Here is a 40,537-nt window from a genome sequence, read left to right as displayed (position 1 = left end):
GCACCGGCCCGGCCCCCGCCGCCTCCTGACGCTTCCGCGGGCCGGCTCCGCGGAAGCGTCAGGAGGCGGCGGGGGCCGGGCCGGTGCTCTCGCGGACGATGAGGCGGGTGGGCACCAGCGAGACGCCGGTGCGCTCGCCCGACTCGAGCTCGCGCAGGAGGATGTCGACCGAGCGGCGGCCCGTGTCTCCGAAGAACTGGCGCACCGTCGTCAGCGGCGGCCAGAAGCTCGCCGACTCCTGCATGTCGTCGAAGCCCGCGACGCTCACCTCGCCGGGCACGGCGCGTCCGGCCTCGTGCAGGGCGCGCAGCACGCCGAGCGCCATCTGGTCGTTGGCGGCGAAGATCGCGGTCACCTCCGGATCGGCGGCGAGCCGCTTGCCGAGGCGGTAGCCGGAGTCGGTGGACCAGTCGCCGACCAGCACCTCCGGCACCGGGGCGCCGCGCTCGATCAGGGTCGACTCCCATGCCTCGTGGCGGCGCTCGGCGGAGTAGGAGCGGTCGGGGCCGGCGATGTGGTGCACGGTGCGGTGGCCGAGCCCGAGCAGGTGCTCGACGGCCTGGCGGGCGCCCGACATCTGGTCGGTGTCGACCACCGGGTACTTCTCGCCGCCGGCGGAGTCGACGACCACCACGGGCAGGTCCGGCGGGAGGACGATGTCCGCCTCGTCGAGCAGGTGCGCCTCGACGATGATGATGACGCCGTCGACCGCCTCCTCGCTCAGCCGGTGGAACGCGACCGACACCTCGCCCTGGGTGGGGTGGGAGACGGGGATGAGGGTGATCGAGTAGCCCGCGTCGGCGGCCGCGATCGCGATGGCGTCGAGGGTGCGCATGTTGCCGAACGAGGACAGCGTGAACATGATCACGCCGATGCTGTGGAAGCGGCCCGTCCGCAGGGCCCGCGCCGCGCTGTTGGGCCGGTAGCCGAGGGCCCGCATCGCCTCGAGGACCCGCTCGCGCGTCTCGCCGTCGACGTTCTGCTTGCCGTTCGACACCCGCGAGACCGTCTGGCCCGAGACGTTCGCGCGCCGGGCCACGTCGGCCATCGAGACGCCGCGTCGCGGCCGGGTGGACGGGGACGGGCGGTCGGTCTCGAGTGACATGGGCTTCCCTTTATAGCGCGCCGCCCGTCAGCCGTGGTGCATCGTGCGCCGAACCGTGACGCAGGAACAGTCGCGGGTGGCGACGTGGACATGCTACGGTGACGCTCTGCCATGTTGACGTGAACATGGCGGGCCCGCACTACTCCCCGAACGGAATCCCATGACGACGACGTCTCCCCCCGTCCCGCTGAGCGAGGTCGCCCCTCCGGCGTCCCCCCTCGCGGCCCCGAAGTCGCGGGCGAAGAGCGAGTGGAAGGGCCTGGCGTTCGTCGCCCCCTTCCTCGTCGTCTTCCTCCTGGTCTTCATCGCCCCGGTCGTCTACTCGATCTACCTCAGCCTCTTCCGCGAGCAGCTGGTGGGCGGCAACTCCTTCGTCGGCTTCGCGAACTACGCCGCGATCTTCACCGACCCGAACTTCTGGGAGGGCTTCGGCCGCGTCCTGCTGTTCCTCGTCGTGCAGGTCCCCGTGATGCTCGTGCTGGCCCTCGTCGCGGCCCTCGCGATCGACAGCGGGCGCCTCCACGGCACCGGCTTCTTCCGCATCGTGGTCTTCCTCCCCTACGCCGTCCCCGCGGTCGTCGCGGTGCTGATGTGGGGCTTCATCTACGGCGACAACTTCGGCCTGGCCGCGAACGTCAACGACCTGCTCGGCTCCGACGTCGTCCAGCCCTTCTCGCGCGACTGGATCCTCGCCTCGATCGGCAACATCGTCACGTGGGAGTTCGTGGGCTACAACATGCTCATCTTCTACTCCGCGCTGAAGACGATCCCCGGCGAGCTCTACGAGGCGGCCGAGATCGACGGCGCCGGCCCGATGCGCGTCATCCGCTCGATCAAGCTTCCCGCCCTGCGCGGCGCGATCGTCATCGCCACGATCTTCTCGATCATCGGCAGCTTCCAGCTGTTCAACGAGCCGAACATCCTCCGGACGCTGGCGCCGAACATCATCACCACCTACTTCACCCCGAACATGTACGCCTACAACCTGTCCTTCGCCGGTCAGCAGTACAACGCGTCGGCCACGGTCGCCATCGTCATGGGCGTGATCACCGCGGTGATCGCCTACGTCGTGCAGCTCCGCGGCGCGCGGAAGGAGAACTGATGGCCCTCGCGACCGCTCCCCGGACGCCCGCCCGCGCCCCGAAGCGCCCGGCCGCCCGCCGCGGCTCCTCGGTGCAGCCCAAGAAGTCGATCGCCTTCACCCTGCTGATGTCGGTCTTCATCCTCTACAGCCTCGTGCCGCTGGCCTGGCTGGTCATCAACGCGACGAAGACGCAGGCCGGCCTGCTCTCGAGCTTCGGCCTCTGGTTCGACGGCGACTTCGTCTTCTTCCAGAACATCGCCGACACCCTCAGCTACCGCGACGGGATCTTCCTCCGCTGGCTCGGCAACACCCTGCTCTACGTCGTCGTCGGCGCCGGAGGAGCGACGCTCCTGGCCACGCTCGCCGGCTACGGCCTCGCGAAGTTCCGCTTCACGGGCCGCAAGGCGGTCTTCGCCGTGGTGCTCGGAGCGATCGCGGTGCCCGGCACGGCCCTCGCCGTCCCGACGTTCCTCATGTTCAGCCAGCTCGGCCTGACCAACACCCCGTGGGCGATCATCATCCCCTCGTTGATCAGCCCGTTCGGCCTGTACCTGGTGTGGGTCTACGCGGTGGAGTCGGTGCCCACCGAGCTGCTCGAAGCGGCGCGGATGGACGGGGCGGGCGAGTTCCGCACCTTCTTCACCATCTCCATCCGCCTCCTCGCCCCCGGCATCGTGACCGTGCTGCTGTTCTCGGTCGTCGCGACCTGGAACAACTACTTCCTCCCGCTGATCATGCTGAGCGACCCCACCTGGTACCCGCTCACCGTCGGCCTCAACCAGTGGAACGCGCAGGCCACCGGCGTCAGCGCGCAGCCGATCTACAACCTCGTGATCACGGGCTCGCTCCTCACGATCATCCCCATCGTCGTCGCCTTCCTCGGACTCCAGCGCTTCTGGCAGTCCGGTCTGAGCGCCGGCAGCGTCAAGGGCTGAGCCCTCCCCCTACCCATCCCCCGGCCGGAGCGTCCTGCCCCGTCCACAGCACCCGCAGCACGAAGAAGTGAAGGGAAACACCACCATGAAGATCGCCCGTTCCGCCCTCAGGCGGACCCTGACGGTCGCGGCCGTCGCGGCCCTGGCCGCCGGCTCCCTCGCGGCCTGCTCGTCCACCTCCGGTGGCGGCACGACCACGAGCGCCGGCTCCGCCGCCGACCTCGACTCCGCCCTCGAGGCCGGTGGCAAGACCACGTACTGGAGCTGGACCCCCAGCGCCGAGGCGCAGGTCGCCGCGTTCGAGAAGGCCTACCCGAAGGTCGATGTCGAGCTCGTCAACGCCGGCACCAACAAGGACGAGTACACCAAGCTCGAGAACGCGATCAAGGCCGGCTCGGGCGCCCCCGACGTCGTCCAGATCGAGTACTACGCCATGCCGCAGTTCGCGCTGTCGGACTCGCTCCTCGACCTGTCGCAGTACGGCATGGGCGACCTCGAGGACAAGTACTCCGCCTCCACCTGGGGCAGCGTCAACATCGACGGCAAGCTCGTCGGCCTCCCGCAGGACTCGGGCCCCATGGCGCTGTTCTACAACAAGACCGTCTTCGACCAGTACGGCATCGCCGTCCCCGCCACCTGGGACGAGTACGTGGCCGCGGCCGAGAAGCTGCACACCGCCGACCCGTCGAAGTACATCACCGCCGACACCGGCGACGCCGGCTTCGCGACCAGCATGATCTGGCAGGCGGGCGGCGAGCCGTTCACCACCGACGGCACGGACGTGAAGATCGACCTCGCCGACGAGGGCACCGCCAAGTGGACCGGCGTCTGGAACCAGCTGGTCGAGAAGAAGCTGCTCTCGGACACCCCCGCCTGGGGCGACGAGTGGTACAAGGGCCTCGCCGACGGCTCCATCGCCTCCCTGGTGACCGGCGCCTGGATGCCCGGCGTGCTGGAGTCCAGCGTCCCCGACGCCTCCGGCGACTGGGCCGTCGCGCCGATCCCGACCTACGACGGCACCGCCGTCAGCGCCGAGAACGGCGGTGGCGGCCAGTCCGTCACCAAGCAGAGCGAGAACCCGGCGCTGGCCGCCGCGTTCCTGCGCTGGCTGAACAGCGACCAGGCCTCGGTCGACGTCTTCCTGCAGAGCGGCGGATTCCCGTCGACCACGGCCGACCTCGACAGCTCGGACTTCACCGGTCAGGAGTCGGAGTACTTCGGCGGCCAGAAGATCAACGAGGTGCTGACCCAGGCCTCGAAGGACGTCCGCTCCGGCTGGTCGTACCTGCCCTACCAGGTCTACGCGAACAGCGTCTTCGGCGACACCGTCGGCCAGGCGTACGCCAACGGCACCAGCCTCGACCAGGGCCTCGCCGACTGGCAGAGCAAGCTCGTCCAGTACGGCAACGCGCAGGGCTTCACCGTCTCGGAGTAGCACCACTGCTCGACGCGGGGCCGGCCGGATCGCTCCGGTCGGCCCCGCGTCGTTCTCACGCTCGGACACACCGGGCACCGATCCTGAGGGGGATCCAGATGACCACCGCTCCCGAGAGCCGCTTCGCCATCGGCGCCGCCGACTTCGAGCTCGACGGCCGCCCGCACCGCATCCTGTCGGGGGCACTGCACTACTTCCGCATCCACCCGGACCTCTGGGCCGACCGGATCCGCAAGGCCCGCCTGATGGGCCTGAACACCATCGAGACCTACGTCGCCTGGAACGCGCACGAGCCGCGCCGCGGCGAGTGGCGCGAGGACGCCGGGCTCGACCTGGGCCGCTTCCTCGACCTGATCGCCGCCGAGGGCATGCACGCGATCGTGCGTCCCGGCCCCTACATCTGCGCGGAGTGGGACAACGGCGCCCTTCCGGCCTGGCTCTTCCGCGACCCCGAGGTGGGCGTGCGCCGCTCGGAGCCGAACTACCTCGCCGCGGTCAGCGACTACCTGCGCCGCGTGTACTCGATCGTGGCCCCGCGCCAGATCGATGCCGGCGGGCCCGTGGTCCTCGTGCAGATCGAGAACGAGTACGGCGCGTACGGCTCCGACAAGGAGTACCTGGCCGAGCTCGTGCGGGTGACCCGCGACTCCGGCATCACAGTGCCGCTGACCACCATCGACCAGCCCACTCCGCAGATGCTCGCCGACGGCAGCCTGCCGGGCCTGCACCTCACCGGCTCGTTCGGCTCGCGGACCACGGAGCGCCTCGCGACGCTGCGCGAGTTCCAGCCCACCGGGCCGCTGATGTGCATGGAGTTCTGGTGCGGCTGGTTCGACGACTGGGGCACCCAGCACCACACGACGGACGCCGACGCCTCCGCGCAGGAGCTCGACACCCTGCTCGCGGCCGGCGGCTCGGTCAACATCTACATGTTCCACGGCGGCACCAACTTCGGCCTGACCAGCGGGGCGAACGACAAGGGCCGCTACGCCGCGATCACGACGAGCTACGACTACGACGCCCCGCTCGACGAGGGCGGCGACCCGACCGCGAAGTTCTGGGCGTTCCGCGAGGTCATCGCGCGCTACGCGCCGGTGCCGGAGGAGGTGCCCGCGGTGCGCCCGCCGGCCCCCGCCCTGACCGCTCCGCTCGTCCCCGGCCCGGCGCTGCTCGGCCTCGGCCAGGCGTTCGGACCGGCCGCGCACCTCGATGCGATGGCCAGCTTCGACGACCTCGGCCACGACGACGGCTTCGTGCTCTTCACGACGACGCTCGACGGCTCCTCCGCTCCGGTCCGCCTCGTGGTGGGCGAGGAGGTGCGCGACCGCGCCTGGGTGCTGCTGGACGGCGTGCCGGTGGGCGTGCTGGCGCGCGACCACCACGAGCGGGCGCTGACTCTGCCGAGCGGACGCGGCGAGCTCGCGATCCTGGTCGAGAACCAGGGCCGGGTGAATTACGGCACACGCATCGGCGAGCACAAGGGCCTGATCGGAGGCGTGACGCTCGACGGCGCCCCGCTGACCGGCTGGGCGGCGCGTGCCCTCGCGCTGGAGTGCCTTCCCGACCTGGCCGTCGCGGCACCGGCGTTCTCGGCCGGGCCGCAGCTCGCCTCCGGCTCGTTCGACCTCGACGAGCAGGCCGACCTGTACGTGGACACGCTGCACTGGGGCAAGGGCCTGGTCTGGGTGAACGGCTTCCTCCTCGGACGCTACTGGCGCCGCGGACCGCAGCGGACGCTGATCGTCCCCTCTCCGGTCACCCGCGCCGGCCGCAACCGGGTCGTGGTGCTGGAGCTGGAAGGCATCGCCGAGCCGGAGATCCGCCTGCTCGCGGGAGCCGAGCTCGGGCACACCGAGATCTGAGCTGCGGAGCGGAGGCGGCGGGAACGGCCGTCGAAGGCGCGGGTTCGGGGTTCCGGGCTCCGTTGTGCGGGAGGGGCCGGGCCGACCCCGATCCGCACGCGCTGCCGGACCGCCTCCGGTCTGCGGATGCCACCGGGCCGCGTCCGTCCTGCGGGCGGCGCCGGGCCGCCTCCGGGACGCGAGGCTCTGCTAGCCTCAGGCGCCCCGGTGCGGCGCCGGCGGGCGAAGGGGGAGACATGATGTCCAAGACACTGCTGCGCACGACTCTGACGGGAGGCGCGCTGCTGCTCGCCCTCTCGGGCTGCGCGGGGACCGCGACGAGCGGATCGACCCTCCGCCCGTTCACCCCGACGCTCCCCTCGTCGTCGGCCGCCCCGTCCGCCACCGCGACGGCCGCCGCCCCGACCGCCGACACCGCTCAGAAGACCGGCGAGCAGGTGGCCGCCGTGCTGACCGGCGTGCAGTTCGTGCCCGGCGAGTACGCGAGCATCCAGGAGATGCTCGACTCGATCTACCCCGGCCTCACCGCGACCGACGCGAGCTGCCTCTCGCCGTTCGGCCTGGGCTGGGACACCGCGCAGCCCGCCGCCGGACTCTCGTACGGCACCAGCGCCGACCGCTCCATGACCGCCGTCGTGTCGAGCACCGGCACCGCCGACGCGGCCGCCTCGCTCCTCGCGAGCGCCACCGACGCGACATCGCGCTGCGCCTCCGGCTCGACGCTCTTCGCGATGCAGGGCGTGCCGGTCGAGACGACCGTCGAGCGCACCGAGCAGACGCTGACCGGCGCCGACGAGACGCTCGGCTGGAAGGTGTCCGGAGCCGTGGGCGGCAAGCCGTTCTCGCTCGTGGGCATCACCGCGCGCGTCGGCGGCGACGCGGTCGCGCTCGTGGGCTGGGACCCGACGACGAACACCTCGTACGTCCCGCGCGCGACGCAGCTCGTCGTCGACGGGCTGTAGGGCGCTGGGCGCTCTGAGCTCTGGCCCTGACTCTGGCTCTGACTCTGGCTCTGGCTCTGGCTCTGGGCTCTGAGTCCTGCGCTCGGCCGTCCGCTCCTCCGCGAGAGTCCAGGAGTCGTCGCACTCGACGCCGACTGCGACGACTTCTGAACAGCGGGCGCAAGTCGAGCGCCGGGACTCCGAGCTCTGAGCTCTGAGCGCTGCACTTCGACGCCCTCTCCTTAGCGACTGTCCGGGAGTTGTCGCGCTCGACGCCGAGTCCGACAACTCTTGAACAGTGGGCGGAGGATCGGGCCGAGCGCCTGAGCTCAGAGCGCTGGTCGCTGCGCGTTGCGCGTTGGGCTTCGTGCTTCGGGCTTCGGGCTTCGGGCTTCGGGCTTCGGGCTTCGGGCTTCGGGCTTCGACGCTCGCTCCTCCGCGAGAGTCCAGGAGTCGTCGCACTCGACGCCGAGTGCGACCACTCCTGAACAGCGGGCGGAGGAGCGGGGCGGAGCGGGCACCGGTCACCGGGCGCCGGGCACCTCCCGGGCTTCGGGCACCCCGCACCCGGCGCTGGAGCGCGGCTCAGGCCAGCCAGGAGAGGGTGCCGCCGTGGGCGGCCGCGCTCGCGAGCGGGACGCCGTCGGCGGCGAGCAGGAACGGGGTCGGCTCGGGAGCCGTGCGGTCCCCGCGCGCGGCGACGAGGTGCGGGAGCAGCGCCTCCGCCTCGAGCGTCACCAGGCTCGCGCCGCGATCGGCGACCGTCGCCAGGACGCTCTCGCGCGCGGCCCACGGAAGGTAGACCAGGGTCCCGAGCGAGACGACGACCGTCCGCAGACCCGGCGGCACCGCGTCGAGCAGGGCGGGCAGCTCGGCGGCCGCATCGCCCGCGACGATCGTCGGCGGGTCGTCCTGCAGAGTCTCCACGGCCGAGCGGAGCCGCGCGGTCCGCTCCGGGCGGTCGGGCGGGAGCAGCGCCTCCAGCCAGGCGACGTCCTCGGGCGAGCGGACGTCGAGCGGCGCCAGGTCGAGCCCCCGGCGCCACGCGACGACCGGCAGCCGCGCCGGCGCCGCGCCTCCGCTCACCGCGCACCGCAGCAGAGGCGCGCCCGACCCGAGCCGCGTCTCGCCGTCGCTCGCCGTGAAGGCGTAGGAGTACCGCTCCGGCGCCAGACAGAGCCCCGCGGAGGCGCCGATCTCGACGAGCGCCACCGGCTCGCCGGGCTCCGTGATCCGCTCCAGCGCTGCGACCAGGGGCGCGCACCGCAGCGCCTCGTTGGTCTGCGTCCTCCGCTCGGCGGCGACCGGCGCCACCCGCGCCCACTCGCTCCGGAACCACGCGGCGAACTCGGCGCCGTCGACGTCGGGCACGCCGAGCAGCCGCGCGACCGAGAAGAGCAGGGACGGCTGCCGGTGCTGCGCGGGCAGCTCGTCGATCAGGGCGACGAGGCGCGCATCCTCCGCGACGGCGAGCGCCCACTCGACCTGCCGCTCGGAGGTCGGCGCGAGCTCGACGGCGGCGCGGCGGAAGCGGTCGGCGGAGGAGGAGGAGGACATGCCTCCATCCTGAGGGAGCGGCGCCACGGTTCCTGCAGGCGGGCGGAGGACCTGCGCGGCGGGCGACGGCCCCGCCCCCGCGGATGTCGGTGGTCGCCGGTAGAACGGACTCATGTCCGACACCGCTCCGAGCCCCGCGTCCGCGCCGGTCCGCGAGCGGCGCCTGCTCGACATCCGGCGGATCTACGCCGAGCCGGCCGCGCTCGAGCTGCCCCGCGGGCAGGATGTCGTGGCGCGCTGGCCGGGCGCCGAGATCGTGCCCGTCGAGTCGCACTGGCTGATCCCGGAGGTGCACGGCGACGAGGCGAACGTCGCGCGCTGGGTGCGCATCAAGACGGAGGCGCTCGTGCTCGGGGTGAAGAAGTCGCTCGTCACGCGCCCGAACGGCCGCTCGGCCGACTTCATCGCCCCCTCCACCGCCAACGGCTGCGCCATGGCGTGCGTCTACTGCTACGTGCCGCGGAGGAAGGGCTACAGCAACCCGATCACGCTCTTCACGAACATCGAGCAGATCCAGCGCCACCTCGCCCGGCACATCGGCAAGCAGGGCCCCAAGGCCGAGGCGAACCAGTGCGACCCGGAGGCCTGGGTCTACGACATCGGCGAGAACAGCGACTGCTCCGTCGACGCGCTGCTGAGCGAGAACGTCCGCGACCTCTGCGAGCTGTTCCGGATGTCGCCCACCGCCAAGGCGTCCTTCGCGACCAAGTACGTCAACCGCGAGCTCCTCGAGTGGGACCCGCTCGGGCGCACGCGCATCCGGTTCTCGCTGATGCCCGCCGAGACGGCGAAGGTCACCGACATCCGCACCTCGCCGATGGCCGAGCGGATCGCGGCGATCAACGACTTCGTCGACGCCGGCTACGAGGTGCACGTCAACTTCTCGCCCGTGATCCTCACCGAGACCTGGCAGCAGGACTGGACCGAGCTCTTCGACCAGCTCGACGCCGCCCTCCACCCGCGGGCGAAGGCGCAGCTCGCGGCCGAGGTGATCCTCCTCACGCACAACGAGGGCCTGCACGAGGTGAACCTCGGCTGGCACCCGAAGGCGGAGTCGCTGCTCTGGCAGCCGGGACGCCAGGAGCAGAAGGTCTCCGAGAACGGCGCCGTCAACATCCGCTACCGACGCGACCTCAAGCGCGCGGCCCTCGACCGCTTCCGCGCCCTCCTCGCCGAGCGCCTCCCCTACTGCCGCGTCCGCTACGCCTTCTGAGCGTCGGCACCCCCGCCGGAGCGGCGGCGCGACGACTCGCGGAGGAGCGCACCCTCCCGCGCACGCCGAGACACCGCCGCGGAGACGGCGTCTCGACGGAGCCGTACGCGCTGTCCAGTGAGCGCAGCGTCACGCCTCCTCCCGCTCCACCCGCCACGCCGAGACACCGTCGGCCCGCCCGACACACCACCGCCGAGGCGGCGTCTCGCGCACGAGCGCGCCGTCTCGACGCAGCCGCACCGCCCACCCGAGGCACCCGCAACTGAGCCCCGGAGTCGCCCGGCTGGGAGTCCGCCCGGCGGCCGGGGCCACTGCTTCGCATTCCGGATAGCGGCACGTGCCCTCCGAACGAGGGGCGTACTTTCGGAGAACAGCCGGAGGGACGGCCCGACCGCCCGACTCCACGGGCCTGCAGAGCAGGCGTCAGCGGGGATCGGCGGCTCGGCGCGACGGCATCCGGGCTCGACATCCCGGAGCCCGGCACCCCCGGATCGACACTCCGGACACTCGACTCGGCGGCACAGCACACCCCGGGTCCTGCTCCCCACGAACACCCCCCACCATCTCGCACTCCCCCTCCCGGCGGCACTCGCCGGGGCACCTCACCGTCGCGGTCGGCACCCGCGACACAGCACAGAACGGCGGCACGCACCATGGGCGCTCTCCTCTACGGCACTCCCCCCACCTCGCACGAGATCGACGACCGCGCACTCGCGCACCTGCAGATCGTCATGATCAACAAGTTCCGCCGCGACGAGGCGTTCGCCTTCCAGCTCGACGCCTCGAGCGCGCACGGCACCGGACGCCAGACGCTCTGGCTGCACCCGACCATCCCCCTCCAGTTCTCGTTCCACGGAAGCCGCATGCCGGCGATCAACGCCACCTGGGTGCGCGCACTGATGGAGGAGGCCAACAGCGGCCGGGGCCTGCGGATCGTCACCGAGCCGGCGCAGCAGCCCGAGTCCTCCGGGCTCACGCACGCTGCCTGAGCGCGCTGTGTCCAGGCGCGACGACGACGAGCCGATGGAGGTCACCGACTTCGTCGAGCTCGCCGGTGCGGTGCACGACGACGCGGGCTTCGAGTGCTCCTCCACTGTCGACGGCGTGACGGGCGCGCTCTGCGTGCTGCCCGACTCCCTGGTGCTGCGGAGCGCCGGCACCGGAGACTCGACCCGCGTCGGCACCCGCGACATCCGCTCCTGGCGGGCCACTCCGGCCGGCGCCACCTTCTCGCTCGCCGTGGAAGCCGGAGCGCGGCACACCGTGGTGCTGCTCACGCAGTTCCAGGCGGCGACCGTCCAGGCCATGACCCGCGCCGCCGGACCCGCGACTGGTTTATCCGCTTAACGAATTCCCCGTTCGGGGCACGCGGTGAGGAGCGCTCCTCGTGCGACCCTGATCGGGATGAACGAGAAGGACGAGGTCATGCGCTCCGACATCGGCGGGCGTGACATCGAGCAGGCGCGGGCCCTCTTCGAGCAGTCGTACAACGGGCACCGCTTCGTCGTCGAGCCCGGCGAGGACTTCTCGTACCGCTACACCTCCGTCGGCGACGGCGATGTGACGCTCCGCGGCAGCCAGTTCGCCGGCTCCGTGCAGGGCTCGATCCAGACCGAGGGCGAGTACGTCGTCTCGTGGCTGACCGCCGGCGCGGGCGTCACCGATCTCGACGGCGACGCGGTGACCCTCGGATTCGGGCAGCCGGCGGTCTTCGTCAACGACCGCCCCAGCCGGTTCGAGTTCCACGACTACCGCCAGAACCTCATCCACTTCGACGGCGCGTACCTCGAGGGCATCGCGGAGGAGGTCGAGGGCACCCGCGGCCCCCTCCTCTTCGACACCACCGCACGACCCGAGGGCGCGGCGCTGCGGCGCTGGTCGGCGACCGTCGCGACGGTCGCCCGGGTGATCTACGACGCCGACAGCTCGCCGCTGCTGCGCCGCGAGGCCGACCGCGCGGTCGCCGTCGCCCTGCTCGAGACCTTCCCGCACGCGACGCTGGACACCCCCGGCGACCTCGGAGTGCCCCGCTCGGGGCGCCTCCGCCAGGCGATCGAGTACATGTACGAGCACGCCCACGAGCCGCTCCGGACCGAGCAGATCGCCGACGCGGCGGGCATGGGCCTGCGGACGCTGCAGACCGAGTTCCGGCGCGAGTTCGGCTTCACCGCGGTCGACTACCTGCGGAGGATCCGGCTGGACGGCGTGCAGAAGGAGCTGCGGGCGGGCGAGTCCGGAGTCGTCAGCGTCAGCGAGGTCGCACGGCGCTGGGGCTTCGCGCACCTCGGCCGGTTCTCGGCCTCGTACGCCCACCGCTTCGGCGAGCGCCCCAGCACCACGCTCGACACCTGAGGCGTCAGAGGTAGTCGGTCCCGCCGTCGTCCTCGCTGTCGTCGCCCTCGCCGCGCGGCTGCACGGTCGGCCGCGCGGGCTGGAGCCGTCGGGTCTTCTCGCGCATCGACTCCACCGCCTCCGGGTCGTCGAGGTCGACGCCGCGGTCGAGCGCCGGGCTGGTGAAGAGCTGGCTGGCCGGCCCGACCAGGAGACGGGTCTCGCCGCGCAGCCCCTCGTCCGAGAGCGACGGCACCACGACCAGGTCCGACTTCCCCACGTTCGCCAGCGCCTGCGCGTACTCGACGACCGCCGAGCACACCTCGTCGCCCAGCAGCACGTATCCGCTCGCGTAGTACAGCTTCTGCATCTCGCCCTCCCCTGGATCCCGGACCGCCCCTCCGGTCGGCCCGTCCCCCGACGCTAGGACGGCGCCGACCGGCCGCCCCACCCCTTGACGGGGGTGGCGCGGAGGGGTCAGAGTCCGCGCGGAGGGGTCAGAGTCCGCGCGGAACGGGCAGTCGCAGCGCGGTCGCGAGCGCCTCGACGACGCGGGTCGCGCGCACGTCGCCGACCCCCTCCATCCGGTTGGTGAGGAACGCGAAGCCGACTCCCGCGTCCGGGTCGGCGAAGGCGACCTGTCCGCCCGCGCCGTCGTGCCCGAAGCCGCTCGGCGTGAGGTACCGGCGCGCGTCCGTGCCGAGCTGGAAGCCACAGCCCCAGGCCGGCCACGGGCCCGGCACCGGCCACACCGGCGGGCCGCTGCTGAGCGGAGCGGTGGCCCGCTCGATCGTCGCGTCCTCGAGCAGCCGCACGCCGTCCGTCTCGGTGAACGCCGCCGACCAGATCGCGGCGAGCGCCCGGGCCGAGCCGATGCCGCCCGCCCCGGGGATCTCGGCGGCCTGCAGCATGGGATCGTTGAAGCCCGTGCCCGGTCCGACGAGCTCGACGGGCAGCGCACCGCCGAGAGTCATCGCCCGCTCGCCCCAGTCGACGACTCCGGGGGTGCGCGCCGCGGCCTGCGCCGCCGTGAGCTCGGCGAGGGTGGGGCCGACGAGCATCGTCGCGACGCGGCCCTGCTCGGAGGCGGGCAGCCCGATCCACGCCTCCGCGCCGACCGGTCCGGCGATCCGCTCCTGGAACGCGGCGCCGACGCTCCGCCCGGTCACCCGGCGGATCACCTCGCCGATCAGCCAGCCATGCGTGATCGGGTGGTAGGCGTAGCCCGTTCCCGGCTCCCACAGGGGCTCCTGCTCGGCGAGGCGCCCGGCGACGAGGTCCCAGTCGGCGAGGTCGGCGGTCGTGAGCGGGAGGCGGGGGGCCGAGAGCCCGGCGCGGTGGGCGAGCAGGTCCTGCACGCGCACGTCGGCCTTGCCCGCCGCGGCGAACTCGGGCCAGTACTCGGCGACCCGCGCGTCGTAGTCGAGCAGCCCCTCCTGCACGAGACGTGCGGCGAGGAGGGAGACGAGGCCCTTCGTGCAGGAGAAGACGACGCTGAGGGTGTCCTCCCGCCACGGCTCCTCCGCCCCCGCCTCTCCCGCCCAGAGGTCGACGACCGGCCGGCCGTGCAGCCGCACTGCGACCGCCGCTCCCGAGCCGGGCCGGACGGCCTCGGCGAAGGCGTCGCGGACCCCCTCGAACCCGGGCTCCACGCCTCCGTGCACCGCGGTCACCCCTTCACCGCGCCCTGCAGCAGAGCGGTGATGAACTGCCTCTGGAAGATCACGAAGACCAGGATCGTCGGCACGATGATCAGCAGCGCGCCCGCGTTGAGCAGCGGGATGCTGTTGCTGTACTGCCCCTGGAAGAAGGTGAGCGCTCCGGCGACGGTGCGGTCCAGCGGATCGGAGACGAGCACCACCGGCAGGAGGAACTGGTTCCAGGTCCAGAGGAACAGCAGGATCGCGAGCGCCGACAGGGCCGGGCGTGCGAGCGGCAGCTGGATCCGGCGGAACTCCTGCCAGGTCGTCGCGCCGTCCACGCGCGCCGCCTCCGAGAGCTCGGACGGGATCCGGACGAAGTGCGCGCGCATCCACACGACGCTGAAGGGCATGTAGAGCCCGATCAGCGGCAGGATGATCGCCCACTGTGTGTTCAGCAGGCCCAGCGACTGGATCTCGTAGTACAGCGGGATGATCAGCGACTCGAACGGGATCGTGAGCCCGAGGATGAGGAACACGAAGACGAACCCGCCGCCGCGGATGCGCAGGTTGCCGAGTGCGTAGCCGGCGAGGGTCGCGAAGAGCAGGCTGATCGGGACGACGCCGAGCACGATCAGGGCGCTCGATCCCATCAGCTGCAGGACGTGCCCGGTCTCGAAGGCCTGGGCGAAGTTGCCCCACTGCGGGTCCGTCGGCCAGGTGAGGCCGGTCGGATTCACGTCCGCCGGCTGCAGCGCCGCCGAGAGCATGTTGACCAGCGGGATGACGGTCAGCACGAGCACGACGATCAGGACGACGCGGCCGATGACGACCTCGGACTTGGTGACGATCATCGGTCGCTCACTCTCGAGAGGCGCTGGAGGGGGAGGACGCAGGCGAGCACGAGCACCATCAGCACGATCCCGAAGGCGGAGGCGAGACCCACGTCGCTCTGCGTGAAGCCGATCCGGTAGATCGAGATGCCGGGCACCAGGGTCGAGCGGCCGGGGCCGCCGAGCGTGGTCGTGTAGATGATGTCGAAGCTGCTCAGCGCCGCGATCACGGTGATCGTGGTGAGCACCGAGATCTCCTGGCGCAGGCCCGGGACCGTGATGGTGAAGAACTCCCGCAGCCACGTGCCCCCGTCGAGACGGATGGCCTCGTAGAGCGAGACGTCGATCTTGCCGATTCCGGTGAGGAAGAGGACCGTGCAGAGCCCGGTGAGCACCCACGAGCCGATCAGGCCGACGGCGGGGAGGGCGGTCTGGAAGTCGCCCAGCCACGGCCGCGCGAGCGAGCCGAGCCCGACGGCCTGCAGGATCTGGTTGACCGCTCCGGTCTGCGAGTACATCCACGACCAGGCGATGCCGGCCGCGGCGAGCGGGATGATCTGCGGGAGGAACAGGATCGTCTGCGACACGCTCGAGAAGACGCCGGGGCGCATCGAGCGGAGCAGGCTCGCGAGGACCAGGCCCGCCGAGACCGGGATCACCGTGAAGTAGAGGATCAGCACGAAGGCGTTGCCGATCGAGCCGAGCAGGTCGGGATCGGTGAACACGCGGAGGTAGTTCGCGAAGCCCACCCACTCGGAGGGGCCGACGCCGTTCCACTTGTAGAACGAGTACTGCACCCCGGTGATCAGCGGGTAGATGACGAACGCGATGTAGACGAGCAGGGCCGGCACGACGAAGAGCCAGCCGACGAGGGTCGCCCGCCGCGCCGCAGTGCTCCTGCGGCGCGGCGTCCCGCTCCGGCCCCCGCGGTCGACGGCGCTCGAGACGAGAGGGCCGGCCGCGGTCATCCGGCGAGTTCCTTCGCGTAGAACTCCTGCACGGCCGTGACGAAGTCCTGGCCGGAGATCTGGCTGGTCACCAGCAGCTGCGACTCCGGAATGATCGCGCCCGCGTAGATGCCCGCGGTCGCGTTCGACATGAAGTCGACCTGGCCGTCCTCCGCGCCGATCTGCGCCGACATGGCGAGCGCCTGCTCGAGCAGCGAGCCCGACTCGACCTCGGGGAGCGCCTGGGCCGGGTCGCCGCCGGGAGCAGCACCGGTCACGTCGACGACGATCTGGCGCGCGGCCTCGTTCGTGTGGATCCAGTTGAGGAAGAAGACGATCTCGTTGAGGTGCGACGACTTCGCGGCGACCGAGAACGAGTTGGCGGCGCCCATGGCCACGTGGTTCCCGCCCTCCTCGGCCGGGGGCACCAGGAAGAAGTCGACGCCGTCGCCCATCTTGGTCTGCGTGTCGGCGGCCGCCCAGTTGCCGTTGAAGGCGAACAGGCCCTCGCCGCCCTGGAAGCGGCTGACGAAGGAGGAGTAGTCGATCGCGTTGACGTCCGAGGGGAAGTAGCCCGCGTCGGCCCAGGTGCGGACGAGCTCCGCGCCCTTCACGTTGCCGTCGGTCTCGTAGGTGGCGCCGGGGACCGTGAAGATCCAGTCGGCCATCTCCTGCTTGTCGGCGTACTGGTTCATCGCCGCCTGCACGACGAAGTTGACCACTCCGTCCTTGTCGCCGGCCATGATCGGCAGGACGCCGCCGGCCTTCGCCTTCGCGAGGTCCTCCTCGAACTCGGCGAGCGTGGTCGGCGGGGCGTCGATCCCGAGCTGCTTCGCGAGCTCGAGGTTCATGTAGATGCCGGTGACGCTGTAGCCCAGGCCCAGCTGGTAGAGCGAGCCCTTCCCGCGGACGCCGTCGGAGTCGACGCGGAGCGGGGCGAGCTGCGAGGCCGACCAGGCGTCCCAGCCGTAGGCGTCGAACCACGGGTCGAGGTCGGCGAGGAGGCCGTCCTTGACGGTGTCGCCGATGGTGGGCAGGCGGATGAGGTCCGGCGGGGTGTCGCTCGCGAGCAGCTTCGGCGAGTTGGCGGTGAGGTTCGCGAAGGTGTCGCGGTTGATGGTGAAGGTGACGTTCGGGAACTGCTTCGTGAACTCCTCCGTCAGCTTGTCGGTGACGGGGAAGCCGGTCTCGTCTGCGATGACGAGCTCGACGGTGTCGCTGGTGAGCTCGGTGCTCACGTCGACCGAGGAGCTCGCGGCCGGGGCGCTCGAGCCTCCGGGCGCGCAGGCGGCGAGGGTGAACAGGGCCGCGACCGAGCCGGCGCCGACCAGGACGGTCCTGCGGCCGATCGGCGTGCCGGGGGTGGGGAAAGACATGCGGTGACTCCTTCGTCGTGGGTGCAGGTGCTGCTGGTGCCCGGCCGCCCGGAGGGGCTCGAGCCGCGGCTCCGGACGGCCGCCTGAAACCTTTGAGCGGGGGACTAAAAGGTTTCAGGTGTGGATATAGTCTGTGCACACGGAAGACTTGTCAAGGGCGACGGCGGGAGGCGGCGGGCATGGCGAAGAAGCGCGTGACGCTCGCCGACGTGGCCCGCGAGGCCGGGCTGTCGATCTCGGCCGCGTCGATGATCCTGAACGGGAAGCCCGAGACCGGACTGTCGAAGGACGCCCACGAGCGGGTGTTCGCCGCCGCCGAGGCGCTGCACTACCGGCCCAACGTCGCCGCCCGCGGGCTCCGCACCGACAAGACCCGCACGATCGGCTTCATCTCGGACCAGATCGCGACCACGCGCTTCGCCGGCGGCCTGATCAAGGGTGCGCTCACGGCGGCCGAGGCGGCACGGCACGTCGTCCTGCTCCTCGAGACCGGCGGCGATCCGGCGCGCGAGGCCGAGGCCGTCGACGCGGTGCTCGACCGCCAGGTCGACGGCATCATCTTCGCTTCGATGCGCTCCCGCGAGTTCTACGTGCCGGAGCTGCCCGCCTCCACCTCCGTGGTGATGCTCAACGCGACGAACTCGCAGCACCCCGCGTCGATCCTGCCCGACGAGTACGCGGGCGGGCGCGCCGCGGTGGAGCTGCTGCACGCGCACGGCTACCGCGACGGGATCGCGCTGATCGGGCAGAACGACGAGGTCGAGCGCGACCGCTTCCGCTCGGCGACGGTGGCCGAGCGCGTCGCCGGCATCCGCGACGCCATGGCCGAGAAGGGGCTCGCGTTCGTCGCCGAGGAGTCGATCCCCGACTGGGAGCCCGAGCACGGCCACCGCGCGGTCGCCGACCTGCTGGCGCGGCGCGACGACATCCGCCTCCTGCTCTGCCTCAACGACCGGATGGCGTTCGGCGCCTACCAGGCGGTCGCGGAGGCGGGGCTCTCGATCCCCGGCGACGTCGCCGTGGTGTCGTTCGACGACGACGAGCTGGCCGCCTACCTCCGCCCCGGGCTGACGACCGTGGCGCTGCCGCACGAGGAGATGGGCCGCCGGGCGGTCGAGCTGCTGCTGAGCGGCGCTCCGGGAGAGCGGGTGCTGGTGCCGATGCCGCTGGTGGAGCGGGCGTCGACGCGGCGGGTCTGACGGGGCGGGGCCTGGGGGCTGATCAGGGACGGCGGGCGAGCCCGGTGGAGTCGGGCCAGCCGCCTCAGCCGGCCGAGCGGATCCCTCCGGTCGGACCCCAGGCGACTCCGGTGCCGCCCGCGTCGCCCTGGTAGTCGTCGGGCGAGAGGGTCATGCCGCTCGCGACGAAGTCCGCGGTCGCCGCGCAGTCCGTGACGACGACGTCGCCGTCGGAGCGCGCGAGCCCGTAGAGGCAGACGGACTCGTCGGCGAGCTCCGCGGCCGAGAAGGAGTCGAGGCTGAGGGTGGCGAAGTAGTCGACTCCGGCGATGCTGCCCAGGTAGCGCGTCGGCCCCCAGTGGAAGACGCGGAGGCTCGCGAGGGTCGACAGCGGGCGCATGGCGACGTCGTCGGGGACGGCCCAGGGCTCGGTGAAGACCTCCAGAGACGGGCGAGGGGCCAGCGCGACGGAGGCGGCCGTGCCGAGGGCGGCGAGCCCGAGCACGGCGACGAGGGCGGCGATCACCCCGAGGCGGCGGCGCGGGCGGGGCGGGGCGGAGGTGCGGGAGTCGGCGTCGTCGCCTCCGGTGGTCTCACTGCGCTCGCCCCAGCCGGGCGCCGCGTCCCGGCCGGTCTCGTCACGGCCGACCTCGTCCCGGCCGGTCTCGTCCCCACCGGTCCGGTCGCGGCGCGTCCCGCCCCGGCCGCTCGCCGTCGCGCGGCCGATCCGGCCCTGGGCCGCTGCGGGTCCGACGGACGCGGCCAGTTCCGCGACCGCGGCGTCGAGCGCCTCCTCCCGCTCGCGGCGCTGCGCCCGCAGCAGTGCCAGCTCCTCGAGCGCCGCGGGGTCCGCCTCCGCGCTGAACGCCCGGCGCTCGAGCGCGGCCCGCTGCCTCCGCTCCTCCGGCGACGCGCCGTCGCGGCGCCGCTGCAGGGCGGCCCGGCCCCGACCGCGACCGCCCAGGGCCGCGTCGAGCGCCGCCTCCGTCGCGGGATCGAGGTCGTCGAGCAGCCGCGCCGCGCGTGCCGGCGTGACCGCGGTGCCGACGGACGCCGGCACGTCAGGCCCGGTCGCGGACGGCGCGCGCCAGCGACTCGAGGCGCTCCCGGTACTCCGGCCACCACTCCTCCGGCACCGGCGGGAGGTTGTCGCCGGGCGTCCGGAGTCCGACCCGCCCGTCGATCAGCTCGCGGACGATGTCGGCGTGGCCCGCGTGCCGGTGCGTCTCCGCGGTGATGTGGACGAGGATCCGGTGCAGCGTCACGTCGCGGTTCGTCCACCAGGGGACCTGCCCGGGAGCGTCGAGCGGGAGGGCCGCGACCGTCGCGTCGGAGTGGGCCCACACACGGCGGTACCGCGCGACGACGTCGGCCGTCGACTCGTCGGCCGTCGCCCACATGTCCGAGTTCGGCTCCGACTCGTCCTCCATCCACGGCATCGGCTCCGGGAACGGCCGCCCGAACACGGCGCCGAGGTAGCCCGCCTCGGTGCCCGCCACGTGCTTCACCAGGCCGAGCAGGTTCGTGCCCGTCGCGACCAGCGGCCGCCGCACGCCGTACTCGTCGAGCCCGTCGAGCTTCTGCAGCAGGGCGTCGCGCCCCTCCTGCAGGTAGCGGAGGAGGGTCTGCTTCGCGTCGTCGCTCATCCCCCCAGCCTGCCGCGCCCGTCCGAGCCGCGCCAGAGCGGTGCCGGAGCCGCGCCGTGCTCAGACCGCAGGAAGGATCGCCCCACGGGCACCGGGATCCTCGGATCCACGGGCCGCGCGAGCGATCCCTCCTGCGGTGTGGACGGGGTCAGGCCGGGACGCCCGCTCCCGCCCGCTGGACCCGGGTGCCGACGAGGCGCTGCGAGGAGGCGTCGATCGCGGCGGCCGGGCCGACCAGCTCGAGCGCCGCCTCCGTCTCGCGCGTCGCGCAGTCCGGGCCCACCCACAGCTCGACGCGGCCGGGCTCGACGATCCGCACGCCCTCGCGTCCGGTGAAGGCCAGGCGCGCGGCCGGGACCTCGAAGCGGACCTCCGCCTCCTCGCCGGGCTCGAGCGCGACCCGCGCGTAGCCGAGCAGCTGCGCCACCGGCCGGGTCACGCTCGCGAACACGTCGCGGGCGTACAGCTGCACCAGGTCGGTGCCCGCCCGCTCGCCCGTGTTGCGCACGCGCACGGTCGCCGTGAAGGAGCCGTCCGTCGGGGCGGACTCGTCGACCGCCAGCTCCGTCCGGGCGAAGGCCGTGTACGAGAGGCCGTGACCGAACGGCCGCACCGGCGTGCTGTCGGCGGAGGTCACGTCCGACGGCCCGCCGAGGATCGGGTGCAGGTACGAGAACGGCTGCGCTCCGGCGGAGCGCGGCAGCGAGACCGGCAGGTGGCCGGAGGGGTCGACCCGTCCCGAGACGACGCCCGCGATCGCGCCGGCGCCCTCCTCCCCCGGGAAGAACGCCTGCAGCACGGCGGCGGGTGCCGACGGCCCGTCGAGCGCCCAGCCCACGGCGTAGGGGCGGCCGGTCAGCAGCACGAGCACGACCGGGGTCCCCGTCGCCACGACGGCCTCGACCAGCTCGCGCTGGCGGCCCGGGAGCTCGAGGCTCTCGACGTCGTTGCCCTCGCCGACCGTGCCGCGGCCGAACAGGCCCGCCCGGTCACCGACGACCACGATCGCCACGTCGGAGTCGGCGGCCGCCCGGACCGCCTCGGCGATCCCGGAGGCGTCGTCCCCCTCGACCGAGCAGCCCTCGGCGAGCAGCAGCTCGGCCGAGCCGAACTCGCCGGCCAGCGCGTCCGCGACCGTCGGGATCTCGAAGCCCAGCGGCACGCCCGGGTGGTGCGCCAGCACGTGGTTGGCGAAGGAGTAGCAGCCCATGAGCGCGGGCGCGCTGTCGGCGTTGGGGCCGATCAGCGCGAGGCGGCGCGGCGCAGCGAGCGGCAGGACGCCGTCGTTGGCGAGCAGCACCACCGACTCCTCGGCCAGGCGGCGGGCGATGTCACGGTGGGCCGGCGAGTCGAGGTCGATCGACTCAGGGGCGTCGTCGAAGCGCGCGTCGAGCAGGCCGAGCCGCTCCTTCTGCGCGAGCACCCGCAGCACGGCCCGGTCGACGAGCGCCTCGTCGGCCTCCCCGGCCCGGATGCGCGCGGCCAGCGGCGCGAGGAACGCGTCGCCCGTGGGCAGCTCCACGTCGATCCCCGCGGCGAGCGCCAGCTCGGCCGCCTCGCCCAGGTCGGCGGCGACCGCGTGCATGAGGTGGAGGAACGCGACCGAGAAGTAGTCGGCGACGACCACGCCGTCGAAGCCCCAGCGCTCGCGCAGCACGCCCGTGAGGTAGGCGGGCGTCGCTCCGACCGGGTCCCCGTCGATCTCGGCGTAGGAGTTCATCACCGAGCGGGCGCCCCCGTCGCGGATCGCCATCTCGAACGGCGGCAGCAGCACGTCCGCGATCTCGCGCGGCCCGGCGTGCACCGGCGCGTGGTTGCGGCCGCCGCGGGAGGCGGAGTAGCCGATGAAGTGCTTCAGCGTCGCGTCGACGCCGGTGGACTGCAGCCCCTGCACGTACGCGGTGCCGATCGTGCCGACCACGTACGGGTCCTCGGCGATGCACTCGTCGACCCTGCCCCAGCGGGGGTCGCGGATCACGTCGAGCACGGGCGCCAGGCCCTGGTGGATCCCGAGCTCGCGCATCGAACCGCCGATCACGGCGCCGAGCTCGGCCACGAGCTCCGGGTCGAAGGAGGCGCCCCAGGCGAGTGGAGTCGGGAACGTCGCGGCCTGCCAGGCGGCGAGCCCGGTCAGGCACTCCTCGTGGACGATCGCCGGGATGCCCAGCCGCGTCTCCTCGACGAGCCGGCGCTGCTCCGCCCACAGCCAGCGGGCGCGCTCGAGCGGATCGACGGGGCGCGTGCCGTAGACGCGGGTCAGCTGGCCGATCCCCTCGCGGGTCGCCTCGGCGTACCCGGTCGAGGTGGCCATCTCGCCGGCGAGCGGGGCGACGACCTCGCCGCCCTGGTCGACCCAGTAGCCGACCAGCTGGGAGAGCTTCTCCTCCAGCGTCATCCGGCCCAGCAGCTCGGTGGTGCGGGCGGACGGGGCCTGGGGGTCCTCTGGTGCGTGCGGTGCGGTCACGGTGCGACCCTCTCTGCGGGTGGGGCGACGGGTGCGGACGGGACGGGGGACGCGGCGGACGGGCGGAGCGATCCGCTCATCCCTTCACCGCCCCCGTCAGCCCGCCGACGATGCGGCGCTCGAAGACGCTGAAGAAGATCAGCGCCGGGATCATCGACAGCGACACGAAGGCCAGCACCTTCGCCGTGTCGACCGAGTACTGCGACGAGAACGCCTGCACTCCGAGCGGGAGCGTGAAGGTGGACTCGTTGTTGAGGATGAACAGGGGCAGCAGGTAGCTGTTCCAGCTCGCGATGAACGCGAGGATCCCCGTGGTGATCACGCCGGGCATCGCCAGGCGCACGACCATCCGGAAGAAGAAGCCGATCCGGCTGCAGCCGTCGATGAAGGCCGCCTCCTGGATCTCGTCCGGGATCGCGCGGAGGAACGGCACCAGGATGATGATCGTGGTCGGCAGGCCGAACGCGATCTGCGGCAGCACCACTCCGGCGAGCGAGTTCATCAGGCCGAGGCTCTTGATCACCAGGTAGAGAGGAGTGATCGCCACGGTCATCGGGAACATCAGGCCGGCGGCGAAGAGCGCGTAGAACACGCCGCGTCCGGTGAAGTCGTAGCGGGCCAGGACGTAGCTCGCCATCAGGCCGAGCACGACCACGCCGAGGGTCGTCGCGAGGCCGGCGATGGTGGAGTTGCCGACCTCCTGCCAGAAGACGCCGCCGGTGATCACGTCGAGGTAGTTCTGCACGTTCCACGGCGAGGGCAGACCCGCCGGGTCGGTGGTGATCTGCGCGTTCGTGCGGAAGCCGCCGAGGATGATGTACGCCACCGGGGCGAGCATCAGCGCGATCACGACGATCGCCACGACGTAGGCGATCGTGGTGCCGCGGCCCAGGGGCTGCCGGCGCCGCTTCACCGCGAGAGGCCGAGGGGTCTCCGGAGTGATCGGCGGGGCCGTCATCGTCGTGCCGGTCATCGCTTGTCTCCCGTCAGTGCGCCCGCCGTGTCGCGCCGGAGCACGAAGCGCTGGTAGAGCAGCGCCACCACGAGCGAGATCAGGAACAGGACCACCGCGACGGCGTTCCCGTACCCGTAGTTGCCGGCGTTGCGGCCGTTGGTGACCAGGTAGATCGCCATGGTCGAGGTGCCCGCGGTCGAGGACACGTACTGGCCCCAGATGATGTAGACGAGGTCGAACAGCTGCAGTGCGCCGATGATCGACAGGAACGCCCAGATCCGCAGGGTCGGCGCGAGCAGGGGCAGGGTGATCCGCCGCTGCACCTGCCAGTAGGAGGCGCCGTCGATGGCCGCGGCCTCGGACAGCTCCTCGGGAATGCCCTGCAGACCCGCGAGGAAGAGGATCACGGCGAAGCCGATGTACTTCCACGTGATGATCAGCATCAGCGTCCAGATCGCGATCGCCGGATCCGAGAGCCAGTCCTGCTGCAGCGCGCCGAGGCCGACCTTCTCGAGCAGGCCGTTGACCGCGCCGCTGGTCTGGAGCATCAGGCTCCAGCCGGTGCCGACGACGACCTCCGAGATCACGTACGGCACGAAGATCAGGACGCGGATGATCGACTGCCCGCGCAGCTTGCGGTTCAGCAGCAGCGCCAGGAGGATCGCGACCGGCCCCTGGAGCACGAGCGAGAGCACCACGATGATGCCGTTGTGCGCGAGGGCGTCGTGGAAGGTGGGGTCCTGCAGGATCGTCAGGTAGTTGCGGAAGCCGACGAAGTCCGTCGGCACTCCGTAGCCCTGCCAGCTGAAGAAGCCGTAGTAGGCCGCCATCACGACCGGGAAGATCACGAAGGCGAGGAAGACGATCAGCGCCGGGCCGACCAGGAGCGCGATCTCGAAGCGCCCCGCCCAGCCCACGCTGCGGCGGCGCCGGCGCACCGGAGGCGTCGAGGTGACGCCTCCGGTGCGCGCGGTCCCGCGGGGCTCATCCACTCCGAGGAGCGGGCTCTCGCGGAGTGCCATGGTGGCTAGGCCTTCGCCGCGGCGGCGTTGACGGCCTCGACCAGCTGCTCGGGGTCGCTCTTGCCGGCCAGCAGGTCGACGACTCCGACGTTCAGCGCGTTGCCGACGTTGAGGCCGTAGACGGTGTCGAGCCACTGCGAGACGTACGGGGCCGAGTTGTAGGCCTCGAGGATCTGCTGCAGGTACGGCTCGGTGACCGCCTCCTGCGCCACGGTGTTCACCGGGGGCGCGTTGAAGGCCGCGTAGTACTCCTTCTGCACGTCGGAGGTGGCCAGGTAGTTGAGGAAGTCCACGCACTCGTCGGGAGCGCCCGCGGAGCAGGAGTAGCCGTCGACACCGCCCATGATCGCGCCGGCCTCGCCGTCGCCGCCGTCGATCTCGGGGAACGGGAACCAGCCCAGGTCGGGCAGCGGCTTCTCGTCGGGGGTGAGGGAGGCGATCACGCCGGGGTTCCACGCGCCCATGAGCTCCATCGACGCCTGGTGGTTGGCGAGGAGTCCGGCCGAGCTGCCCGCGCCCTGCTGGGCGGCGGTGGTGAGGAAGCCCTCGTTGAACGGCTCGGTGGCCGAGAAGTCCTGCAGGTCCTCGCCCGCGCGGACCCAGCAGTCGTCCGAGAAGTCCTTGGTGTCGGCCGCCTCGGCCATGGTGTCGGCGCTGCACTCGCGGAGCGCGAAGAAGTAGTACCAGTGCGCGGCGGGCCAGGCGTCCTTCGCGCCGAGCGCGACGGCCTGGGCTCCGCTGCCCTTGATCTTCGTGATCGCCGAGTCGAGCTCGTCGATGGTCTTCGGGGTCTCGGTGACGCCCGCCGCCGTGAAGAGGTCCTGGCTGTAGAACAGGCCGCCCGGGAGGACGGCGACCGGCATCGCCCAGACCTTGTCGTCGAGCGTGTTCGCCGAGAACGAGCCCTCGGGGATCTCGCTGCGCGCCTGGTCCGAGATGCCGTCGGTGAGGTCCTTCAGCTGTCCGCCCGCGACCATGGCGGCGAGCTTGCCGCCTCCGCGCTGGAGGAAGACGTCGGGGGCGTCGCCCGAGTTGAGCGCCGTCTGGAGCTTGCCGTCGAGATCCTCGTTCTGGATGGCCTGCGACTCGATGGTCACTCCGGGGTTCGCGGCCTCGAAGTCCGCGATCGTCTTGTCCCAGAACTCCTGGCCGGGGCCCGTGGTCGAGTTCTGCCAGAGGGTCATCGCGACGGTGCCGTCGCTCGATCCCGAGTCCTGGGCCGAGCAGCCGGTGAGGGCCGCGACCGTGCCGAGCAGGGCTGCTGTCGCCACTGCGATCTTCCTGAACTTCATCGTCCAACCGTTCTCTTCATCGAGGGCGCCGCCTGGTGCGCCGGCGCCGTGGGGGTTCCCGCCTTCGCGGGTGGAGTCAGTGTCCGCAGTGCTTGCGAAAGTGGTCAAACGTTTTCGAAATGGTTTTCGAAGCACGGGTTACAGTCGGCCACATGACCACCCGACCGACCATCCACGACGTCGCCGCTGCCGCCGGCGTCTCGGTGGCGACGGTGTCCAAGGCCGTGAACGGCCGCTACGGCATCGCCCCCTCCACCGCCACCCGCGTGCTCGAGGTCGTGCGCGAGCTCGGCTACGAGTCGAGCCTCGTCGCGAGCAGCATGCGCTCCCGGCGCACGGGCGTGATCGGCGTGCTCGTCGCGGGGTTCGAGCCGTTCAGCGCCGAGATCCTGAAGGGCGTGGGGTCGGTGCTGGCGGAGTCGCGGTTCGACCTGCTCGCCTACTCCGGCTCCCACGAGGGCGAGCAGGAGGGCTGGGAGCGGCGCTCGCTCAGCCGGCTCAGCGGCACCCTCATCGACGGGGCGATCATGGTCACGCCGAGCGTGGTGAGCGCGCCCTCCGACATCCCGCTCGTCGCCGTGGACCCGCACACCGGCCGCGCCGACCTGCCGACCGTCGAGTCCGACAACTTCGGCGGCGCCCTGCTCGCCACCCGCCACCTCGTCACCCTCGGGCACCGCCGCATCGGCTTCGTCGCGGGTCGCGGCGACCTGCGCTCGGCGCGGCTGCGCGAGGCCGGCTACCGGGCGGCGCTGGCGGAGGCCGGCATCGCCTTCGACGAGCGCCTGCTGCGGGTGGGCAACTACCACCGCGACACCGCCCGGCGGCCCGCCTCCTCGCTCCTGTCGCTGCCCGACCGGCCGACCGCGGTCTTCGCCGCCAACGACGTCTCGGCGCTGGCGATCATCGAGACCGCCGCGCACCTGGGCCTCGCCGTGCCGCATGACCTGTCGGTGATCGGCTTCGACGACGTGCCCGAGGCCGCCCGGTTCGATCCGCCGTTGACCACCGTCCGCCAGCCGATGCAGACGCTCGGAGCGACCGCCGCCGAGATGCTGATCGCCCTGATGGCCGGGCGCGAGCCGCGCTCGCTGCACGTGCAACTCCCGACGCAGCTCGTCCGCCGCGCGACGACGGGACCGCCGGCATGAGCGGCGACGGGACGGCCGGCAGGGGCGACGAGCTGGAGGACGACGGCCCGACCGCGGTGCACGCCGCCCTCTTCGACGCGCTGGAGCTGGTGGACCTGCCCGCGCTCGAGGCGCTGCTCGACGAGCGCTTCGTGATCGAGCACCCGACCGGCCTGGTGCAGTCGCGGGAGGAGTGGCTCGCCGACATCGACGAGGCGCGCAAGGAGTACCACGAGATCGACCACGTCGAGAGCGCCCTCTCGGGCGGCGCCGCGCACCCGGTGCTCACTTCCCGCACCCTCACCGAGGCGACCATCGGCCGCCTGCACGCGACCTGGCGGCTCCAGCTGACGAGCCGCCTCGTCCGCCGCGACGAGGGGTGGGTGATCACGCGGACCGTGGTGACGAGCTGGTGAGGCGGGCGGACCGGCGCGTCCGCGGCCGGCTGCAGGCGCGGCGGGCAGGATCGACACCGTGCTCCTCCAGGTCGTGACCCGCTCCGCCCGCCCGGCCGCCGAGATGTTCGACCGGGCGCGCGACATCGACCTGCACACCGCCTCGCAGGCCGGCGCTCGCGAGCGCGCGGTGTCCGGGACGACTACCGGGCTGATCGGCCTGGGCGAGCACGTGACCTGGAGCGCCCGGCACTTCGGCGTCCCGCTCCGGCTGACCAGCACCGTCACCGCGCTCGACGCCCCGCACTCCTTCGTCGACGAGCAGACCCGCGGGCCCTTCGCGACCTTCCGGCACGAGCACCGCTTCGAGCCCCACGGCTCCGGCTCCGGCTCCGGCTCCGGCTCCGGCTCCGTGATGATCGACCGGCTCGAGTACTCCGCCCCGCTCGGCGTCCTCGGGCGGATCGCGGAGCAGCTGGTGCTCGACCGGCACCTGCGGCGGCTGCTGGAGGAGCGCGGCGCGTTCCTCGCCGGACGCGACCGGTGAGGCTCCTGATCCGGACCCTGCTGACGCTCGTCGCCGTCGCCGGCGTCCTCTCGCTCGCGACGACGCCGGTCCTGTTCGCCCTGTCCTCCCTCGACACCGGCCGGGACGCCGGCGAGCTGCTCCTCCCGCTGGCCCGAGCGCTTCTGGCGACCGCCGTGACGGCGGCCGTCGGCGGGCTCCCCTACTCCGCGGGACGGGGTCGCGCGCCCTGGCCGGTCCTCTGGTCGGCCTCCACGGTCTGCATGCTCGCGATCGCCTGGATCGTGGTCTCGATCGCGGCGTGGACCGACGCGGGCGACGGGACGGACGCCGTCGTCGCGCTGCTGACCGTGGCGCCCGCCGCCTGCTGCTCGATCGCCGCGGTGCCGTTGACCGAGCTCGTCCTCCGGGTGGGAACGCGCAGGATCGGCGCCCGCTAGCGGATCCGTTCCCGCCGCTTGACGTTGACGCCGCGTCAACCCGTACCGTCGCTTCCATCACCGCCGGAGTCACCGGCGACGCGGAGACGGAGGGCGCTGTGGAGCAGGAGTGGACCGTGCACGAGGTGGCGCGGCTGGCCGGCACGACCAGCCGGACGCTGCGGCACTACGGGGCCGAGGGGCTGCTGCCGCCGAGCCGGGTGGGCGCGAACGGCTACCGCTACTACGACGCCGCCGCGCTCGTGACGCTGCAGCGGATCCTGCTGCTGCGCGACCTCGGTCTCGGGCTGCCCGAGATCGGGCGGATCCTACGGCGCGACGCGGAGCCGGTGGCCGCTCTCGAGCGGCACCTCGACGTGCTCCAGGAGGAGCGCCGACGGCTCGACCGCCGCATCCGGGCGGTCAGCGGGACGATCACCACGATGAGAGAAGGGAACGGGCCGATGGCCGAGGAGATGTTCGACGGGTTCGACCACGCGGAGCACCGCGAGGAGGTGGAGCGCCGCTGGGGTGCCCCGGCGTACGCCGACGGCGACCGCTGGTGGCGCTCGATGAGCGCGGAGGACCGCGAGCAGTGGCAGCGGCGGCAGGCGGACCTCGCCGACGCCTGGACCGCCGCGGCGGCGAGCGGGGCGGATCCGACCGGGCAGGAGGCGCTCGCGCTGGCCGAGCGGCACCGCGCCTGGCTCGACGAGGTGCCGGGTACGCCCCGCGACGCGACCGGCGGCCCGAGCGACGAGTACCTGCTCGGGCTCGGCGAGATGTACGTCGACGACGAGCGGTTCTCGGCGCACTATGGCGGAGTCGCCGGCGCCCGGTTCGTCCGCGATGCGCTGCGGGCGCTGGTCGAGCGGCGGGAGTGACGGGACGCCGGGGCGGGGCTGCGGACCTCGCAGCGCCGTCGGCGCTGGAGAACCGCGCGCGCACAGGGCGCCCGGGTGCCAGGATCGGTCCATGGGGATGAGCGGAGCACGGATCACGGTCGCGGTCACGGCGCTGGCGGGCGCGCTGCTGCTCTCCGGCTGCACCGGCGGTGAGCCGACCACCGGGCCGTCGGCACCCGCGGACGCCGCGCCGGCCACGTCGTCGGCGGCGCCCTCCTCCGAGGAGTCGTCGCTCAGCGCTTTCGAGCAGCAGCTCCCCCTCTCGGGGGACTTCGTCAGCCAGCAGACCGGGACGACCGGCTCGGTGCGGATCGAGCGCCGAACGGACGGATCGACGTGGGCGGTCCTCACCGGCTTCTCGACCGGCGACGCCTCCGACCTCCGGCTGTCCCTGAAGGAGGGTGCGCTCGAGCAGGACGAATCCGGCGACTGGGTCGACACCGCCGGCTACTCCTTCGAGATCGCCGCGCTGGACCCGGACCGTCCCGACCAGGAGATTCCGATCCCGGGCGCTGCGACGATGCCGGAGATCCGCACGCTCACCGTGATGGACTACCAGGGTCCCGACTACCCGTCGCTCGGCTCCGTCGCCCTCGCGCCGTAGACCGCAGCGGAACGGCAGGATCTCCTCATGGGACGCATCCGATTCAGCAGTCCGGGCTGGGACGAGGACACCGACCGGGGACCTGCGCCCGACCCCGACCGTGCCCGGTACTCCCGGGACGACGGGGCGAGGTTCACCGCGATCACGCTCACCTGCCTGTCGGTCCTCCCCGCGATCGTCCTCACGGCCGCGTTCTTCCTCGTGCGGCTCCCTCCGCTCGACCGCGACGACCAGCCCGACTGGACGGCGCCGCGCGCGGAGGTCCTGGCTCCGTGGCTGCTGCTGTTCCTGCTCCCACCGCTGGTCACGGGGCTGCTCGCCCGTCTGGTCGGCGGGCGGGACTCCTTCCACGGGTTCCTGCCGTCCGCCGCGGTCTGCCTCGTGGTGATGGCGCCGTTCCTCGGGCTCTCAGCCCTGTCGCTCCTCGGCTAGGCGCTGCCGCCCGGGAGCATCAGCATCGCGAATCCGGCGGTCGCAGCGGCCAGGACGACGCTGATCGGAACGGACCAGCGGGGCCGGTAGGCGCCGATGACGAGGGCGGCGAAGGCGAGGACCGCGCCGACCCCGACGACGGCGCACCACTGGAGGAAGGGCCACGCCGGCCCGGCGAGGCAGTCGATCGGCGGATCCTGGACCTCGAGGAATGTGCTGCGGTAGGTGCTCGCGCAGCCGGCGAGGAGCAGTCCGCTGACGGCGGCGCCGAGCCCGGCGAGCACACCGGCGACCACCCCTCCGATCGTTCCGACGAGGGCGAGCAGCGTCGCGACCGCGTCCGCGGCGGCCGCGCGATCGGGGCCGCCGGACCGTACGCCTCTCACGCCTGCAGGACCACCGCGCCGTAGTGGGTGCCGGCGCCCGTGCCCACCAGCAGCACCGACTCCCCCGGCTGCACGTCCGAGCGGTGCAGGGCCAGCGGGATCGCGCTGCCGATGGTGTTGCCGACCTCGCCGAGCGTGATCGTCATCCGGTCGCGACCCCAGAGGCGGGCCATGCCCTCGAGCCCGGCGGCGCTGGTCTGGTGCGGGACCACCCGGTCGATGCCGGGGAGCCCGCTCGAGAGGCCCGGCCGCACCTCCTCGAGGAACGCCGGGAAGTGCCGCAGCGCGTCGACGAGCAGCGCCTTGCCCTGCATATCGAAGCGGAAGTCGGCGAGCCGGTCGGGCGCCTCCTCGATGCGGATGCGCGAGCCGAAGCCGCGCAACTGCGCGTGGCGCACACCGCTCGGGCGGGTGCGGAAGTGCGTGGTGACCAGGCCCTGGCCCGGCGTCAGGGCGCGGCCGAGCACGACGGCGGCGGCCGCGTCGCCGAAGAGCAGGGCGCTCTCGGGCTGGCCCGGGTCGATGCCGCGGCTGCCGCAGTCGGTCGAGACGATGAGCACGGTATCGGCGCGACCCGTGGCGAGGAGGAACCCCGCCTCCTGCAGCGCGAAGAGGAACGACAGGCAGGTGGCGCCGACGCTGTACGCCGAGACGTCGTCCAGGCCGAGGCCCGCGGCGAGCAGTGCGCCTCCGTCCGGGATCGCCTGCAGCTGAGTGCCCGAGGCGTTGAGCACCACGTCGACCGTGTCGAGCCCGGCCGCCGCAAGCGCCCGGCGGGCGGCGAGCAGGCCGAGCTCCAGCGGGTCCTCGTCGTCGGTGACCCAGTGGCGGGTGCGCACGCCGGAGCGGCGCTCGGCCTCGTCGGCGGGCAGGCCGCAGAGCGCGGCGACCTCGGCGGTCGTGACGATCCGCTCGGGCAGCGCTTCGCCCGTGCCGAGGATGCGGAGCGGGAGGAGGTCGGGCACGCGGGCCCCTTCCTGCCCCGGGACGTGCGGAGCGAATCCCTGTATAGCGCGCCTCTGCACTTCTGCGTGCCGTGTCGGCGCGGTTTGACGGCACGGGCCCCCGCCGACACCATGGTCCCGGAGCGGGGGGACGGATGGATGCGCGCGGATTCTGGGTGGTCGTGCCCTTCCTCGACGAGGAGAAGCTGCTCGGTGGCGCCCTCGACGCGCTCGCCCGCCAGACCGATCCGGACTTCACCCTCCTGCTCGTCGACAACGGCAGCACCGACGGCTCGCGCGCCGTGATCGACGAGTTCCGCCGCCGGCGCCCGGAGCGGCAGGTCGCCGTGATCGACGAGGCGCAGAAGGGCACGGGAGCCGCCTCCGACACCGGCTTCCGCCACGCGATCGCCGAGGGCGCGACGGCCGTCGCCCGCACGGACGCCGACTGCCTGCCGAGCGCCGACTGGGTGGCGCGCCTCAAGGCCGACCTCCGCGGCGGCGCCCGCTTCGTCGGCGGCCGCCTGTCCCCGCGGCGGGACGAAGCCGTCTACCGCTGGTACGACGGCGTGCTCGGCACCGCGCTGATCCGCCTGATGGAGCACGCGCCGGGCGTCTTCTACCGCCGCCCCGGCCAGCGGTACCGGATGTTCATGGCCGCCGGCTGCAACCTCGCGATCGACGCCGCGCTGTACCTCCAGGTCGACGGCTTCCCGCGCTCGAGCATCGACGACACCGACGAGGACCTGGAGCTGCACCTCAAGGTCTGCCAGGTGATCGGGCGGAGCGAGGCGCTGCTCGACAAGCACGCGGTCGTGCTGATGTCGATCCGGAAGGGCAAGGCGCTCGGGTACCTGGGGATCCTGCTCTGGTACTGGGGCCGCAAGCGCGGGCTGGAGGTCGTCGATGTCCGATGAGCGCCGGCGCCGCGTGCTGATCACCGGGGCGACGGGCTTCCTCGGCGGCTACGCGGTGCGCGAGTTCCTGGCCGCGGGCGACGACGTGCTCGCCACCGGTCGCGCCCCCGAGGCGCTGGCGCGGTTGGAGGAGGAGGGCGCCACGATCCTCCGCGCCGACCTCGCCGAGCTGGGCGCGACGGACGTCGAGGCCGACGTGCTCGTGCACGCCGCGGCGCTCTCGAGCCCGTGGGGCACGTGGAGCGAGTTCGAGCGCGCGAACGTCGCGGGGACCGAGGCGATGATCGCGCTGGCCGAGCGCTGCGGGATCCGCCGCTTCGTCTTCGTCTCGTCGCCGAGCATCTACTCCGCCCGGCGCCACCAGTACCTGGTGCGGGAGGAGGAGGTCGACACCGGCAGCCGGATGAGCCTCTACATCCGCAGCAAGATCGAGGCCGAGAGGCTGCTGCAGGACGCGCACCGCGCCGGCCGGATCCCCGAGCTCGTGATCCTGCGCCCTCGCGGCCTGATCGGCGTCGGCGACCCCAGCCTCCTCCCCCGCTTCGTCGCCGCCAGTCGCCGCCGCGGCATCCCCCTCTTCGACGGCGGCCGGAACCCCGTCGACATCACCTGCGTCGAGAACGCCGCGCACGCGCTGGTGCTCGCCGCCGACGCTCCCGTCGCCGACGGCGGCGTCTACAACATCACCAACGGCGAGCCCGCTCCGCTCGGCGACCTCCTCGAGCGCTTCTTCGCCGCGATGGGCGAGGAGCCGCGCTTCATCCGCGTGGACCTGCGCGTGCTGACCGCGCTCGCCGAGATCCTGGAGCGGGTCTACCGGCTGCTGCCCGGCCGCGAGCCGCCGTTCACCCGCTACACCGTGGCGACCCTCGCCTACGCGCAGACCCTCGACATCTCGCGGGCGCGGACCGAGCTCGGCTACGAGCCGACCGTGCCGCTGGCCGAGGGCATCCGCCGGGTCGGCGAGCACCTGAGGGGGACGCGTGGCTGAGTCGTCGCTGCAGGTGATGGCGTGCGGGAGCACCGTCTTCCCGCTGTCCCGGGTGTTCCGCGGGAAGGGGCTCCCCCGCCGCGTCTTCCCCTCGAACGTCTTCCTCTACACGCACGCGAGCGGCCGGCGGGTGCTCGTGGACACGGGCTACCCGCCGACGTTCCGCGGGACGGGCCTCGTCGGACGGCTGTACGAGCAAATCCTGCCCGCGACGGTGCCGGGCGACGAGACCGTCGACCAGCGGCTGCTCGCCCTCGGCCTGACCCCGGCCGACGTGGAGTTCGTGGTGCTCACGCACCTGCACCCGGACCACGTGGGCGGTGTGCGCTGGTTCCCGGACGCGACGTTCGTGCTGTCGTCGGGCCAGGTCGCCTCCGTGCGGCGGAACCGCGTGCGCGAGGGGATCTTCCGCGCGCTGCTGCCGCCGTGGTTCGCGGCCGGGATCGTGGCGGACGAGCAGCCCGCGACGACGATCGCGGGGCTGACCGGATTCGACCTGTTCGGCGACGGGTCGCTGCTCGTGGTGCCGCTCCCGGGGCACGCACGCGGTCACCTGGGGGTGCTCGTCGAGGGTCGCGTGCTCGTGGCCGGAGACGCGGCGTGGGGGCGGGAGTTCCTCGGCTGGTCCGGGCGCCTGCGCCGGCTGCCGCGGTTCATCAGCGACGACGCGCGGGCGCACGAGCGGACGTCCGAGGTGCTCGAGCGTGTGGAGGCGGCGGGGGTGCGGCTGCGCTTCTCGCACGATGCGTATCCGGAGGGGGACGTGCGGCTGGGTGGGGCGGCACCCGTCGGCAGGAAGTCGCCGACCTGACGGCGGGACGGCTCGCGTCGTACCCTCTCGTCCATGACGGACTACGCCCGACCGGCAGTCGCGGACCGCGTCTTCATCGGCGAGGACGGCCGACCCATCCCCTACGGCACTCGCTGGCAGGGTGAGTCGCCTCCGGACGAGAGCTACTCCGTCACGAGAGATCTCGAGCGTTTCCAGCCGCTGCATACCGTCGCGGACGCCCTGCTCGAGCACCTCGAGCGCACCTACGACGTGACGGTCGAGGACGACCCGGCCCTGGCCTCACGAGGCGAAGCGGAGATCTCCTGGGCCGCCCGCGCCGTCCGCGTGACGCCGCGGTCGGTCGACGCCGCACCTCTGACGATCGTCTGGACCGTCTTCCCCGGCGTCCTCCTCCACGCCGGAGCACTGCACCGCTTCAACTACCCCGTCTGCGGCTGCGACGCCTGCGACGACGAGTGGACCGCCCTCGCGGACGACCTCGAGCGCACCGTCTTCGACGTCGTCGCGGGCCGCTACGAGGAGAGCATCGCCGCCGGGAAGGACGGCATCATCGTCGGCTACCGCATCGGGAGCGGCAGTGAGCTCGGCTGGTCGAGCGGCTACAGCAACGACGTCGGGGTGCATCACAGGATCGGCCACGACGGGCAGCAGCTGACCGCGCCCTTCAGTCGAGTGTGGGAGGCCTGGCCGAAACGCTGACGCCGCGGCCGGCAGACTCTCGCGAGGTCATCGACCCTGTCCGAGGAGTGGCGCGCCTGCCGCCTCGGGCCGCGAGATCTCGAGTTCCGACACTCGACCAGCCGCCGGTTGTCAGCGGGGCAGGTGCTCGTAGGGGACGCGGCGGCTCAGCCAGGCGAGCAGCCCGGCGGCGAGCGCCGCGATCGCGGCAGGGATGAGCAGCAGCCAGAGGGCCGAGGTCACGGCGACGAGGACGAGCGCCGCCGCGGCGACGCCGGCGCCGATCGCGAAGTTCCAGCGCACATCCGTCGCCACTCCGCCCTCAGGACGCGCCCACAGCACGACGAGGGCCGTCGCGATCGGCCCGAGCAGCAGCCCCAGCACGAACCAGCGCCAGCGCGAGCGGCCCTTCTGCTCGGCCAGACCGGCGGTGATGATCGCGAGTCCGAACCAGATCCAACCGGAGTCCTGGGTGAGTGTCATGCGTGGAGCCTAGGGCGCGGGCAGGATCGCCCCGGAGAGGTCGCCGGTCGGGAGCGTGGGCCCGCCGCCCGCGTCTCCCGCCCAGCGGTCCACGGCACGGCCGCTGACCTGGACCGCTACCCGGGCACCACCACGAAGGCGACCCCGACGACGACGCCCAGCACGAGAGCCACCGAGCCGAACCCGATCAGGAGGGCGAACGTCAGCGGACGGGTCTCCCGGAAGCTCATCGTGCCGGGGATCAGCTCGTTGATCTCGGCGGGGCTGAGCGTCTTCTCCGGGGCGGGCGGCGCCTCGATCTCCCGTTGGCGAGCGGCTCCGGTCAGGCGCGCCCACACGCTCCGGCCACCGGTGTGCACGCCACGCGCCGCCGGCGAGAGCGGTGTCGTCACGGCGGCGACGACGGCTCGCAGATCCTCGATCTCCCAGTCCGACCCGCGGAGCCGCAGCGACCGGCTCTCGTCCGACAGGAACAGGATGAGCGACGGGGGCAGGTCGATCCCCTCACTGTTGGGGCCGGCGGGCACCCATGCGAGCAGCGCCTTCACCGACGGGTCGGCGCGGTCGAAGGTCACGACCCTGCCTCGAGCGTCCGTGCACTCGATCGCCCGGTCCGAGATCCGGAGGGACGCGGTGGCGAGGAAGCGCCGGTTGCGGAGCGCCAGCACTCCGACGATCACCAGAGCCACCACGGTGGCGAAGCCGAACAGCCCGAGGTAGACGGCCAGCGCGGCACCGCGGTCGTCGGCGACGATGACCCCCCAGACGCTCCCCGCCAGCAGGACCAGCGCGGGGAGGACGGCGACGGGCCTCAGCCGTCGCGACTCGTTCTTCTGCCGGGCCCTCGAGGGCCGGAACCCGCGAACCGGCTCCGAGCGGTTCGTCCGTCGCCGCTTCATCAGGCGGACGCGACGGACGAAGAGCCGGTGCGGACGCGGTTCCAAAGAGGGTCGTCGAGACTGCGGCGCATGGCGTCAGGGTAGCGGTGGCGGTTGGTCGGGCCGCGCTCGCGACCGAGCCTCCGCGTGGTTCCAGCATCACGCGATCCTCTCGTGCCTACCTCTTCTTCGATGCCCCTCGCCCAGTCACCGGAGGGTGAGCGGACGCGGCGCGCCTGTCGGTCCGCGCGGGATGTCACCGCACGACAGGTCGACCTCTCCCGAGGTGCTGCCGCCGAGCACGATCATCCGAGCGAGGGCGCGTCCGGGTCGACAGACTGGGCTGGTGTCCTCACCGACGACGATCCGAGCAGTGCCGACCTCGGCCCGCCGTGAAGAGACGCGCCTCAGGTTCCGTCGCGCGGAGATCAGGGGAGCGCGAGGCCTCGCGGCCTTCCCCGGCGATCGGCCTCCTCAGGACGTCGCGTACAGGACCGCGCACTCGACGCACGCGCGACGCCGGGCGCGGCGGCAGCCCGCCGGGGGCCGAGCACCCTGACGCGATTCCCGCGCCGCCGGCCATACGACGCCCCCACTCGACGCCCACGTACCCACTCCAGACAGGACCCGCCATGACCTCCTCCCTCTCCCACCCGGCGAGCCGCTGGGCTCTCGACCACATGCCCCTCACCGCGCAGGCGGTCCGGGAGCTCGCTCCGGCGCTCTCCGGGAAGAAGCTGGCGATCTGCCTCCACGTCGAGCCCAAGACCGCCGCCCTCGTCTCGCTACTCGTCGAGGCCGGGATGGACATCGCTCTGACGGGCTCGCCCGGAACCACGAAGGACGACGTCGCCGACGACCTCCGCGCCCTCGGCGTGCACGTGCACACGAAGCAGAGCGACGGCGAGGCGGAGCACCTCCGCAACATCGAGAAGGTGCTCGAGCACGATCCCGATCTCACCCTCGACAACGGCGCCGACCTGACTCTCCGGCTCATCAACTCGGGCGTCCCGGACCACTACCTCGGCGGCACCGAGGAGACCACCACCGGCGGCATCCGCCTGCGGGAGAACAGCGCGACCCTCCCGCGACCGGTCGTCGTCATCAACGACTCCCCCCTCAAGCTGATCGTCGAGAACGAGTACGGGGTCGGCCAGAGCGTCGTCCAGGGCTTCATGAACGCCACGAACCTCATGATCCCGGGCACCCGCGCCGCGGTCATCGGCTACGGCCCGTGCGGGCGCGGGGTCGCCGACACCCTCTCGCAGCTCGGAGCGCGGGTCTCCGTCGCCGACGTCGACCCGATCCGCTCGCTGCAGGCGATCCTCCGCGGCCACCGCGTCGGACCCGTCGCCGACGTCCTCTCGGACGCGCAGTTCGTCTTCACCGCTACCGGAGCACCCGGCGTCATCGGCGCGGCGGAGATCGACGCGTTCGCCGACGGCGCCGTGATCGCCGGCGTCGGCCACTTCCCGTGGGAGATCGACGAGGACGCCCTCGCGGCCGCCACGGAGTCGACCACCGAGTTCGCCGACGGACAGCGCCGGCAGGGCATCCGACTGAAGAACGGCAAGCAGATCGTCCGCCTCGAGAACGGCCGGATGATCAACCTCACCGCCGCCGGCGGCAACCCGATCCAGGCGATGGACCTCGGCCTGACCCTGCAGGCCCGGAGCCTCGCCGCCGTCGTCACCGCGGACCTCGACGCCGCCGTGCAGCCCGTCCCGGCCGACGTCGAGCACCGCATCGCGACCGACCTCGTCGCCCTCCTCAGCCGCTGAGGGGCGAGCGACGGGCCTCGGCGGCGATCCGCGGGGCGGCGGCGGCGCACCTCAGAAGACGGCGATCGGATTGACCGGAACGCCGGTGAGCCCGAGCAGGCGCGGTGGGGCCACGCTGAGCAGGAACGACCAGCGGGACAGCTCGGCGCAGACCACGGCGAGCTGCTCCACGTCCGCACTGTCGATGAGGGGCATGCCCAGCCGTGCGAGCGCGATCATGTGCATCGGCATCGGCATCTCGGGATCGTGAGGGGGGAAGCTGTCGCCGACGTCCCCCGCGTAGAGCGCTACGCCCCGCTCGTGCATCCAGGTCACGGCGTCGACGGTCATGCCGGGGGCCTGCTCCTCCGAGTCCCAGGAGAAGCCCCACCCGCTGCGGACGACGAGCGCGTCGCCGGACTGCAGGGGGACGCCTCCCCGGCGCTCGGCCGCGTCGAGGTCGGCGGCGACGATCGCGTGCGCCGCCGGCAGCCTCCCCTGCGGCGCGAGGTCGAGGAGGACTCCGCGCGTGACGATGCCCTCGGCGAACGAGGAGGTGGATCCGTGCATCACTCCGCCGGCGGTGACGGCTTCGGCGAGAGGCCGGCCCGGGTAGACGACTCCGTCGTCGACGGGCAGGTGCGCGAACGCGTCCAGGTGGGTCATCGCCGGGTGGTGCGGAGTCACGATCAGCACCTCGGACATGCCCATCGGAGGGGTACCGGTGTAGAGGAGCGCCTGCTGCACCGGGGGCGACGGCGGAGCGGCGGGCGCGAAGGGGCCGCCCAGCATCGACGCGGGAGCCACGGGGAGGGCGAGCGAGACCCAGCGGCCGGTCCTCACCTCCTCCGCGGCACGTCGCCGTGCGGCGTCGTCGATGAGGGTGAGCGTGCCGAGCTCGTCCTCCGCGCCCCATCGGCCTCGGTCGTCGGGGAGCTGCGTGCCGGTCATGGGATGTCCTGTCGGATCGATGTGGTCCGGGGTGTGGTGCACACTCCAGGGAGGGGACTGCAGAAGCAGGTCCCTGCAGGCTAGCTCGTGAAGCAGGTTCCTGTTTCTTTGAATCACCCGGGAGGGATGTCGGCGTGGACGACGACGAGGGACTCGAGGCCGTCCTCGGCTGGAACGCGGTCAAGGTCGCGCGGATCATCGGCGCGCGCATCACCGCCGGGCTCGCGGAGCACGACGTGAGCCTGGTGCAGTTCGGCGTCCTCTCCTGCCTCACCGGCGGAGCGCAGCTGACCTCGGCCGAGATCGCCCGCGCGGTCTTCGTCCGCCCGCAGACGATGTCCGAGGTCCTCGACGGCATGGAGCGGCGAGGGCTGATCGAGCGTGTCGGAGTCCGCGGGAAGGGCCGACGCACACCCATCCGTACGACCGCCGACGGGGAGCGCGTCCTCACCGCGGCGCGCGCGGTCGCGCTCGCGACCAACGACCTCAGCGACGTCGGCCTGAGCGCCCCCGCCGCCCAGCAGCTGAACGACCTCCTGCTCACCGTCATCCGGAACGCCGAGGAGCCGACGGGAGCCGGGTTCGGGTCCTGACGAGGTCGAAGCCGGGCTTCGGAGCATCGCCGACGCAGGACCTCGTCCAGACGGTGTTCACAACGAAGGATGGATCTGCTCCAGGACCCCGCGATCCGCGCGGAACGGGCACCGGAGCCTCATCCTTCCTCCGTCGTGAACAGGATCAGCCGAGCGGGGCCGACGAAGGACGTCCGCCCGGGCGCCCTCTTCCGGACGTGGCCGGAAGAGGGCGTTGCCCACGGCGCTCGCAGCTGTCACGGTCGCAGGGCGGCCGACGACGGCCGACCCGACCGGAAGAACCCATGCGCCTCCGAAGCACTGTCCGCCCGCTCGCGCTCCTCACCGGCGCCCTCCTCCTCGGGACCGGCCTCGCCGCCCTCGACGGGCCGCTCACCGGCACCGCGGCCGCGGCTCACGCGGCCGACGCTCCTGTCGCGGGCGGGCGCGTCGTGGGCTGGGGATACGACGAGGACGGTCGGGCGAGCGCCCCCGAGGATCTGACCGACGCCGTCTCCATCGCGGCCGGCCAGTACTACGGCGTCGCGGCGAGGAGCGACGGCACAGTGGCCGTCTGGGGTGACAATCTCGAGGGCGGCCCCATCCCGGCGGACGACCTCCGCGGCGTCGCGGCCGTCTCCCCCGATCTGGCGCTTCTCGAGGACGGCACCGTCGCGCCGCTCTTCCCCCCGGAGGACCGGTACACCGAGCCACCGGCGGGGCTGAGCGGCGTCACCGCGATCGACTCGAGCGGCACCCACAGCGTCGCGCTCCGCGACGACGGGACAGTGGCGATCTGGGGATACGACCAGGGGCGAGTGCTGGAGGCGCCTCCCGGTCTGGACGACGTCGTGGCGATCTCCGCCGCGTCCTTCCACACCCTCGCCGTCACGAGAGACGGCAGCGTCGTGAGCTGGGGCTACGACGGCCCCGACGACATCTTCGCGGGCTACTCCG

General features: G+C 72.6%; 42 protein-coding genes (1 of these 42 running past the window's edge). 24 read left to right on the top strand and 18 right to left on the bottom strand.

Going from position 1 to position 40,537, the window contains the following annotated elements:
• Positions 1–58 precede the first annotated feature (58 nt).
• Entirely contained in the window at positions 59–1,105 is a 1,047-nt protein-coding gene (locus C5C39_RS10320) for a LacI family DNA-binding transcriptional regulator (protein ID WP_146076621.1), read from the bottom strand.
• A gap of 160 nt (positions 1,106–1,265) precedes the next feature.
• Between C5C39_RS10320 and C5C39_RS10315 the strand changes: the two genes are divergently transcribed.
• The 5 genes from C5C39_RS10315 to C5C39_RS10295 all read left to right on the top strand — a co-directional run bounded on the left by C5C39_RS10315 (position 1,266) and on the right by C5C39_RS10295 (position 7,383).
• Entirely contained in the window at positions 1,266–2,207 is a 942-nt protein-coding gene (locus C5C39_RS10315; RefSeq protein ID WP_104223405.1) for a carbohydrate ABC transporter permease, read from the top strand.
• Between the two features lie 107 nt (positions 2,208–2,314).
• Entirely contained in the window at positions 2,315–3,124 is an 810-nt protein-coding gene (locus tag C5C39_RS10310) for a carbohydrate ABC transporter permease (protein WP_258062773.1), read from the top strand.
• An 85-nt stretch (positions 3,125–3,209) separates the two neighbouring features.
• The gene (locus tag C5C39_RS10305; protein WP_104353328.1) at positions 3,210–4,559 is read left to right on the top strand and encodes a sugar ABC transporter substrate-binding protein; all 1,350 of its coding nucleotides are present in this window, start codon (positions 3,210–3,212) and stop codon (positions 4,557–4,559) included.
• Positions 4,560–4,657: 98 nt separating this feature from the next.
• On the top strand, positions 4,658–6,421 hold the full coding sequence (locus C5C39_RS10300; RefSeq protein WP_104353327.1) for a beta-galactosidase family protein: 1,764 nt from the start codon (positions 4,658–4,660) through the stop codon (positions 6,419–6,421).
• A gap of 236 nt (positions 6,422–6,657) precedes the next feature.
• Positions 6,658–7,383, top strand: coding sequence for a hypothetical protein (locus C5C39_RS10295; protein ID WP_146083918.1), 726 nt, complete (start codon positions 6,658–6,660; stop codon positions 7,381–7,383).
• A gap of 564 nt (positions 7,384–7,947) precedes the next feature.
• Here C5C39_RS10295 and C5C39_RS10290 read toward each other — a convergent pair.
• Positions 7,948–8,919 (bottom strand): DUF2332 family protein, encoded by a 972-nt coding sequence (locus C5C39_RS10290; RefSeq protein ID WP_181136368.1) that lies wholly within the window; start codon positions 8,917–8,919, stop codon positions 7,948–7,950.
• Between the two features lie 112 nt (positions 8,920–9,031).
• Between C5C39_RS10290 and C5C39_RS10285 the strand changes: the two genes are divergently transcribed.
• From C5C39_RS10285 to C5C39_RS10270, 4 genes are all read left to right on the top strand, one after another.
• Positions 9,032–10,132 carry a spore photoproduct lyase family protein gene (locus C5C39_RS10285; RefSeq protein ID WP_104353324.1) on the top strand — a complete coding sequence of 367 codons (1,101 nt, stop codon included), beginning with the start codon at positions 9,032–9,034 and terminating at the stop codon, positions 10,130–10,132.
• A gap of 653 nt (positions 10,133–10,785) precedes the next feature.
• Positions 10,786–11,121, top strand: coding sequence for an ATP-dependent DNA ligase (locus C5C39_RS10280; protein WP_104223411.1), 336 nt, complete (start codon positions 10,786–10,788; stop codon positions 11,119–11,121).
• Positions 11,122–11,128: 7 nt separating this feature from the next.
• The gene (locus C5C39_RS10275) at positions 11,129–11,479 is read left to right on the top strand and encodes a hypothetical protein (RefSeq protein ID WP_104223412.1); all 351 of its coding nucleotides are present in this window, start codon (positions 11,129–11,131) and stop codon (positions 11,477–11,479) included.
• A gap of 57 nt (positions 11,480–11,536) precedes the next feature.
• A complete protein-coding gene (locus C5C39_RS10270) occupies positions 11,537–12,484 on the top strand; it encodes an AraC family transcriptional regulator (protein WP_104353323.1) in 948 nt (315 codons plus the stop codon).
• Between the two features lie 4 nt (positions 12,485–12,488).
• Here C5C39_RS10270 and C5C39_RS10265 read toward each other — a convergent pair whose 3' ends face one another.
• From C5C39_RS10265 to C5C39_RS10245, 5 genes are all read right to left on the bottom strand, one after another.
• Complete coding sequence (locus C5C39_RS10265; protein WP_104353322.1) at positions 12,489–12,833, bottom strand: hypothetical protein; 345 nt, start codon at positions 12,831–12,833, stop codon at positions 12,489–12,491.
• Positions 12,834–12,960: 127 nt separating this feature from the next.
• The gene (locus C5C39_RS10260; RefSeq protein WP_104353321.1) at positions 12,961–14,136 is read right to left on the bottom strand and encodes a serine hydrolase domain-containing protein; all 1,176 of its coding nucleotides are present in this window, start codon (positions 14,134–14,136) and stop codon (positions 12,961–12,963) included.
• On the bottom strand, positions 14,133–14,957 hold the full coding sequence (locus C5C39_RS10255) for a carbohydrate ABC transporter permease (protein WP_104239126.1): 825 nt from the start codon (positions 14,955–14,957) through the stop codon (positions 14,133–14,135). The genes C5C39_RS10260 and C5C39_RS10255 overlap by 4 nt, the downstream gene beginning before the upstream one ends.
• Positions 14,954–15,904 (bottom strand): carbohydrate ABC transporter permease, encoded by a 951-nt coding sequence (locus C5C39_RS10250; protein WP_104239127.1) that lies wholly within the window; start codon positions 15,902–15,904, stop codon positions 14,954–14,956. The genes C5C39_RS10255 and C5C39_RS10250 overlap by 4 nt, the downstream gene beginning before the upstream one ends.
• Positions 15,901–17,259, bottom strand: a complete 1,359-nt coding sequence (locus C5C39_RS10245; protein WP_104353320.1) for an ABC transporter substrate-binding protein — start codon at positions 17,257–17,259, stop codon at positions 15,901–15,903. The genes C5C39_RS10250 and C5C39_RS10245 overlap by 4 nt, the downstream gene beginning before the upstream one ends.
• A 179-nt stretch (positions 17,260–17,438) precedes the next feature.
• On the opposite strand from C5C39_RS10245, the gene C5C39_RS10240 reads away from it, so the two are divergent.
• Entirely contained in the window at positions 17,439–18,458 is a 1,020-nt protein-coding gene (locus C5C39_RS10240; RefSeq protein WP_104239129.1) for a LacI family DNA-binding transcriptional regulator, read from the top strand.
• Positions 18,459–18,522: 64 nt separating this feature from the next.
• Here the strand turns inward: C5C39_RS10240 and C5C39_RS10235 are convergent, their stop codons facing one another.
• The 6 genes from C5C39_RS10235 to C5C39_RS10210 form a co-directional block, all read right to left on the bottom strand.
• Positions 18,523–19,497, bottom strand: a complete 975-nt coding sequence (locus C5C39_RS10235; RefSeq protein WP_104353319.1) for a hypothetical protein — start codon at positions 19,495–19,497, stop codon at positions 18,523–18,525.
• A 1-nt stretch (position 19,498) separates the two neighbouring features.
• Positions 19,499–20,083 (bottom strand): DinB family protein, encoded by a 585-nt coding sequence (locus tag C5C39_RS10230; protein ID WP_104353318.1) that lies wholly within the window; start codon positions 20,081–20,083, stop codon positions 19,499–19,501.
• Between the two features lie 148 nt (positions 20,084–20,231).
• Positions 20,232–22,478 carry a glycoside hydrolase family 3 N-terminal domain-containing protein gene (locus tag C5C39_RS10225; RefSeq protein ID WP_104353317.1) on the bottom strand — a complete coding sequence of 749 codons (2,247 nt, stop codon included), beginning with the start codon at positions 22,476–22,478 and terminating at the stop codon, positions 20,232–20,234.
• 145 nt (positions 22,479–22,623) lie between these two features.
• Positions 22,624–23,520, bottom strand: coding sequence for a carbohydrate ABC transporter permease (locus C5C39_RS10220; protein WP_104224899.1), 897 nt, complete (start codon positions 23,518–23,520; stop codon positions 22,624–22,626).
• Complete coding sequence (locus tag C5C39_RS10215) at positions 23,517–24,524, bottom strand: carbohydrate ABC transporter permease (protein WP_104353316.1); 1,008 nt, start codon at positions 24,522–24,524, stop codon at positions 23,517–23,519. The genes C5C39_RS10220 and C5C39_RS10215 overlap by 4 nt, the downstream gene beginning before the upstream one ends.
• A 5-nt stretch (positions 24,525–24,529) precedes the next feature.
• On the bottom strand, positions 24,530–25,816 hold the full coding sequence (locus tag C5C39_RS10210) for an ABC transporter substrate-binding protein (protein WP_104224901.1): 1,287 nt from the start codon (positions 25,814–25,816) through the stop codon (positions 24,530–24,532).
• A gap of 152 nt (positions 25,817–25,968) precedes the next feature.
• On the opposite strand from C5C39_RS10210, the gene C5C39_RS10205 reads away from it, so the two are divergent.
• The 7 genes from C5C39_RS10205 to C5C39_RS10175 all read left to right on the top strand — a co-directional run bounded on the left by C5C39_RS10205 (position 25,969) and on the right by C5C39_RS10175 (position 30,227).
• Positions 25,969–26,967: a LacI family DNA-binding transcriptional regulator gene (locus tag C5C39_RS10205; protein WP_104250420.1), complete on the top strand. Its 999-nt coding sequence runs from the start codon at positions 25,969–25,971 to the stop codon at positions 26,965–26,967.
• Positions 26,964–27,362, top strand: a complete 399-nt coding sequence (locus C5C39_RS10200) for a nuclear transport factor 2 family protein (protein WP_104353315.1) — start codon at positions 26,964–26,966, stop codon at positions 27,360–27,362. Before C5C39_RS10205 ends, C5C39_RS10200 begins: the two co-directional genes overlap by 4 nt.
• A 58-nt stretch (positions 27,363–27,420) precedes the next feature.
• On the top strand, positions 27,421–27,888 hold the full coding sequence (locus C5C39_RS10195; protein WP_308471211.1) for an SRPBCC family protein: 468 nt from the start codon (positions 27,421–27,423) through the stop codon (positions 27,886–27,888).
• Positions 27,885–28,307 carry a hypothetical protein gene (locus C5C39_RS10190; protein WP_104353314.1) on the top strand — a complete coding sequence of 141 codons (423 nt, stop codon included), beginning with the start codon at positions 27,885–27,887 and terminating at the stop codon, positions 28,305–28,307. The genes C5C39_RS10195 and C5C39_RS10190 overlap by 4 nt, the downstream gene beginning before the upstream one ends.
• Before the next feature lie 98 nt (positions 28,308–28,405).
• Complete coding sequence (locus tag C5C39_RS10185; protein ID WP_104353313.1) at positions 28,406–29,170, top strand: TipAS antibiotic-recognition domain-containing protein; 765 nt, start codon at positions 28,406–28,408, stop codon at positions 29,168–29,170.
• A gap of 97 nt (positions 29,171–29,267) precedes the next feature.
• Positions 29,268–29,795, top strand: coding sequence for a hypothetical protein (locus tag C5C39_RS10180; protein WP_146079349.1), 528 nt, complete (start codon positions 29,268–29,270; stop codon positions 29,793–29,795).
• Between the two features lie 27 nt (positions 29,796–29,822).
• Positions 29,823–30,227, top strand: a complete 405-nt coding sequence (locus tag C5C39_RS10175) for a hypothetical protein (RefSeq protein WP_104353312.1) — start codon at positions 29,823–29,825, stop codon at positions 30,225–30,227.
• Here the strand turns inward: C5C39_RS10175 and C5C39_RS10170 are convergent.
• Together C5C39_RS10170 and C5C39_RS10165 are read right to left on the bottom strand one after the other, a co-directional pair.
• The gene (locus C5C39_RS10170) at positions 30,224–30,613 is read right to left on the bottom strand and encodes a hypothetical protein (RefSeq protein ID WP_104353311.1); all 390 of its coding nucleotides are present in this window, start codon (positions 30,611–30,613) and stop codon (positions 30,224–30,226) included. The two genes, C5C39_RS10175 and C5C39_RS10170, sit on opposite strands and share 4 nt — an antisense overlap.
• Positions 30,610–31,578 (bottom strand): 3-oxoacyl-ACP synthase III family protein, encoded by a 969-nt coding sequence (locus C5C39_RS10165; RefSeq protein WP_104353310.1) that lies wholly within the window; start codon positions 31,576–31,578, stop codon positions 30,610–30,612. The genes C5C39_RS10170 and C5C39_RS10165 overlap by 4 nt, the downstream gene beginning before the upstream one ends.
• 134 nt (positions 31,579–31,712) lie before the next feature.
• Here C5C39_RS10165 and C5C39_RS10160 point away from each other — a divergent pair, with 134 nt between their 5' ends.
• The 4 genes from C5C39_RS10160 to C5C39_RS17500 are packed head-to-tail and all read left to right on the top strand — an operon-like array spanning position 31,713 to position 34,957.
• Positions 31,713–32,474 (top strand): glycosyltransferase, encoded by a 762-nt coding sequence (locus C5C39_RS10160; RefSeq protein WP_104353309.1) that lies wholly within the window; start codon positions 31,713–31,715, stop codon positions 32,472–32,474.
• Complete coding sequence (locus C5C39_RS10155; RefSeq protein WP_104353308.1) at positions 32,464–33,465, top strand: NAD(P)-dependent oxidoreductase; 1,002 nt, start codon at positions 32,464–32,466, stop codon at positions 33,463–33,465. Before C5C39_RS10160 ends, C5C39_RS10155 begins: the two co-directional genes overlap by 11 nt.
• A complete protein-coding gene (locus C5C39_RS10150) occupies positions 33,458–34,276 on the top strand; it encodes an MBL fold metallo-hydrolase (RefSeq protein ID WP_104353307.1) in 819 nt (272 codons plus the stop codon). The genes C5C39_RS10155 and C5C39_RS10150 overlap by 8 nt, the downstream gene beginning before the upstream one ends.
• A 33-nt stretch (positions 34,277–34,309) precedes the next feature.
• The gene (locus C5C39_RS17500) at positions 34,310–34,957 is read left to right on the top strand and encodes a DUF6226 family protein (protein WP_181136367.1); all 648 of its coding nucleotides are present in this window, start codon (positions 34,310–34,312) and stop codon (positions 34,955–34,957) included.
• 111 nt (positions 34,958–35,068) lie between these two features.
• Here the strand turns inward: C5C39_RS17500 and C5C39_RS10140 are convergent, their stop codons facing one another.
• On the bottom strand, positions 35,069–35,419 hold the full coding sequence (locus C5C39_RS10140; RefSeq protein ID WP_104353306.1) for a hypothetical protein: 351 nt from the start codon (positions 35,417–35,419) through the stop codon (positions 35,069–35,071).
• Between the two features lie 116 nt (positions 35,420–35,535).
• Positions 35,536–36,318, bottom strand: coding sequence for a hypothetical protein (locus C5C39_RS10135; protein WP_146083917.1), 783 nt, complete (start codon positions 36,316–36,318; stop codon positions 35,536–35,538).
• A 611-nt stretch (positions 36,319–36,929) separates the two neighbouring features.
• Here C5C39_RS10135 and C5C39_RS10130 point away from each other — a divergent pair.
• Positions 36,930–38,078 carry an adenosylhomocysteinase gene (locus C5C39_RS10130; RefSeq protein ID WP_104353304.1) on the top strand — a complete coding sequence of 383 codons (1,149 nt, stop codon included), beginning with the start codon at positions 36,930–36,932 and terminating at the stop codon, positions 38,076–38,078.
• A gap of 51 nt (positions 38,079–38,129) precedes the next feature.
• Here C5C39_RS10130 and C5C39_RS10125 read toward each other — a convergent pair whose 3' ends face one another.
• Positions 38,130–39,008 (bottom strand): cyclase family protein, encoded by an 879-nt coding sequence (locus C5C39_RS10125; protein WP_104353303.1) that lies wholly within the window; start codon positions 39,006–39,008, stop codon positions 38,130–38,132.
• 134 nt (positions 39,009–39,142) lie between these two features.
• Here C5C39_RS10125 and C5C39_RS10120 point away from each other — a divergent pair, with 134 nt between their 5' ends.
• Entirely contained in the window at positions 39,143–39,601 is a 459-nt protein-coding gene (locus tag C5C39_RS10120) for a MarR family winged helix-turn-helix transcriptional regulator (protein ID WP_104282929.1), read from the top strand.
• A gap of 284 nt (positions 39,602–39,885) precedes the next feature.
• Positions 39,886–40,537, top strand: partial view of a putative Ig domain-containing protein gene (locus C5C39_RS10110; protein WP_104353301.1) — the beginning only. Its footprint extends 1,175 nt past the window's final position; 652 of the gene's 1,827 nt are visible here — the first part of the coding sequence; the start codon lies at positions 39,886–39,888; the stop codon falls past the right edge of the window.

The organism is Rathayibacter sp. AY1F3 (genome assembly GCF_002931975.1).
GTDB lineage: Bacteria > Actinomycetota > Actinomycetes > Actinomycetales > Microbacteriaceae > Rathayibacter.
The sequence above is the reverse complement of the archived record's forward strand: the minus strand, read 5'-3'. Positions and strand labels throughout refer to the sequence as shown.

What these genes read in the sequence shown, in the direction of transcription:
- C5C39_RS10320 (WP_146076621.1), bottom strand. Translation starts at nt 1,105, where the DNA reads ATGTCACTCGAGACCGACCGCCCGTCCCCGTCCACCCGGCCGCGACGC.
- C5C39_RS10315 (WP_104223405.1), top strand. Translation starts at nt 1,266, where the DNA reads ATGACGACGACGTCTCCCCCCGTCCCGCTGAGCGAGGTCGCCCCTCCG.
- C5C39_RS10310 (WP_258062773.1), top strand. Translation starts at nt 2,315, where the DNA reads ATGTCGGTCTTCATCCTCTACAGCCTCGTGCCGCTGGCCTGGCTGGTC.
- C5C39_RS10305 (WP_104353328.1), top strand. Translation starts at nt 3,210, where the DNA reads ATGAAGATCGCCCGTTCCGCCCTCAGGCGGACCCTGACGGTCGCGGCC.
- C5C39_RS10300 (WP_104353327.1), top strand. Translation starts at nt 4,658, where the DNA reads ATGACCACCGCTCCCGAGAGCCGCTTCGCCATCGGCGCCGCCGACTTC.
- C5C39_RS10295 (WP_146083918.1), top strand. Translation starts at nt 6,658, where the DNA reads ATGATGTCCAAGACACTGCTGCGCACGACTCTGACGGGAGGCGCGCTG.
- C5C39_RS10290 (WP_181136368.1), bottom strand. Translation starts at nt 8,919, where the DNA reads ATGTCCTCCTCCTCCTCCGCCGACCGCTTCCGCCGCGCCGCCGTCGAG.
- C5C39_RS10285 (WP_104353324.1), top strand. Translation starts at nt 9,032, where the DNA reads ATGTCCGACACCGCTCCGAGCCCCGCGTCCGCGCCGGTCCGCGAGCGG.
- C5C39_RS10280 (WP_104223411.1), top strand. Translation starts at nt 10,786, where the DNA reads ATGGGCGCTCTCCTCTACGGCACTCCCCCCACCTCGCACGAGATCGAC.
- C5C39_RS10270 (WP_104353323.1), top strand. Translation starts at nt 11,537, where the DNA reads ATGAACGAGAAGGACGAGGTCATGCGCTCCGACATCGGCGGGCGTGAC.
- C5C39_RS10265 (WP_104353322.1), bottom strand. Translation starts at nt 12,833, where the DNA reads ATGCAGAAGCTGTACTACGCGAGCGGATACGTGCTGCTGGGCGACGAG.
- C5C39_RS10255 (WP_104239126.1), bottom strand. Translation starts at nt 14,957, where the DNA reads ATGATCGTCACCAAGTCCGAGGTCGTCATCGGCCGCGTCGTCCTGATC.
- C5C39_RS10250 (WP_104239127.1), bottom strand. Translation starts at nt 15,904, where the DNA reads ATGACCGCGGCCGGCCCTCTCGTCTCGAGCGCCGTCGACCGCGGGGGC.
- C5C39_RS10245 (WP_104353320.1), bottom strand. Translation starts at nt 17,259, where the DNA reads ATGTCTTTCCCCACCCCCGGCACGCCGATCGGCCGCAGGACCGTCCTG.
- C5C39_RS10240 (WP_104239129.1), top strand. Translation starts at nt 17,439, where the DNA reads ATGGCGAAGAAGCGCGTGACGCTCGCCGACGTGGCCCGCGAGGCCGGG.
- C5C39_RS10230 (WP_104353318.1), bottom strand. Translation starts at nt 20,083, where the DNA reads ATGAGCGACGACGCGAAGCAGACCCTCCTCCGCTACCTGCAGGAGGGG.
- C5C39_RS10225 (WP_104353317.1), bottom strand. Translation starts at nt 22,478, where the DNA reads ATGACGCTGGAGGAGAAGCTCTCCCAGCTGGTCGGCTACTGGGTCGAC.
- C5C39_RS10220 (WP_104224899.1), bottom strand. Translation starts at nt 23,520, where the DNA reads ATGACCGGCACGACGATGACGGCCCCGCCGATCACTCCGGAGACCCCT.
- C5C39_RS10215 (WP_104353316.1), bottom strand. Translation starts at nt 24,524, where the DNA reads ATGGCACTCCGCGAGAGCCCGCTCCTCGGAGTGGATGAGCCCCGCGGG.
- C5C39_RS10210 (WP_104224901.1), bottom strand. Translation starts at nt 25,816, where the DNA reads ATGAAGTTCAGGAAGATCGCAGTGGCGACAGCAGCCCTGCTCGGCACG.
- C5C39_RS10205 (WP_104250420.1), top strand. Translation starts at nt 25,969, where the DNA reads ATGACCACCCGACCGACCATCCACGACGTCGCCGCTGCCGCCGGCGTC.
- C5C39_RS10200 (WP_104353315.1), top strand. Translation starts at nt 26,964, where the DNA reads ATGAGCGGCGACGGGACGGCCGGCAGGGGCGACGAGCTGGAGGACGAC.
- C5C39_RS10180 (WP_146079349.1), top strand. Translation starts at nt 29,268, where the DNA reads ATGAGCGGAGCACGGATCACGGTCGCGGTCACGGCGCTGGCGGGCGCG.
- C5C39_RS10175 (WP_104353312.1), top strand. Translation starts at nt 29,823, where the DNA reads ATGGGACGCATCCGATTCAGCAGTCCGGGCTGGGACGAGGACACCGAC.
- C5C39_RS10160 (WP_104353309.1), top strand. Translation starts at nt 31,713, where the DNA reads ATGGATGCGCGCGGATTCTGGGTGGTCGTGCCCTTCCTCGACGAGGAG.
- C5C39_RS10155 (WP_104353308.1), top strand. Translation starts at nt 32,464, where the DNA reads ATGTCCGATGAGCGCCGGCGCCGCGTGCTGATCACCGGGGCGACGGGC.
- C5C39_RS17500 (WP_181136367.1), top strand. Translation starts at nt 34,310, where the DNA reads ATGACGGACTACGCCCGACCGGCAGTCGCGGACCGCGTCTTCATCGGC.
- C5C39_RS10140 (WP_104353306.1), bottom strand. Translation starts at nt 35,419, where the DNA reads ATGACACTCACCCAGGACTCCGGTTGGATCTGGTTCGGACTCGCGATC.
- C5C39_RS10135 (WP_146083917.1), bottom strand. Translation starts at nt 36,318, where the DNA reads ATGAAGCGGCGACGGACGAACCGCTCGGAGCCGGTTCGCGGGTTCCGG.
- C5C39_RS10130 (WP_104353304.1), top strand. Translation starts at nt 36,930, where the DNA reads ATGACCTCCTCCCTCTCCCACCCGGCGAGCCGCTGGGCTCTCGACCAC.
- C5C39_RS10125 (WP_104353303.1), bottom strand. Translation starts at nt 39,008, where the DNA reads ATGACCGGCACGCAGCTCCCCGACGACCGAGGCCGATGGGGCGCGGAG.